General features: G+C 58.1%; 58 protein-coding genes, 7 tRNA genes and 1 pseudogene. 36 read left to right on the top strand and 30 right to left on the bottom strand.

The genetic code is table 11. The features are described from left to right. Positions 1-176: 176 nt before the first annotated feature. A tRNA-Cys gene (locus BRA42_RS14240) sits at positions 177-248 on the bottom strand. 776 nt (positions 249-1024) lie between these two features. Between BRA42_RS14240 and BRA42_RS14235 the strand changes: the two genes are divergently transcribed. Further along, positions 1025-1978, top strand: a complete 954-nt coding sequence (locus BRA42_RS14235; protein WP_342686289.1) for an ABC transporter substrate-binding protein — start codon at positions 1025-1027, stop codon at positions 1976-1978. Positions 1979-2290: 312 nt separating this feature from the next. Here BRA42_RS14235 and BRA42_RS14230 read toward each other — a convergent pair. Continuing rightward, positions 2291-2362 (bottom strand) — tRNA-Cys (locus tag BRA42_RS14230). A 319-nt stretch (positions 2363-2681) separates the two neighbouring features. On the opposite strand from BRA42_RS14230, the gene BRA42_RS14225 reads away from it, so the two are divergent. The 9 genes from BRA42_RS14225 (at position 2682) to BRA42_RS14185 (ending at position 13092) form a co-directional block, all read left to right on the top strand. Further along, positions 2682-3875 (top strand): MFS transporter, encoded by a 1194-nt coding sequence (locus tag BRA42_RS14225; RefSeq protein WP_342770236.1) that lies wholly within the window; start codon positions 2682-2684, stop codon positions 3873-3875. Between the two features lie 95 nt (positions 3876-3970). Beyond that, positions 3971-4777: an acyl-CoA dehydratase activase gene (locus tag BRA42_RS14220; RefSeq protein ID WP_342770237.1), complete on the top strand. Its 807-nt coding sequence runs from the start codon at positions 3971-3973 to the stop codon at positions 4775-4777. A 17-nt stretch (positions 4778-4794) separates the two neighbouring features. Beyond that, positions 4795-5976: a 2-hydroxyacyl-CoA dehydratase family protein gene (locus BRA42_RS14215; protein WP_342770238.1), complete on the top strand. Its 1182-nt coding sequence runs from the start codon at positions 4795-4797 to the stop codon at positions 5974-5976. Beyond that, positions 5976-7478: a 2-hydroxyacyl-CoA dehydratase family protein gene (locus BRA42_RS14210; protein WP_342770239.1), complete on the top strand. Its 1503-nt coding sequence runs from the start codon at positions 5976-5978 to the stop codon at positions 7476-7478. The genes BRA42_RS14215 and BRA42_RS14210 overlap by 1 nt, the downstream gene beginning before the upstream one ends. Beyond that, positions 7475-8323, top strand: coding sequence for an ABC transporter permease (locus BRA42_RS14205; RefSeq protein WP_342770240.1), 849 nt, complete (start codon positions 7475-7477; stop codon positions 8321-8323). The genes BRA42_RS14210 and BRA42_RS14205 overlap by 4 nt, the downstream gene beginning before the upstream one ends. Positions 8324-8325: 2 nt before the next feature. Continuing rightward, positions 8326-9327, top strand: coding sequence for an ABC transporter substrate-binding protein (locus tag BRA42_RS14200; RefSeq protein WP_342770241.1), 1002 nt, complete (start codon positions 8326-8328; stop codon positions 9325-9327). Between the two features lie 444 nt (positions 9328-9771). Continuing rightward, positions 9772-10671, top strand: coding sequence for an ABC transporter ATP-binding protein (locus tag BRA42_RS14195; protein ID WP_342770242.1), 900 nt, complete (start codon positions 9772-9774; stop codon positions 10669-10671). Positions 10672-10923: 252 nt separating this feature from the next. Beyond that, positions 10924-12126, top strand: a complete 1203-nt coding sequence (locus tag BRA42_RS14190; RefSeq protein WP_342770243.1) for an MFS transporter — start codon at positions 10924-10926, stop codon at positions 12124-12126. 111 nt (positions 12127-12237) lie between these two features. After that, entirely contained in the window at positions 12238-13092 is an 855-nt protein-coding gene (locus BRA42_RS14185; RefSeq protein ID WP_342770244.1) for a class I SAM-dependent methyltransferase, read from the top strand. A 594-nt stretch (positions 13093-13686) separates the two neighbouring features. Here BRA42_RS14185 and BRA42_RS14180 read toward each other — a convergent pair. After that, positions 13687-13758: transfer RNA gene (locus BRA42_RS14180), tRNA-Cys, on the bottom strand. A gap of 231 nt (positions 13759-13989) precedes the next feature. On the opposite strand from BRA42_RS14180, the gene BRA42_RS14175 reads away from it, so the two are divergent. Both BRA42_RS14175 and BRA42_RS14170 read left to right on the top strand, forming a co-directional pair. After that, the gene (locus tag BRA42_RS14175) at positions 13990-15000 is read left to right on the top strand and encodes a radical SAM protein (protein WP_292405148.1); all 1011 of its coding nucleotides are present in this window, start codon (positions 13990-13992) and stop codon (positions 14998-15000) included. Between the two features lie 228 nt (positions 15001-15228). Next, the gene (locus tag BRA42_RS14170) at positions 15229-15771 is read left to right on the top strand and encodes an aldolase (RefSeq protein WP_292405151.1); all 543 of its coding nucleotides are present in this window, start codon (positions 15229-15231) and stop codon (positions 15769-15771) included. Here the strand turns inward: BRA42_RS14170 and aglJ are convergent. Beyond that, on the bottom strand, positions 15742-16668 hold the full coding sequence (aglJ, locus tag BRA42_RS14165) for an S-layer glycoprotein N-glycosyltransferase AglJ (RefSeq protein ID WP_292405153.1): 927 nt from the start codon (positions 16666-16668) through the stop codon (positions 15742-15744). The two genes, BRA42_RS14170 and aglJ, sit on opposite strands and share 30 nt — an antisense overlap. A 39-nt stretch (positions 16669-16707) precedes the next feature. On the opposite strand from aglJ, the gene BRA42_RS14160 reads away from it, so the two are divergent. Next, positions 16708-17301 (top strand): DUF99 family protein, encoded by a 594-nt coding sequence (locus tag BRA42_RS14160; protein ID WP_342770245.1) that lies wholly within the window; start codon positions 16708-16710, stop codon positions 17299-17301. Here BRA42_RS14160 and BRA42_RS14155 read toward each other — a convergent pair. Together BRA42_RS14155 and BRA42_RS14150 are read right to left on the bottom strand one after the other, a co-directional pair. Next, on the bottom strand, positions 17275-17721 hold the full coding sequence (locus tag BRA42_RS14155) for a universal stress protein (protein WP_292405159.1): 447 nt from the start codon (positions 17719-17721) through the stop codon (positions 17275-17277). The genes BRA42_RS14160 and BRA42_RS14155 overlap by 27 nt on opposite strands. Before the next feature lie 63 nt (positions 17722-17784). Continuing rightward, on the bottom strand, positions 17785-18321 hold the full coding sequence (locus tag BRA42_RS14150; protein ID WP_292405163.1) for a type IV pilin: 537 nt from the start codon (positions 18319-18321) through the stop codon (positions 17785-17787). 268 nt (positions 18322-18589) lie between these two features. On the opposite strand from BRA42_RS14150, the gene BRA42_RS14145 reads away from it, so the two are divergent. Continuing rightward, positions 18590-19528 (top strand): radical SAM protein, encoded by a 939-nt coding sequence (locus tag BRA42_RS14145; RefSeq protein ID WP_292405165.1) that lies wholly within the window; start codon positions 18590-18592, stop codon positions 19526-19528. 73 nt (positions 19529-19601) lie between these two features. Beyond that, on the top strand, positions 19602-20327 hold the full coding sequence (locus tag BRA42_RS14140; protein ID WP_292405168.1) for a PP2C family protein-serine/threonine phosphatase: 726 nt from the start codon (positions 19602-19604) through the stop codon (positions 20325-20327). 18 nt (positions 20328-20345) lie between these two features. Here BRA42_RS14140 and BRA42_RS14135 read toward each other — a convergent pair whose 3' ends face one another. From BRA42_RS14135 to BRA42_RS14125, 3 genes are all read right to left on the bottom strand, one after another. Then, on the bottom strand, positions 20346-20876 hold the full coding sequence (locus tag BRA42_RS14135) for a HEAT repeat domain-containing protein (RefSeq protein WP_342770246.1): 531 nt from the start codon (positions 20874-20876) through the stop codon (positions 20346-20348). A 354-nt stretch (positions 20877-21230) separates the two neighbouring features. Beyond that, positions 21231-21303 (bottom strand) — tRNA-Asp (locus BRA42_RS14130). A gap of 17 nt (positions 21304-21320) precedes the next feature. Next, a tRNA-Tyr gene (locus BRA42_RS14125) sits at positions 21321-21427 on the bottom strand. Positions 21428-21559: 132 nt separating this feature from the next. On the opposite strand from BRA42_RS14125, the gene BRA42_RS14120 reads away from it, so the two are divergent. Beyond that, positions 21560-23116: a 2-isopropylmalate synthase gene (locus tag BRA42_RS14120; RefSeq protein ID WP_292405174.1), complete on the top strand. Its 1557-nt coding sequence runs from the start codon at positions 21560-21562 to the stop codon at positions 23114-23116. 38 nt (positions 23117-23154) lie between these two features. Here BRA42_RS14120 and BRA42_RS14115 read toward each other — a convergent pair whose 3' ends face one another. The 12 genes from BRA42_RS14115 to BRA42_RS14060 all read right to left on the bottom strand — a co-directional run bounded on the left by BRA42_RS14115 (position 23155) and on the right by BRA42_RS14060 (position 30133). Then, on the bottom strand, positions 23155-23520 hold the full coding sequence (locus BRA42_RS14115; RefSeq protein WP_292405177.1) for a prefoldin subunit beta: 366 nt from the start codon (positions 23518-23520) through the stop codon (positions 23155-23157). Positions 23521-23663: 143 nt separating this feature from the next. Beyond that, positions 23664-23945: a KEOPS complex subunit Pcc1 gene (locus BRA42_RS14110; RefSeq protein ID WP_292405181.1), complete on the bottom strand. Its 282-nt coding sequence runs from the start codon at positions 23943-23945 to the stop codon at positions 23664-23666. Beyond that, on the bottom strand, positions 23945-24349 hold the full coding sequence (locus BRA42_RS14105) for a hypothetical protein (protein WP_292405183.1): 405 nt from the start codon (positions 24347-24349) through the stop codon (positions 23945-23947). Before BRA42_RS14105 ends, BRA42_RS14110 begins: the two co-directional genes overlap by 1 nt. After that, the gene (locus BRA42_RS14100) at positions 24346-24477 is read right to left on the bottom strand and encodes a DNA-directed RNA polymerase subunit P (protein ID WP_292405186.1); all 132 of its coding nucleotides are present in this window, start codon (positions 24475-24477) and stop codon (positions 24346-24348) included. The genes BRA42_RS14105 and BRA42_RS14100 overlap by 4 nt, the downstream gene beginning before the upstream one ends. Positions 24478-24483: 6 nt before the next feature. Further along, positions 24484-24774, bottom strand: coding sequence for a 50S ribosomal protein L37ae (locus BRA42_RS14095; protein WP_292405189.1), 291 nt, complete (start codon positions 24772-24774; stop codon positions 24484-24486). 55 nt (positions 24775-24829) lie between these two features. After that, on the bottom strand, positions 24830-25531 hold the full coding sequence (locus BRA42_RS14090) for a ribosome assembly factor SBDS (protein ID WP_292405192.1): 702 nt from the start codon (positions 25529-25531) through the stop codon (positions 24830-24832). Positions 25532-25543: 12 nt separating this feature from the next. Next, complete coding sequence (gene psmA, locus BRA42_RS14085) at positions 25544-26266, bottom strand: archaeal proteasome endopeptidase complex subunit alpha (RefSeq protein ID WP_292405194.1); 723 nt, start codon at positions 26264-26266, stop codon at positions 25544-25546. Continuing rightward, a complete protein-coding gene (locus tag BRA42_RS14080; protein WP_292405197.1) occupies positions 26266-26748 on the bottom strand; it encodes an Rpp14/Pop5 family protein in 483 nt (160 codons plus the stop codon). Before BRA42_RS14080 ends, psmA begins: the two co-directional genes overlap by 1 nt. Then, positions 26745-27389 (bottom strand): RNase P subunit p30 family protein, encoded by a 645-nt coding sequence (locus BRA42_RS14075; RefSeq protein WP_292405200.1) that lies wholly within the window; start codon positions 27387-27389, stop codon positions 26745-26747. Before BRA42_RS14075 ends, BRA42_RS14080 begins: the two co-directional genes overlap by 4 nt. Positions 27390-27425: 36 nt before the next feature. Beyond that, the gene (locus BRA42_RS14070) at positions 27426-28016 is read right to left on the bottom strand and encodes a 50S ribosomal protein L15e (RefSeq protein WP_292405203.1); all 591 of its coding nucleotides are present in this window, start codon (positions 28014-28016) and stop codon (positions 27426-27428) included. A gap of 130 nt (positions 28017-28146) precedes the next feature. Continuing rightward, positions 28147-28641 (bottom strand): cyclic pyranopterin monophosphate synthase MoaC, encoded by a 495-nt coding sequence (gene moaC / locus BRA42_RS14065; RefSeq protein WP_292405206.1) that lies wholly within the window; start codon positions 28639-28641, stop codon positions 28147-28149. 88 nt (positions 28642-28729) lie between these two features. Beyond that, positions 28730-30133: an NAD(P)H-hydrate dehydratase gene (locus BRA42_RS14060; protein WP_292405208.1), complete on the bottom strand. Its 1404-nt coding sequence runs from the start codon at positions 30131-30133 to the stop codon at positions 28730-28732. A gap of 425 nt (positions 30134-30558) precedes the next feature. Here BRA42_RS14060 and BRA42_RS14055 point away from each other — a divergent pair, with 425 nt between their 5' ends. Genes BRA42_RS14055 through BRA42_RS14040 form a run of 4 tightly spaced genes read left to right on the top strand, consistent with a single transcriptional unit; the run spans position 30559 to position 33443 of the window. Then, complete coding sequence (locus BRA42_RS14055; protein ID WP_292405211.1) at positions 30559-31956, top strand: DHH family phosphoesterase; 1398 nt, start codon at positions 30559-30561, stop codon at positions 31954-31956. Further along, positions 31901-32398, top strand: coding sequence for a PUA domain-containing protein (locus tag BRA42_RS14050; RefSeq protein WP_292405214.1), 498 nt, complete (start codon positions 31901-31903; stop codon positions 32396-32398). Before BRA42_RS14055 ends, BRA42_RS14050 begins: the two co-directional genes overlap by 56 nt. Then, positions 32380-32721, top strand: a complete 342-nt coding sequence (locus BRA42_RS14045; RefSeq protein WP_342770247.1) for a nascent polypeptide-associated complex protein — start codon at positions 32380-32382, stop codon at positions 32719-32721. The genes BRA42_RS14050 and BRA42_RS14045 overlap by 19 nt, the downstream gene beginning before the upstream one ends. Beyond that, positions 32718-33443 carry a methyltransferase domain-containing protein gene (locus BRA42_RS14040; protein ID WP_342770248.1) on the top strand — a complete coding sequence of 242 codons (726 nt, stop codon included), beginning with the start codon at positions 32718-32720 and terminating at the stop codon, positions 33441-33443. The genes BRA42_RS14045 and BRA42_RS14040 overlap by 4 nt, the downstream gene beginning before the upstream one ends. Positions 33444-33449: 6 nt before the next feature. Here the strand turns inward: BRA42_RS14040 and BRA42_RS14035 are convergent, their stop codons facing one another. Next, positions 33450-33635 (bottom strand): hypothetical protein, encoded by a 186-nt coding sequence (locus tag BRA42_RS14035; RefSeq protein WP_292405222.1) that lies wholly within the window; start codon positions 33633-33635, stop codon positions 33450-33452. Positions 33636-33841: 206 nt separating this feature from the next. On the opposite strand from BRA42_RS14035, the gene pyrB reads away from it, so the two are divergent. Both pyrB and pyrI read left to right on the top strand, forming a co-directional pair. Continuing rightward, complete coding sequence (pyrB, locus tag BRA42_RS14030; protein WP_342770249.1) at positions 33842-34738, top strand: aspartate carbamoyltransferase; 897 nt, start codon at positions 33842-33844, stop codon at positions 34736-34738. Continuing rightward, positions 34735-35205 carry an aspartate carbamoyltransferase regulatory subunit gene (gene pyrI / locus BRA42_RS14025; protein ID WP_292405227.1) on the top strand — a complete coding sequence of 157 codons (471 nt, stop codon included), beginning with the start codon at positions 34735-34737 and terminating at the stop codon, positions 35203-35205. Before pyrB ends, pyrI begins: the two co-directional genes overlap by 4 nt. Here pyrI and BRA42_RS14020 read toward each other — a convergent pair. After that, positions 35198-35656, bottom strand: coding sequence for a phosphopantetheine adenylyltransferase (locus tag BRA42_RS14020; protein WP_292405229.1), 459 nt, complete (start codon positions 35654-35656; stop codon positions 35198-35200). The genes pyrI and BRA42_RS14020 overlap by 8 nt on opposite strands. 108 nt (positions 35657-35764) lie before the next feature. Here BRA42_RS14020 and BRA42_RS14015 point away from each other — a divergent pair, with 108 nt between their 5' ends. Genes BRA42_RS14015 through BRA42_RS14000 form a run of 4 tightly spaced genes read left to right on the top strand, consistent with a single transcriptional unit; the run spans position 35765 to position 39279 of the window. Further along, positions 35765-36256, top strand: a complete 492-nt coding sequence (locus tag BRA42_RS14015) for a gamma carbonic anhydrase family protein (protein ID WP_342770250.1) — start codon at positions 35765-35767, stop codon at positions 36254-36256. Further along, the gene (locus BRA42_RS14010) at positions 36249-37523 is read left to right on the top strand and encodes a CoB--CoM heterodisulfide reductase iron-sulfur subunit A family protein (protein WP_342770251.1); all 1275 of its coding nucleotides are present in this window, start codon (positions 36249-36251) and stop codon (positions 37521-37523) included. The genes BRA42_RS14015 and BRA42_RS14010 overlap by 8 nt, the downstream gene beginning before the upstream one ends. Before the next feature lie 2 nt (positions 37524-37525). Further along, a complete protein-coding gene (gene mtnA, locus BRA42_RS14005) occupies positions 37526-38578 on the top strand; it encodes an S-methyl-5-thioribose-1-phosphate isomerase (protein ID WP_292405236.1) in 1053 nt (350 codons plus the stop codon). After that, positions 38575-39279, top strand: coding sequence for a DUF116 domain-containing protein (locus BRA42_RS14000; RefSeq protein ID WP_342770252.1), 705 nt, complete (start codon positions 38575-38577; stop codon positions 39277-39279). The genes mtnA and BRA42_RS14000 overlap by 4 nt, the downstream gene beginning before the upstream one ends. Here BRA42_RS14000 and BRA42_RS13995 read toward each other — a convergent pair. The 3 genes from BRA42_RS13995 to BRA42_RS13985 all read right to left on the bottom strand — a co-directional run bounded on the left by BRA42_RS13995 (position 39244) and on the right by BRA42_RS13985 (position 40803). Next, on the bottom strand, positions 39244-39591 hold the full coding sequence (locus BRA42_RS13995; RefSeq protein WP_292405240.1) for a polymer-forming cytoskeletal protein: 348 nt from the start codon (positions 39589-39591) through the stop codon (positions 39244-39246). The two genes, BRA42_RS14000 and BRA42_RS13995, sit on opposite strands and share 36 nt — an antisense overlap. A 222-nt stretch (positions 39592-39813) precedes the next feature. Next, positions 39814-40653, bottom strand: a complete 840-nt coding sequence (locus BRA42_RS13990; RefSeq protein WP_342770253.1) for a geranylgeranylglycerol-phosphate geranylgeranyltransferase — start codon at positions 40651-40653, stop codon at positions 39814-39816. Between the two features lie 75 nt (positions 40654-40728). Next, positions 40729-40803: transfer RNA gene (locus tag BRA42_RS13985), tRNA-Arg, on the bottom strand. A gap of 71 nt (positions 40804-40874) precedes the next feature. On the opposite strand from BRA42_RS13985, the gene BRA42_RS13980 reads away from it, so the two are divergent. Then, complete coding sequence (locus BRA42_RS13980; protein ID WP_292405244.1) at positions 40875-41990, top strand: tRNA (guanine(10)-N(2))-dimethyltransferase; 1116 nt, start codon at positions 40875-40877, stop codon at positions 41988-41990. Here BRA42_RS13980 and BRA42_RS13975 read toward each other — a convergent pair. Further along, positions 41977-43092, bottom strand: coding sequence for an OBG GTPase family GTP-binding protein (locus tag BRA42_RS13975; RefSeq protein WP_292405246.1), 1116 nt, complete (start codon positions 43090-43092; stop codon positions 41977-41979). The genes BRA42_RS13980 and BRA42_RS13975 overlap by 14 nt on opposite strands. A gap of 188 nt (positions 43093-43280) precedes the next feature. On the opposite strand from BRA42_RS13975, the gene BRA42_RS13970 reads away from it, so the two are divergent. Next, a tRNA-Glu gene (locus BRA42_RS13970) sits at positions 43281-43355 on the top strand. Between the two features lie 119 nt (positions 43356-43474). On the opposite strand, the gene BRA42_RS13965 is transcribed toward BRA42_RS13970, so the two are convergent. Both BRA42_RS13965 and BRA42_RS14580 read right to left on the bottom strand, forming a co-directional pair. Further along, entirely contained in the window at positions 43475-43675 is a 201-nt protein-coding gene (locus BRA42_RS13965; RefSeq protein WP_342686286.1) for a hypothetical protein, read from the bottom strand. Between the two features lie 14 nt (positions 43676-43689). Then, positions 43690-43845, bottom strand: a pseudogene (locus tag BRA42_RS14580) (phosphate--AMP phosphotransferase); the annotation flags it as partial. Between the two features lie 741 nt (positions 43846-44586). On the opposite strand from BRA42_RS14580, the gene cas6 reads away from it, so the two are divergent. The 7 genes from cas6 (at position 44587) to cmr6 (ending at position 52138) form a co-directional block, all read left to right on the top strand. Beyond that, positions 44587-45402 carry a CRISPR system precrRNA processing endoribonuclease RAMP protein Cas6 gene (gene cas6, locus BRA42_RS13960; RefSeq protein WP_292405249.1) on the top strand — a complete coding sequence of 272 codons (816 nt, stop codon included), beginning with the start codon at positions 44587-44589 and terminating at the stop codon, positions 45400-45402. 201 nt (positions 45403-45603) lie between these two features. Next, positions 45604-46860, top strand: a complete 1257-nt coding sequence (cmr1, locus tag BRA42_RS13955) for a type III-B CRISPR module RAMP protein Cmr1 (RefSeq protein ID WP_292405251.1) — start codon at positions 45604-45606, stop codon at positions 46858-46860. Further along, positions 46857-48638, top strand: a complete 1782-nt coding sequence (cas10, locus tag BRA42_RS13950; protein WP_342686284.1) for a type III-B CRISPR-associated protein Cas10/Cmr2 — start codon at positions 46857-46859, stop codon at positions 48636-48638. Before cmr1 ends, cas10 begins: the two co-directional genes overlap by 4 nt. Beyond that, positions 48635-49831, top strand: a complete 1197-nt coding sequence (gene cmr3, locus BRA42_RS13945) for a type III-B CRISPR module-associated protein Cmr3 (protein ID WP_342771318.1) — start codon at positions 48635-48637, stop codon at positions 49829-49831. Before cas10 ends, cmr3 begins: the two co-directional genes overlap by 4 nt. Next, complete coding sequence (gene cmr4 / locus BRA42_RS13940) at positions 49828-50745, top strand: type III-B CRISPR module RAMP protein Cmr4 (RefSeq protein WP_342686282.1); 918 nt, start codon at positions 49828-49830, stop codon at positions 50743-50745. The genes cmr3 and cmr4 overlap by 4 nt, the downstream gene beginning before the upstream one ends. Positions 50746-50750: 5 nt before the next feature. Next, complete coding sequence (gene cmr5 / locus BRA42_RS13935) at positions 50751-51158, top strand: type III-B CRISPR module-associated protein Cmr5 (RefSeq protein ID WP_342686281.1); 408 nt, start codon at positions 50751-50753, stop codon at positions 51156-51158. Next, positions 51155-52138: a type III-B CRISPR module RAMP protein Cmr6 gene (cmr6, locus tag BRA42_RS13930; protein ID WP_292405261.1), complete on the top strand. Its 984-nt coding sequence runs from the start codon at positions 51155-51157 to the stop codon at positions 52136-52138. Before cmr5 ends, cmr6 begins: the two co-directional genes overlap by 4 nt. 176 nt (positions 52139-52314) lie before the next feature. Here the strand turns inward: cmr6 and BRA42_RS13925 are convergent, their stop codons facing one another. After that, complete coding sequence (locus BRA42_RS13925; RefSeq protein ID WP_292405263.1) at positions 52315-52473, bottom strand: hypothetical protein; 159 nt, start codon at positions 52471-52473, stop codon at positions 52315-52317. Positions 52474-52640: 167 nt separating this feature from the next. Between BRA42_RS13925 and BRA42_RS13920 the strand changes: the two genes are divergently transcribed. Continuing rightward, positions 52641-53795 (top strand): DNA methyltransferase, encoded by a 1155-nt coding sequence (locus BRA42_RS13920; protein ID WP_342771317.1) that lies wholly within the window; start codon positions 52641-52643, stop codon positions 53793-53795. Positions 53796-53994 lie beyond the last annotated feature (199 nt).

Genomic DNA, 53994 nt, shown 5'->3' with positions numbered 1-53994 from the left:
TACGTTCACAATTGTGAACGCCATTAATTAGAATGGCGGTATAAACACTTATACCTTTTCAAAGAGGCGGATTTTACCCGTTCATTTGCCAATCCGCAGGAGTAGCAAGCGTCAAATATCCCGACACGCCAGACAGAAATCATACAAAAGCGCGGCATCCAGCACGGGCAGAGAAAAGCCAGGGCCCGGATTCGAACCGGGATAAAGCTGATCTGCAGTCAACCGCGTAGCCACTCCGCCACCCTGGCAAGGTCGGTCCACCGCTGTGGGCTGTCTCCTATGTAAGCCTTCCGCGAATATATCCACTGGCATGTCGGCAATATCTGCCGGGAGAAAAAAAACGAAACGATACCAGAAAGTAAAACATCGGATTGTCGGGATACTCCGGGTCATATCACGAGGGGATTGCCGCTACATTTTGCCGTCTTCCCAATGCTTATGACAGAGTGTGCGTAACGAATCAGCGTTCACAATTGTGAAGAGGCTCCCCGAATGCGAATTACGCCACACGCAGGAAGAAAGTATACAATTCGATTGTGGGTTCCTTCCTGGGGACGCAGACAGAGCAACCAGGAGAGAGTCGCTGCACCGAACGGAACGGACACGAGAACAGGACGTTCCAGAGGTGATAAAATTGCATAAAACCAAACAAATCAACCAGAGTGTCCAGCAAAGCCAGCATTTACCACGACAGAGGAGCCTCTGCCATTTCGGGCTATCCATCGAAAACGCAGCCCAGAATGAGAGAGAAATGGAGATTGATACGATCATAAGCATCGATCTCGAAAAATGGCTCATCAGGAACAAATAAACGAAGAGTCCGGAATGTGAAGAGACACGGTTCCGGGAGAGTCGGGGAGAGGAGCACCGGTTTTTCTCAAGGACGCCCCGGCACATTCCTGCTTCCGGGTCCCTCCCCATGACCGCCGTATGCGGAAGATCGCACCTGCAACCGCCGAAAAAGAGATTCGCCTCCCGGTTCAATTATCGGAAAGACCGAAGAGAGATCCAAGGATGTGATTGAATGCCATACCAGGAGAACAGACTCAGGATCGGGTATCTCTCCACCGTCTACCACACCTCATTCGTCCTGCAGGGAACCGAGACCCTGCAGGCGCTCGGCATACAGGCAGAGTGGACCCTCCACCCGTCAGGCCCGGATATCGTAAACGCAATGCGGGAGGGGAGCCTTGATCTCGGCTATATCGGCCTGCCGCCGGTGATCATCGGGATCGACAGAGGCGCCGCGCTCCGGTGCATCGCCGGGGGCCACATCGAGGGGACCGTCGGCATTGCGGGGGAAGAGTGGAAAGCCCTCGACGAGTGCGCCGGCGTACCTGCATTTCTCTCACAGTTCAAGGGGACCGCCATCGGGTGCCCTCCGAAAGGATCGATCCACGACGTCATCGTCAACGATCTCCTCCGAAGATACGGGATAGACGATATCCGGGTGATTAACTACCCCTGGGCGGATTTCATCCCGGATGCACTCTTAAACGGGGAGATCTCAGCGGCGGCGGGAACACCCGCGCTTGCCGTGACCGCACGCCGCTACGCGAACGCGAGGATCGTCATGCCCGCGGATGTCGTCTGGCCCTACAACCCGAGTTACGGCATCATCGCCGCGGGAGAGGTGGCCGAACATGCCGCCCTCTTCTCCCGGTTCCTTCGGGCCCACGAAGAGGCGTGCGAGTTTATCCGGCACGATCCGCATGGGGCTGCCCGGATCGTCTCCAGGGTGACGGGGGGGATGGTTGATCCCGGGTTCGTGATGGAGGCTTACACGATCTCCCCCAAGTACTGTGCCGCACTCCCGAGAGAGTACATCGCATCGACGATGAGGTTTGTGGAGGCTCTTGCCGCGGCAGGATACATCTCCGGCCCCATCCCTGAGAAGCGGATATTCGATACAACCCTCATCGACGAGGTGCATCGCGCGCCGCCCCACTACGAGGCTGGTCTCAACCTCTCCCCGTGAGAGGAGACGGCTGCTCTTCCCAAAGACGCCCCATCCTCCCCCCGTCGCAGGTGAATTTTTGCGGTTTCACCCGTTGCGGAAGTTCTCCCGGATTCATCGAATATCGTTTTGCGCCGCGGTGTCTCCGACGGCGTCTTCAAATGACCGGGATGTCCGGGCACAGGTCCAGAATCGAGCAACCCCTGAGAATAATCTTTAGTATGCCGCCCTCAGGGGCCTATCCCGCCCCTGAGGGCCCGGCGCATAACTTCAGCCGTTTTTGGCTTCCCGTCCCGCACCTACCGCCGTGCAAACGAGTTTCAACAAAAGAAGAGCCAAGGCCCGGATTCGAACCGGGATACAGCTGATCTGCAGTCAACCGCGTAGCCACTCCGCCACCTTGGCAAGAATATTCCATCAGATTCGAATGCACTCGGCCATCGTGACTCTGATGGAGCTTCATTCCCGCGATGTTACATACACTCGTTACCCTGCAAATTATTTATAGAATAATTTTCGGGCGGCTTTTGCCGCAAAAAACAGACGGGTTGCGGCTTTTGGTAGTTTCGCACAATCCCGTTGGGACAGGACGACCCAACGTACATCTGGCGCGATGGAACAGGATCGTACGATTCCAGGATACGTTTTTTGAAATGAGGGGGCAATCCTTGCTGTTTTCCCTATAACTATATCCAAACTGTAGAAACGATTGTGAACGGTTGCGATGCGATTTCTCAAAGGAAATGAACTCCTTTTCCGGTTAGTAATCATCAATATATGTTCCGGGATCTCGGTGGGCCTCCTGAACCTGATCATTCCCCTGTATGCCCTGAGTCTGAGCGCCACCAATTTTGAGATCGGATTGATCAAGGCAATGATGGGTGTAGGAGACCTCCTCATCATCCTGCCTGCTGGATTTCTCATAGATCACTTCGGTTCGAAAAGAATGTACTCCGCGAGCGCGCTTACCGGCGGGCTTGTTATCGTTGTTCTCATATGTGTCGGCTCCCCCCGGATGCTTCTTTTGATGATGATCATGTACGGGATTACCCGGACGGTCAGATCAACAGCACTCAATGCCTCATTTTTCCAGAATATTGAGACAATCGGTGTTAAGAAAGCGGGGATCTATCGTGGTTCGATAAACCACGGCGTATCCTTTCTCGGGTCTTTAATCGGGGGTATTGCAGTAATTTACCTGAATTATACGCACTATTTCCTGCTTTCCAGTATGTTTCTTGTGATCCCGGTCGTCTCGATATGGGTGTTCACTCACATCAACGGTAAGGGGAATTATCCCGAGAAAAACCACTCAACCGGTTTTTTCGAGTCGTTTCCCTATTACCGGAAACTGTTTAGGAACCGGTCCATGATGGGTGCCACGTTTGTAGACGGCATGAACTCGGCATTTTTCAATGTTTTCATCACATTCATTACCGTCTTGGTGGTCAAAGACCTGGCTTTATCAGCAAGTACAGCTGCAATTTTAATCACGATCCGGGGAAGCATCCAGATTCTGGTCATTTTTTTCGGTGGAACGCTCATGTACCGGAACCAGAACAACCTGTACACGCTCAGTTTTGTCATGACGATTATCAGCCTCCTCATGCTCGGAACTGCGACCTCCGTACCCGTACTCGTACTTGCCTCTGCAGTTGCCGGGTGTTTTTCCGGGGTTATGATACTCCTGACCTTCTCCAGTGTCGGAAAGATTGATGGAGAGAAAGGAAAAATCGCGAGTATCTTTGCAATCGGCGGCAGTCTCGGCTCGATTATCGGTCCGGTAGTCGGTGGAGCAATCGGGGAATTTTTTGGAATTCCTGCGATATTTTATGCATTCATCCCCGTCTATGCGGCGATGGCAGCTTACTGTATCCTTCTTGAGAGGAAACGTATCAGAAACGGAGAATTTTGTTAGATCTTTGGGATAAACGAGAAAAACGGGCAAAAATTACTGATTTCTCGAGAGTTATATTAATTCCCGAGAAATGTTGGTAACGCAAAGGAGGCAGTATGACAACGAAATCAAACGGTACGCAGATATTCGCCGGCGTGGACGTAGGTTCACTCGCATCAAAAGCAATCATCATCGCTGACGGAGAGATCATCGGTTCAAGCCTCATCCGTTCCAGGATTGACACAGAAGAGAGCGGACGTGTTGCTTTAGGGGAAGCGCTGACATCTGCAAAACTTTCTCAGAGCGACATCGAGTATATCGTTGCAACGGGATACGGAAGAATATCCGCCCCTTACGCGAACAAAACGGTCACGGAGATCACCTGCCATGCCAAGGGTGCACACCACCTTCACCCGGCAACCCGGACAATTATCGATATGGGAGGACAGGACTGCAAAGCAATCCGTGTGGATGAAGAGGGAAGCGTCCTCGATTTTGCCATGAACGACAAATGTGCAGCAGGTACAGGGCGGTTCCTTGAAGTCATGGCCAACGTATTCAAAGTTTCACTCGATGAACTCGGCCCTCTCTCCCTATCCGCAGACGAAGCGGTACCCATAAGCAGCACCTGCACCGTGTTCGCTGAGTCCGAGACGATCTCCCTCATTGCGCGGGGAGAAAAACCGGCCAACATTATCCGGGGGATTCACAGCGCGATTGCTTACAGGATTACCGGACTGTTCTCGCGTGTCGGTATCCGCAATGACGTGTACTTCTCCGGAGGGGTGGCAAAGAACATCGGCATGAAAACCGCGCTCGAAGAAGTGCTCAAATCCAAGATCTATGTCCCGGATTACGATCCCCAGCTGACCGGGGCGCTTGGCGCCGCGATCTTAGCGCAGAAGTACGGCAGCAAAAAATAAGCAGGGATCGAGGAAAAATGACACTTGAAACCTTAACGGCTATTTCGGATGCCGTAAAGAGGCGACCGGCCGAACTTGCAGAAATGCGAAAGAACGGGTCGAAAGTGGTAGGATATCTCTGCTGCTATATCCCGGAAGAGATAGTTCATGCTCTCGGTCTCGTCCCGATCCGGCTCGGTATCGGAGGAAACGAGCGGCTTGTCGAACTGGGAGGCCATTACATCTCCACCCAGAACTGTGTGTTCGTACGGGAGACGCTGGGGCTGTTTCTCGAAAAGGAAGATCCCTACGTAAAGAACGCCGACGTTGTCGCGATATCTGCTTCGTGTATGCAGATGTACCGGGCATCGGAACTGCTCAAGTATTACGCCAAGGCAAACACGATCGTTCTTGGGGTTCCAAGGAACTTCTACACCGATGAAGGCAGGGCCTATTTCCGGAATGAAGTCCGGTGGTTTACGGAGAAACTGGAGAAATTGGCAGGAAAGCGCCTGGACCCGGAGAAGCTCGCGCAGTCCATAGCGCTCTTCAGGTCAATCCGGGAGAAGATCCGGGAGATCTACACCGTCCAGGCAAAGGAGAATTCGCCGATATCCTGGCGTGAAGTCTTGCAGGTCATCCAGGCAGGATATTACCTCGACCGGGACCAGTATCACCAGTTCCTCGACGAGCTTCTTGCTGAAATCAGCCAAAAGTCCGGAAAATCAGATACAACTCCCGAAACCGACGGCAAACCCCGCCTCATTCTCTCCGGGAGCCCAATTCCGCCGGGCGACAACAAGATCCTCGACCTGATCGAAGAGATGGGCGGCAGGATCGTTGCCGATGATCTCTGCTTCGGCCTTCGCCCCTATCTGGGCATCGAGGTGAAAGAGGCAACGGTTCAGGGAATTGCAGATGCATATCTCGACAAAGTTCCCTGCGCCTCCCTGCCCTACCTCAAGGAGTTGGAAACGGACAGGCGTCTTGCAAACCTCTCGAACCTGGTGAAGCAGTTCCAGCCCGACGGCATGATCTATCATACGCTCAGGTTCTGCGACGCATTCACGTTCAAGGGCAACGAAACGAAGACGTTCCTTAAGATCCCCTTCATGGAGATCCACACCGAATATGCCGGATCCGACATTGAAGGTGTCCGTACGCGGGTTGAGGCGTTCCTTGAGATGATACAGGACAAACAGAATCGGAGGTCAGAATAATGGCAGAGACTATCGCACAGAATCCACACAATGCCGTTAAGTTGTTCCGGTACCCGGAATCCCTGAAGGAGAAGTTCCTGAAGACCAGCGATATCGAGTTCCGGTACTCAAAGGCCGTAACCCCGGAAGAGATCTGGCACTTCATGACCGTGGACGCTCCACGGAGATACCCGTATGCGTATGAGATCAACCCATGGTTCCGGGACCAGATATCTGCAGATATTGGTTTTCTCACCGGAATCAAATGCCGGTACCTGAGACTCTCCCTCAAAGACAGGCTTCTTGAAGCCCACAACAACTCTGTTCCCATCATCTTCACCCAGGGCGGCCAGACGTTCGAACCGTACTATGCAGCCGGAGGAATTCCCCTGCGGCCGGGGCTCATCTCCCGGTTTTCCGACGATATGACCGAAGGTCAGACCCTGAATCAGACCTCCCGGGATCATAAGGAGAAGCTGGAGTTCGGAAACAAACTGCTAACTACGGAATCATGCCCGATTGTCGGTCCGCACATCAGCGCCCAGAGAGGGCTCATTCCGGTCGACCTTGTCGCTCCGTACCTCTGCCTGCGCTGCTCGGATAAGCAGTACCTGGTGGAATCCTACCGGAATACCCAAAACGTTGCGTCATACCAGGACCCGGCGTCCCGTGGACCCTACTACAAAGAGAAAATCCCGCTGATGCTGATCGACTATCCCATCGACAACCAGAATGAAAAAGAGTGGGCGACGGACTACCTCGAGACGATGCTCCGGAACCTGACCGCGAAAGTCAGCGAACTCTCGGGAAAAGAAGTCGACGACAGGGCCCTTGCCGAAGAGATCCGCTACGAGAACAAGATCAGAAAACTCACCCAGGATATCGTCCACCTCTGGTGGAAAGCCCCGGTGCCTCCTACCAACAGTTCGGACTTCGCCGGGACGTCAAACACCTCGGCAGGGGTGTTTCGGATCGGGAACGAGTTCAGCGGAGACCCGAACGGCGCGTATTCTGTTCTTAAGGATGCGTATGCGGAAATTCAGGAGCGGGTCAGGACCGGCGTGAAAGGCGTCGGAATCTCCGATGACCCGGTGCGGCTCTACATCTGCGGCCCGGCTGCGACAGAAACCACGGACCCCGGTTTCATCGACAGTATCGGCGGTGTAGTCGTCGGAAAGGACGATCAGTGGAGTGAGATCTGCACGCTGGTGGACGAAGGAGGGAACAACCCCTACCGGAACCTCGCAGAGGCAATTCTTTCGTTCCCGATGGAACTCCCCACCGAAGAGAGAGCCCAGTGGACCATCGACCAGATAAAACAGTCCCGCGCTGACGGCATGATCTTCACGCACACCTGGGGCTGCAACTTCCAGTCATCGGTGGCCAGAATGATCTGCGATATTGTACGGGATGAGGCAGGCATCCCGGTTATGGACATGGGTACGGCAAGCGGTTTCAATGCACAAGGAGAGGAGCAGTCAAAGACCCGGCTAGGGGCTTTTATTGAGATGATAAGTGGATGATCGATCTCGGCAATCTATACTCAAAAGGATCGGGGAGAGCAGCCCTTACGGCCCTCAGACTGGACCTCATGAAGATCGGGAGATTACTCAGCGGCGGAATTGCCCTGTTTATCTTTGTGGGCCTGTGGGAGGTACTCCCGAGGGTGGGTCTCATCAACCCGGCGTTCTTGCCCCCCTTCTCGGTGGTTATTACAACCCTGGTTGGGATGACCCTGTCCGGGGAGATTTTCACCCACCTTTTCATCAGCCTGCAGCGATCCGTACTGGGGTTCGGACTTGCAGTCCTTATCGCAATTCCTCTAGGGCTGGCCCTGGGATGGTATCCCGGGTTCTCGCGGTTGATGGACCCCTTGATCGAGACACTCAGGAACATCCCCACGCTGGCGATGTACCCGGTCATGATTATCTTTCTGGGTATAGGAGAAGAGTCGAAAGTAGCGATAATATTCTTTGCAGCGCTCTGGAAAGTTTTGATCAACACCATCAGCGGGGTGGATAGCGTCGATCCTCTGCTTATCAAAGCAGCACGGTCTGTCGGCATTACTTCGGATGCGGAGATCTTCAAGAAGGTCATCTTCCCAACGGCGGTGCCTCAGATCGTTTCGGGAATGAGACTCGGAGCCACATCTGCAATCCTCGTCCTGGTTGCCGCTGAAATGATGGGCGCAAAATCAGGTCTTGGATTTCTTGTCACGAACTCGCAGTACAACTTTGTATACGAGAAGATGTACGCCGCGATCATCTGCCTGGTGATTCTCGGAGTGGTATCCAATTACCTGCTGGTCTGGTTCGAGAAGAGAGCCACGTGCTGGAAAGAAGAAGTGAATTTTAACAAGGAGAATTGAACATGGAGAAGAGATTACAGTATGGTATTATCGCGGTTGTTGCAATCGCGATCATCGGTATCGTCATTGGAACAGTCTTGGCCGGAAATCCCTCGACTCCTTCAGAGACGGAGTTCTTCACGATACGGACTCCGACATCAACGTCGCTCAGCGTAGTGGATCTGGCTGATTCGCTGGGCTATTATAAAGAAGCCGGAATCGTCATTGAGCGGACCGGATCCACAACGGGGGGACCGCAGAGCATCATGACCGTGGCAGCCGGCAGTAATGATATCGGAATATCGGCATTTTCAGCAATCGTGAATGCTATCGGGAGAGGAACGAAGATCAAGACCGTCGCACCTGCGATAGGTACGTCGCCCGCCGAGCCGGATTACAAATGGCTTGTACTGGAGACCAGTCCCATTAAAACCGCAAGCGATCTCAAAGGAAAGACCATCGGGGTCAACACGCTGGGAGCACATGCAGATTTCGTCACCCAGGCGTATCTGTATCAGAATGGCCTGACCCCGTCCGATGTCCAGCTGGTAGTTGTCCCGTTCGAAAATCAAGAACAGGTGTTACGCCAGGGCCAGGTCGACGTGATTGCGCCAAACGGAAATTTCTTAAAGAAAGCAGAAGAGAACGGCGGAGTCCGGGCGCTTTTCTCTGACGGCGAAGTGATCGGCGAGCAGGTCAAGTCCGGAATAGTTATGTCTACGGATTTCATTGAGAGGCATCCGGACATTACAGCGAAATTTGTGAATGCCACCGTGAAGGCCATCGAATGGGACAAACAGCACAGAGCGGAGTCAAAGGTTCTCCTCGCCAAGTTCCTCACGGAGACCGGCGGCAACCCGAAACTGGGAGAACTCCATAACGGCTGGGCAATTCGAAGCCCTCCGGTTATCAACGATGCGGACGTCCAGTTCTGGCTTGACATCATGGAAAAAGAGGGTGCCCTGAAACCGGGCCAACTCAGACCCTCCGATGTCTACACCAACGAATTCAATCCGTATTCCTAAAGGGGAGAACACACCGGATGACGCTATAACGGTCTTTGTATCCCTTTGGGGATCAGGACCTTTTTTTATGGAGCAACTCCGGCAAAACCGGGTCTTCACCCCTCGGCATCTGTGGAAAAACTCCCTGAGGTATAGCCTCTGGCTGCACGGAGGAAGACCGACAGGATTTGCTACTTACTACCTGTTTACGAGTAGCGCAGGTTGTCCGATTTTCGAAATTTAACTCCGTGGGGGAACAAAGCAAGAACAAGATAGGAGAGGCAATACGCGAGAAAAGCTGCCGTCATGAATGCAGGGTACCGCCGGTCAAAATGGCCGGGCCTGTTATTCACGCTTGCCGTTAATTAACCGAAATCAACAATATTTTGTCAATAATTGCTGTTTTACAGGCCCTATAATACAAGAGCCGCAAAACCTACATCTACAAAATCGCGGACCAGCACTATGACAGAGATACGAGCAGTGAATGTGGGAAAATCGTACAAAATACGCGGCAATGGAAACTCAGAAAACTCCGCGGACGACCGCGAACTACTTGCCCTGGACCAGATCAACCTGCATGTAAAAGCCGGCGAATTCCTTGTGATCATCGGTCCCAGCGGGTGCGGAAAGTCGACATTTCTCGATATCGTCGGTGGGTTGTCCAAACCGGACAACGGCGAGATCCTGATCGGCGGCAAACAGGTAAAGGGCCCCGGGCTCGACCGGGGGATCGTATTCCAACAGTATGCCCTCTTTCCCTGGAGAACGGCCCAGGGGAACGTGGAGGTTGGCCTTGAGGCACAGAAGATCGACAAAAGCAGAAGGCACGAGATCTCGAAGGAGTACCTTTCTCTTGTCGGGCTGACCGGGTTTGAGGACCGTTACCCGTATGAACTCAGCGGCGGGATGAAGCAGCGTGTTGCCATTGCACGGGCCCTGGCATTGAACCCGGATATCCTGCTCATGGACGAACCATTTGCCGCGCTTGACGCCCAGACCCGTGAGATCCTGCAACGGGATCTTCTCAGGATCAAAGATGAAACAAAAAAGACCGTTCTTTTCATTACCCACAGTATCGACGAAGCGGTTTTTCTTGCCGACCGGGTAGCAGTCATGACGGCACGGCCTGGAAAAATAAAGGGAATAGTCGAGATCCCGATCTCCCGCCAGCAACGGCTGGAAGAGGATGTCCAGAGCACGGAGGAGTTCGTCAGGGTGCGGCACACCCTCTGGGCAACATTAAAAGAAGAGGTCGACAAAGCCCAGAAGTTGTGCAGGGTCTGCCCTGTTACGACATGCAACGAGAGGACGCACCCCCGCTCAGTTGCCTTATCAAATGTTGATGAAGGTTTGAAGGCGTGATCGGTTGTCCGATCTCCTGTCACCTCCGGTTCGGGGTGCTGAAATACGACGGCATCCTTGACGGATTCGGTCGGATACAGATAGATTTAATTTTTTGGATGAGCCCGTTTCGGGCAGCGGTACCTCACTGGGTTTCAGGAACAGACGGGATGAGGCGTCCGAGAACTCATGCCGGCACAGTTGATACTCGGGAAAACTACGGGCAATTTTTGCTCAAGACTCCATCAATCCATCTTTCCCAGGCAACCTCCTATGATACGGTTTCTCGAAGGTAACGAACTCATAGCCCGGTTCGTGGCGATGAATATCGGCTCGGGGATCGCAGTGGGCATGGTAAATTTCATCCTGCCCCTCTATGCCCTGAGCCTCCAGGCAACGGCAACAGAAATCGGGCTCATCAGGGGCATGATGGGAGTGGGCGATATCATCATCGTCCTGCCGGCCGGATTTCTTATCGATTACTTCGGCACCAGGAGGATGTACACGCTTGCCTGCCTCTTTGGGGCATCCACGATCATCGCGATGTCCCTTGCAGGGTCACCCGCAATGCTTTTGGAGCTGATGATCTTTTATGGGATTGCACGCTCCCTGAGGACAACCTCGCTCAATGCTTCCTTTTTTAAGAATATGAATGCCATCGGCATACGAAAAGGAGGCTGGTTTAAAGGGGCGATGACCGCAGGGGCACAGTTTATCGGACCTATCATCGGCGGGATTGCAACTATTTACATAGCATTTACAGGATACTTCATCCTGGCAAGTGCGTTCCTGCTCGTACCGCTGGTTGTACTGTACCTTACGACAAACGGGAAAAAATCTTCGAACACGTATCCCAAACCCGGTTTCCTGATATCTCTTCGGTATTACCGCAGCCTCTTTAAAAACAAGCTGCTGGTGTCTGCAACCATGACCGAGTGCATGAACTCGGCCTGTTTCATGACATTTTCTACATTTGTAACCGTACTGGTAGTCTTAAACCTCGGATTATCCCCCGGCATCGCGGCTATCCTTATAGCGCTGCGCGGTGCCGCCCAGATACTGGTAGTGGTTTTCTGCGGCCGGCTGCTGTATAAGGACCATAATAACCTGTATATTCTCAGTTATATCATGATCAGCGCCAGTCTGTTAATCTTCGGAACCAACACCGATATCAGAATCCTCGTCGTCGCAGCCGTGATCATGGGCAGTTTCTCCGGACTCATGACGCTCCTTACGTTCACGAGTGTGGGGAGCATCGAAGGGGAACGCGGAAAAATTGCAGGGATTTTTGCCATCGGAACAAGCATCGGTGCGATATTCGGACCAGTGTACGGGGGGCTGATAGGAGATGTATTCGGGGTGCAGGATATTTTCCTGGCGTTCATTCCCCTGTTCGTGATCATGGCCGGTTTCTATCTGTTCGTCGGCAGAAAACAGGAAATCACCGGAAATTTTTCCGGAATTAATCCATCATAAATACCGATTCCTCCGCACTGCAGAGTGTCTGGCCGGGAGAATTCCATTTGTAGTTACATAGCGGTGAGAGTTGCTGATTTCTTAAAGATAATACCTCATCTTAACAGAACTATGCAGAAGGAAAAATTGCAAAATTGCATACAGGAAGTGCTGAATCATATGACAGAAAGTGTTGCCAGATTTGATACTCCGGTCCTGGCCGAACGATACGACCAGATAAGCGACAGCCAGTTCAACAATGGAGTGCAGCTTGTACAGGAATTGGGAATTAAAAGAGGAGATCGGGTACTCGACGTAGGGTGCGGGACCGGCCGACTGATTGAATACCTCATAAATACGTTCGGGGAATCCATCGAGATAGTCGGTCTTGAACCTTCGGAGCACCGCATCAAGATCGCTCAACAGAAGGTTGCAGCGTTTCCCAACGTCACGTTTAAACCGGGAAGCGACAGAGACCTGCGTGATTTTGCAGACAACAAATTTGATATCGTCTACATCAATTCAGTTTTCCACCACATCCAGAGCACAGCGGCACAGGCTGCAGCCCTTGTGTACATTCACAGGATCTTAAAACCGGGGGGTAAACTGGGGCTGTCGGACCCCGATAAGGAAGCCCCCGGACTTCTCAGGGATATCACCAGAGAAGTAGTGGAATCGCACGGGTTACACTACGCCGAAGAGAGGCTTGTCTCACCCAAGAACCTGCGCTCGCTCCTTATCTCTTCCGGATTTGATATCGTGAAGATAGATCAGGTGACGAAGACCCGATATTACCCCACTCCACAGGATGCCCTCTCATTCTCGGAGGCAAGCAACTTCGGGAACTACCTGTCCGATGTTCCGGAAAACAAGCGGGACCGGATAAAAGCCGAGATCAGAGAGAGATTGAGCAAACATACAACGGATAAGGGTATAGAACATGTTCTTGGCAGGATCGTTGTAGTTGCCCAGAAAAAAGCCAGATAATTTCTTTTTTTTTGGTAAACATCAGCCGTTCTTATTAGTTTGTTTATTTTTTTTGTTTACCTACGTGAACAGTGCTTATTGAGTCGTGCCTGGTGAAAAAGCACAGAAGTTGCTCAAAATATCTCGCCGGAAGGGTACCCAATCGCACCTCCGGTGCTCACGTTCACTGTGTTCGCGCTTCGAAACTCTTCGAGAAGGTCACCCTAAAAACCCTTTGACGGGAGGGGGGTACCCGTCGAAGACCTCCTGGCTTCTCAAACTCCTGCCGTACCGCAGTCGTTCCCCGCGAGATGATATCAGGGTAAAACCGTTTCCGTATTCTGTCCTCATCTAAGGTTCAAATGGTCAAGATATTGTATACAGGTGTTCCAAGTAGGGCGTAACAGAGGATCATAAATCTTTTTGGACGACTTCCGAGTTTCTCGAACTCCTTTCCCTTCGGGAAAGTCGTTATTCGCACCCGGCGGTTTGAAAACCCTTTGAAAACGCCCTCACCTGCAAACGAATTGGAAAAAACGGGCCTTGTGATCGTATCAATCGGCGGCCGGAAGGAGCCCGGCGTCCGACGATTTTCATCCCGCGGATGAAAAGAAGAGCCAAGGCCCGGATTCGAACCGGGATACAGCTGATCTGCAGTCAACCGCGTAGCCACTCCGCCACCTTGGCAGGGACGTTCACACTTATGAAACTTCCATACTATCATACAACCCCTTACTACTTTACTGTTGACTCCCGGGCAATTTTTTCCGCATTCCGGCGCAGTGCCGCCCTTTCAATCCACCGAATGCGGCAAGAATCTCCCTGACAACAACCAATATATGCCCTCATCTCCACTATTTCCTATGGATTCACAATTGTGAACACTACGCAAGCCAGCAGAGCGCCGAGGAGAACCAGATGGAACAACAAAGGAGGAACCTGCAGGAGATGACACTTGAGGAGAAGGCACTGCTCGTCAGCATCGGGGCAGCAAGCATCGACGAAGAACTCATTAAAACTTTAAAAACAACGGCTACGGCAGGCCCGGGAGCCGGCGGGTCATCGTTCTTCCTCGTCTCCGGAGACCGGCGGGTCCGGCTCTCCATCAAAAGCGGCGCGCCGCTTCGGGTAGTCCCGGACGGAGACCGCGTTGCCGTTCTCCTGAACGGGGAGACGGTTGCACACGGCCGCCTGGAGCAGCCGCTCTGTCACTGCCCGGAACAGGCGTACATCACCGTCAGTGAGCGCTGTACCTTTAACTGCAGGTTCTGCCCCGTCCCGAAACTGAACGGGGGGATAAAGGATACAGATACCGTCGTACGGATGGTCGAGGAGGCAGCCTCCCGGGGAAACATCCGTGCAATCTCCCTCACAAGCGGCGTTGCCGACTCCCCGGAGAAGGAAGTGGAGAGGATGGTCGCGGTGGTGAAGGCGCTCCGGGCCCGGTACGACCTTCCCATCGGCGTCTCGGTCTATCCAACGGCAACCTCGACACGGGAACTCCGGGCCGCAGGTGCCGACGAGATCAAGTACAACGTCGAAACGATGGACCCGGAGATCTTTCGCGCCGTCTGCCCCGGACTCTCTCTTGAGTTCATTCTCGACGCACTGGCGGAAGCGGTGGACGTTTTTCAGAGAAATTTCGTTCACTCGAACTTCCTCCTCGGTCTCGGAGAGGACGACGAGTGCGTTAGAAGAGGCGTCACCCGGCTCGCGGAGATGGGGGTCATCCCGGTGCTCCGGCCGATCTCCTCCTCGCCCCTCAGAGCCGGTGAGATCACCGTGAATCGCCCGTCAAAAGAGCGTCTCATCCGGCTCGGAGAGATGACGCGCGAGATCCTGAAACAGAACAACCTGGATACGCGGAAGGCCCGGACGATGTGCCTTCCCTGCACCGGATGCGACATCACGCCGTTCCGTGACGTATAAGGGCGCGGCGATTGAACGGGCCGCGCGCCCGTCGTCGCCGGCAGGTTTCATCTGCGCCGCTCATCATAGGCGCTCCCCGCGAATGGAAACATTCTGCGGGGAGGTCGCCCTTTTCTCCGGGGACGCGCTGTAGTCCAGTGCGCATACCCCGCATTGCCCGGCAAACCCGGGCGCACACGATATCACCAGGTACGCAGAAATGTTCTATGAATAAGAAGTGTGGGAAGCATGCTGGATCAGGAGTTTGAACGGATAGGGAGGCGGCTCTTCCTCGAAGGGCTTGTCGGAGCGAACTTCGGAAACATGAGCGTGCGCGCCGAGGGCGGATTCTTCATCACCCGGACCGGCGCGTACCTCGACGCCCGGGAGATGCCGGTCTATGTGCCTGCTACGGGCGACGCTCCACCTGAAGCCTCAAGCGAGTACCGGGTTCATCGGGCGGTCTACCGCGAGACCCCGCACCGTGCGATCGTCCACGCCCACCCTGTCCATGCCGTCGCCGCGTCGCTCGACGCCGATCTCGTCCGGCCGGCCGACAGCGAGGGCGGGGCGCTCTGCCCGGAGATCCCGGTTGTTACCGGAAGTCCGGGGACCGAAGAGATTGCAAAAAACGTCGCCGGGGCGCTCCGTGAGGGGCATATCGTCATCGTCCGCGGACACGGGACGTTTGCCGCCGGAAAAACGCTGGATGAGGCGTATATCTACACCTCGATCACAGAGTACGCATGCCGGGTCCTCTACCTATCGGGGCGGCTTCGGGGGAGCCTGTAACTGCTCGATCTGGTGGATGGTCTCGCGGTGGAACCCGAGGAGCATATCGCTGATCACGCCGAACATGAAGATCTGGAAACCGATGGTGATCAGGAGGACCGTGAGGATGGTGAGCGGCAGGTGCTCGATGTCCTTGAGCCATTCAAGCACGACATAAACCCCGATAACCCCCCCGGCAAGCGATATGAAAAGTCCGATGATCCCGAAGTAAAAGATCGGGTTGTTCATCTTTGCAAGCCGGTATATGGTCGAGAATATCCTGATGCCGTCCTGGAACGGGTTTAACTTCGTGGTGGTGCCGGGCCTCGCGAGGTACCGAACCGGGATGACCGCGACCTGCTGCCCGTTCCTCACTGCCTCGACCGCCATCTCCGTCTCGATCTCGAACCCGGCCTCCTTGAGGGTCATCTGCCGAACCGAGTGAAGCGTAAAGGCGCGGTAACCGGACAGGATGTCGCGGAGGTCTTTTCCATGTGCAAGTTTGAATATCAGGTTGAGGAGTTGATTGCCGAGGAGGTTTAACCGGGTGAACGCCGCCCCATCGGGATTGACAAGGCGGTTGCCGATGACGTGATCGTATCCGCGCCCGAGAGGAGCGAGCATCCTCTCCGCGTCGTTCGGCGAGTAGGTGCCGTCGCCGTCAAGCATGAGGATATAGGGCTTATCGATGACCTCCACGGCCTCGATGATGGCGTTGCCCTTTCCCTTTCCCGTCTGTGTCCGGACAACCGCGCCTGCGGATCGTGCGATATCGGGTGTACCATCGGTACTATTTCCGTCCATGACGAGGATGTTAAGAAAACCTCGTTCTCTGAACGCTTCGACCAGTTTGCCAATCGTCGGTGCCTCGTTCAGCGTGGGGATGAAGATGCATACCTCATCTCGCTCGACGTTCATTAGTGTACTATATCTGATTAAATCTCATAAGGACTTCGTATGCACGTAGCCAAATCGGGGCTCCGGGTCCTCGGTATCGCCGAGAGTTACTCGGGGAGGGAGCAGTCCACCCTTGCCGGCGTCGTCATGCGAAAGGACCTCTGGATCGATGGAGCGGCCTTTGCCCGGGTGACCGTCGGAGGGTCCGATGCCACCGATGCGGTCATCCAGATCGTTACCGGACTTGCCCGCAGGGACATCAACCTCCTGATGATCGGCGGGAGCGTCATTGCCTGGTACAACATCATCGACCCGGCGGCGGTACGGGACGTAACCGGACTCCCCGTCGTCATCACCACCTATGAGGAGTCCGGGGGGCTCACGGAGGAGATCCACCGACACTTCCCGGACGATGCCGGCAGGCTCGCTGCATACCGGCGGCTCGGCGACAGGACGCCCGTCCGGTTACATACCGGGTATGTGCTCTTCATCCGTCCTTATGGGCTCTCCCTCACGGATGCTGCGAGGCTCTGCAACGATTTCACGCGCGAAGGAAGGGTGCCCGAGCCGGTCAGGGTGGCACGACTCATCGCCCGCGGCATCCTCCGATCGTCCAGGTTCGGCGGGTCAGGTCCTGATGACCATGACCGCTGAGGTCACGTGATCGACGACGTAGGAACTGACACTCCCGAGGAAGAAGCGGTCGAGCCGGCCCCTGCCATGCGACCCGACCACGACGAGGTCGGTGCCGAGTTCCTGCGCGAGAGCGGTGATCTCCGCGCCGGGGTGCCCCCAGCGTTTGTGGAGAGTTATCGGGACACCGGCGGCGGCAGCTTTCCGTTCCGCGTCGGCAAGGATCGCGTCCGCCTCCCGATCAAGCGAGTCGAGAAGCGCCTGCCTTGCCATATCCGGAGGCTCGAGTCCGTCGAGAGGAAGAGCGGGATACGTACCGGTCGAAACGACGTGCACGGCATGCAATGGAGCCTTGCTGGCGTGGGCGAGGGCCACGGCTTTTTCAAGCGCACGGCGGCTGATCTCCGATCCGTCGACGGCGACGAGTATCGAGTTGAACATAATACTCTCTTGAGAACGTCCTGATACAAATACATGGTCTCCGGCGAGGGGACGCGGTCGACTTCACGCCCGCACCGTGTGTTTCGAGATCACCTTTCCGGTCCGGGTATCCACGATCTCAACGGTGACCTCTGCGTTCGGATAAAGTGTACAGTCGGCAAGATCCACGATCATCTCCTCGCCCGGGTTCCAGTAAGGGGAACGGCAGCCTTCGCCTTTGATGTATCTCACCCCGTAGTGGTGCGACGGTATGAGGAGGTGGCCGTTCAAGGTCTGGACGATACAGACCTTCTGGCCGTTTAAATAGAAAATTGCTTTCAGGGCGTCGTTCTCGTAGACCGCGGTGCCGTTGTTGAGGAGGAAAACCCTGCTTGCATAGGTCAACTGTCCGGTCTCGTCGCTGTAGTGTGAAACCCCGGTTATGATGATCGGAGGAGGCAAAGGCTCCGTCCAAGACGGGATCAACGCAAGCACCGTCAGCAGGAGAAGAGCGGCGAGGATGATGGTAACGGCGACCATCAGAATTGTAGCGTGGACGTTCGAAACTGCGCGGTCGCTCTCGCCGGCCTGCCGTGTTGCGTAGAAGGCGCCACCATACAACTGATCTTTAATGCCGCATCATCTCACGACCGCAGGGGTGCTGGCGCGTGTGGGTCTCAGCCTCCGGAGATGGTTACGCTCACCGAACATCCGCCGATGAGAAATTTATTACGGTACGTATAAAGATATCGAAATGGTTCGACGACGGTGGAAGGGAACAGAAAATATTGTTCGGGGCGGCCGGGCACACCCACCTGTCCGTGCCCGGGACGAGACCTGCGGAACGAGAGAGGAAAACCTTCATCTCTGCGAGATCAAGAGGGGGACCATGGCTGAAGCAGAACAAACCCAACCACCCGGCTACGTAGACCTGGCACGGAGCGGCGAACTTGAGGAGCGGGCGCGGCGCGCGCACGAGGTGCTCCGCGACTGTGTCGTCTGCCCCCAGGAGTGCCGCGTGAACCGCATTGAAGACGAGCGGGGGTTCTGCCGGACCGGGCTCTTCCCGATGGTCTCAAGTTACAGCCCGCACTTCGGTGAAGAGCCGCCTCTGGTGGGGAGATACGGGTCGGGAACGATATTCTTCTCCGGCTGCAACATGCGGTGCGAATTCTGCCAGAACTTCGAAGTCAGCCAGTGCGGATTCGGCCCGGCAGTCTCATGCGAAGACCTCGCCGGAATCATGCTCCGCCTGCAGGAACGCCGATGCCACAACATCAACCTGGTCTCCCCCTCGCATGTCGTCCCCCAGATCCTCCGTGCGGTCGCCCTCGCCGCCCTCCAAGGCCTCCACATCCCGCTGGTCTATAACTGCGGCGGTTACGACTCTGTGGAAACCCTGTACCTCCTCGACGGCGTCATCGACATCTACATGCCGGACGCCAAGTACGGCCGGGATGGTGTGGCGTGGGAACTCTCGCATGCCCCCGACTACACCGCTCGCATGAAGGCCGCGCTGAAAGAGATGCACCGGCAGGTAGGCGACCTGGAGGTCAGAGACGGTCTCGCGGTGCGGGGCATGATCATCAGACATCTGGTGCTCCCCGGAAATCTCGCAAACAGCGAGATCGTGATGAAATTTATTGCCGAAGAGATATCACGGAACTCCTACGTAAATATCATGGCCCAGTATCACCCGGCATGGAGGGCGGCCGACAGAGGAGGGAGCCCGGTGCTTGCGGCACTGCAACGTCCGATCACGGCGCGGGAGTATGGGTATGCCGTCCGTTGCGCGGAAGAGAACGGACTCTCACGGGGATTTCCCTGAGAGATGCCTGGCATACTCCTGGATAGAGATCTCACCGAAAAAATATTCACTAGAACGTCCAGAACACTGTGCAATGCAGGCGAGGGGAGAAACAGAAATCCGGTACGCGGTGATGAGCGATATCGGGAGACGGGAACGAAATGAGGACGCCTACCTTGTCGACCGGGTGGAGGGATATCACATATTTGCCGTCGCCGACGGTCTCGGGGGGCATGCCTGCGGGGACGTTGCGAGCAGGACGGCAGTCACCGTCCTCGCAGAGGTTGCACGCAAGAATCTCCCGGATATAGAGCCCCCGGAACTGATTATACACGCATACAATCTCATAAACGCTACGATTCGGGAGTATAATCATGAGAGGCGCCTGGACGCCGGGACAACGCTTTCGGTAGCGATTGTCGGCGAATCGGGCAGGTGCTGGATCGGCACGGTGGGCGACAGCAGGACGCACGTCATCACGCCATCGTCCGTCTGGCATACGCGAGACCAGAGTTATGTGCAGAGCCTGGTGGATTCGGGCGTGATCACCCCCTCTGAAGCGATGCACCACCCGAGAAAGAACATTCTGACACAGGCGCTCGGACTGGATGCCCGGGTGCAGGTCGATCTCGACCGCGTGGAACTTGCCGGAGCGGTCCTCGTCATCAGCTCGGACGGGCTCCACGACTACGTCCCGGAGAGCGCCATCCAGAAGATTGTGCTCGCAAACGAGCCCGGCACGGCATGTCGGCAATTGCTCGCCGCCGCCAGGGACGCGGCAAGCACCGACAACAGCACCGTGATAGTCGCAAAAATGTGACCGGATCACCGACCCGGGTCACGAAGAAGACGTCCCGTCCGCTCCCGCATCGCGGAGCGCCGCAAGGATTGCCGCACGAACGCCGTCGGCAGTCTCGTCTTTGAGGGCAGCCCGGAGCGCCCCGAGCGCCTCCTCACCGCCGATCTTCCCGAGGGAACGGGCGGCGCTCCGCCGCACAAACTCGTTCTCGTCGTGCTGCATGACCCCGAGGTGCGCGACCGCACGCGGGTCGCCGACGAGGCCGAGGCCCTTCGCCGCCATATAACGGACATGGTCTTTTGCGTCGTCGAGGGCCGCGACGAGGGGCGCATACGCTTCGCCGTCACCGACGAGGCCGAGGGCTTCCGCCCCACGGTAGCGCACCTTCCAGTCGTCGTTCTGCAGTAAGGCTATGCAGGCAGGTATCGCCGGTTTTCCGATTGCGGCAAGCCCGTGCATCGCTTCCGCCCGAACCGCTTTATCCGGGTCAGTGAGTCGGGAAAGAAGAGCGCGCAGGTCCTGCATACGGGAACAATCGTCTTCCGGGCATGGCGGTGGATCAAGAGTCATCACAGGTCACATCCACAAACACAACGTTGTTTACAGTATTTGAGGGGGATGCATAATAAGTATCAGGCCAGGCCGCCGGGGTCCGCGGCAGGACTCCGGCCGTCAGGTCAGAAACCCGCAGGCGTATATCGTCAAACTTACGAGAACAAAGAGACCGGTTCCGAGGATGAGTAACCCCAGAGTGTCAAATACAGAATCACTCTCAATCCATTTCGCCAGAGCGTGCATGACACCGGGTATTGCATTCGGGTATATATATTTATCTACAGACTGCGGATGCCCGAAGGAGGAACCGACCGGCAGCATCCCGGCGAAGATACACTCCGTTCAACGCCAGAGATAAAAAAAATTTGACGCCCAGGACGGAATTCGAATCCGTGTCGACGGCGTGACAGGCCGTCATGATAGGCCACTACACTACCTGGGCACTTCTTTGTCTGGGGATCCCGCCTCCCGGATTCGAACCGGGGACATCGCGGTAGCCGCGCAGTTCGCCCGAGAGCGAAGACTATACTACAGCCGCGCACTCTACCAGTCTGAGTTAAGGCGGGTCTCTGCTCTAACAATGTTAGAGCGAGTAGTAGTTAAATATTTCGTCAAATCTCTCAGGTACCGCACGGGCGGGACATCAGGCTATAAATACACCCTTAAACAATGGATAAGTATGAATTCTACAAACGCTGATGCACCTGGGAACGCTGAAGCGTACTGTTTTCTTCACCGATAGCCGTGCGAAAAAGAACGTCACCGTTTTCGACACCACGTTGCGCGACGGAGAACAGACGCCGGGCATCTCATTCACGCTTGAAGAGAAACTCGGAATTGCACAGCACCTCTCCGATATCGGGGTACACGCCATAGAAGCAGGCTTTCCAGCCTCCTCCACCGCCGAACGCGAGATCGTCAAAGCCATCAAGGGTCTCGGGCTGGATGCCCGGGTCTGCGGCCTTGCACGGGCGCTCCCGGCCGATGTGGATGCATGCATCGACTGCGACGTCGATCTGGTCCATGTCTTCATCCCGACGTCCGACGTTCAGCGCGAGTACACGATCCGGAAGACACGCGAGGAGGTCCTTCGCGCCACCGGCGATATCATCGCATACACCCGCGACCACGTCGGCCAGTGCATGTTCTCCGCGATGGACGCCACGAGGACCGACTGGGACTACCTGATGGAGGTCTACCGCGTTGCGGTGGAGGCCGGGGCCACGGTCATCAACGTCCCCGATACCGTCGGCGTGATCACGCCGGCGGCCATGAAGCGCCTCATCACCCGGATCGAGGAGGAGGTGAACTGCCCGATCGACGTCCACTGCCACAACGACTTCGGACTTGCGGTGGCAAACACCATCGCGGCGGTCGAGGCCGGCGCCTCACAGGTGCAGGTGACGGTGAACGGCATCGGCGAGCGGGCGGGTAACGCGGACCTCGCACAGACGGTAATGGCCCTCTCGTCCATCTACGGGATCGATACCGGCATCAAAACGGCGAGTCTTGTGGAAACCTCGAGGCTCGTTGCACGCTACGCGGGAATGAGCATTCCCGCCACGCAGCCGATCGTCGGTGAAAACGCCTTTGCTCACGAGAGCGGGATCCATTCACACGGTGTGATCGCCCGGTCGGACACGTTTGAGCCCGGGATCATGACCCCGGAGATGGTCGGTCACCGGCGCAGGCTGAAACTCGGCAAACATGCGGGCAGGCATGCGGTCAGGCAGATGCTGGCCGAGGTGCATATAGAGCCTGCCGACGCGCAACTCGACGAGATCGTCCTGCGGGTAAAGGCAATTGCCGGCAAGGGCAAACGGGTGACGGACGCTGATCTCTACGAGATCGCCGAAAGCGTCATGCAACTTACCCCCGATGAAAAGACCCTGCACCTCCAGGACGTCGCTATAATGACCGGCAACCACGTGATCCCGACGGCCAGCGTCAGGGCAATCGTCAACGGAGACGAGCACATCTTCTCAAGCGTCGGCAACGGACCGGTGGACGCGGCCGTGCGGGCAATCCTCGGCATCATCCCGGCTCCGGTTCACTTAAAAGAGTTCAACATCGAGGCGATCTCCGGGGGTACGGATGCCCTGGGGCATGTCACCATCGCCGTCGAGGACGAACGGGGCCGGGTCTTTGATGCCAGCGCCTCAAATGACGATATCGTCCTCGCGTCGGTCGAAGCAGTGGTCAATGCGATCAACCTGGTCTGCCGGACGCGAAAGAGCGACCGCGAGCAGGAGTAATGAACCCACTCCTTTTTGCCCGCCAAAAGATTTTGAATTCAGGAAGCTTCGGGAGGCTTCTGCTTTCCTTCCAGTGCCTCCCGGACCTGTGAAGAGAGTTGTTCAAACCTGCCCTGCAGGGCTTTCTCCTGTTTTTCAAGCGACTTGACCCGAAGCTCGAGCGTTTCAATGCGCTCGTTTAAGGAAGCGAGTACCTGCTCCCTGCTCTTCTGCATCATGACGCTGCCGACGTTCATGAATACAGCCGCATCCTCCGGGACGTCGCCGAGATCCTCGACCGCCCGCCTGGCCTCGCGGATCGTCAGTTCATACTGGGCTTTCTGTGAGACCACGGTCTGCAACTGCTGCTGCATCTGCTGGAGCATCGCCAGCTGGTTCTGGACTTTCGGTGGGATATTCTCCATATACATGACCCTCCTGAAATGGGACGAAGATGGGTAACAATATTTCGCATGGCGAACGGGGAGCCGCCCCGTTCCCCCATCCTATCTCTACATGATAGGGCGTGAAACCAATAAAAGGTGAGGGTCGGGGGAAGAGAACGCCGTCAGGGTTCATCGGCGACCCATTTCACCCGGACCCGAGAGGGCAAGGTCGCTACGACGATCTCCCGCATCTCAATTGCGATGTTGATCAGCCGCAGCCAGGTGTTGAGGGCCGCACGGAGTGCCGGTATGTCGGCGGCGGTCACCTCAAGAACGAGCGTATCGGCACCTTCGAGCCGCACACGGACGGACGAACGGTCGCCTACGTCGCCCATCTCCTGACAGACGGAGAGATAAAGGGCACGGACGTCATCGACCGTGAACCGGAACGTTGCCGAGTGCATCAGGGGACAACCTTCAGGATATAGTGCTTTCGTTGTGTCCCGTCAAAGGCGATACGGTGCTCGGGAAGAGTATCACCGGCAAACGTGACGGCGATCTGACCCCCAAGCGCCTCACAGACGGAGCGGTCCGAGACGAAGAGCCCGCGGGCAAGCACCCCGCCCCGCTCCTCGACGGTGAACGATTTAACAGGGATCTCCGCCACCGATTCTTCATTCGAGAAGACCTGGATGAGAAAAAAAGGACCCGACCGGGAGACGATCACAACCGACTCATCAAGGGAAATGAGGTCGCCCATGCCCGCCTTGCCACGGGTGACATACTCCCCGCCGATCGCGAACGCCAGATCCCGGGCGAGGGAACGCACTTCCGGGACCGGTTTACGCGACGTCGTGACGACCGTCATCGAGCCTTCAGGTCTTTTATTGCAGCGCCGCGCTCTTTGAATAAGATCCGGTGCCCACAGTAGGGGCAACGTATATTGACGTCGATATCCACTTTCTGCTTACAACGAGCGCATTTATAGGCAGCCACGACCGATTAGCCCTCCTTCTGCAGCGAACGCTCGATACTTCGTGCAGCGACACGCATCGCAGGCGTTTCGGGGACGTAACTGCCGCCGGCAAACTTAAACCCGCACTTGCGGCACGTCCAGATACCCGTTCCCTCACGCCTGACCGCCACCTGATCGCAGCGGGGACAGGCGTGGCTCGCGCGGGAGACCGCCTCGATCTGGTTGATTCTCTTCCGGATAAACCGGCCGTACCTCGGGCCGAACCGCCCGGAACTCCCGACTACCCTTCCCTTGGCACTCTGTCTGCGATTTGCCATTTCGCGTACCTCTTGTATGTCCTCTAATTTTTGTTCTGTCGACTAATATAGTTACTCACGACATGCGTTCAACGATCCGGGTCTCTGCATTTCCCTTGGAGACTTTGTTCACCAGATCATAGAACTCATCCTGGGCGCCCGCCGGAATCCTGACGACGGCAATCCAGGAACCATCCTTCTGCCACTCGTCCTGTTCAAGTGTCCCCGCAGTCGTGATCTCGTAGGCCCTTGCGGCGTACTCCGCGGGAATCTTTACGGCGATGCGAAGTTCCTCAAAACGGATGGGGAGGAGGGGACGGAGTGCCTTGACCACCTCTTTGACCTGTTCGTCAACGGACTTGAAGGGGTCGATGCTCACCCTCGCCTCTTCCATGGCAAGTTCGATACGCTGCGGAGGGTGAGGGAAACCGGTCTGCGGATTGACGGCGTTCCTCGATATGAACGTGATGACCCGGTTTCGCTTCTCTGCAATAAGGTGGCGGCGCTGTTCGGAGGTGAGATGAATCTCACCCTTCTTGATGATCCGGAGTGCGGCCGGTTCGAACTCGGTCGTCTTGAAGACCTTCAGAAGGGACTCATCGGACGCCCGCTCGGCGTGAGCGGCATTCGAGAAGATGGAGTCGGCCGCTACGACCTCCTCCAGTTCGACGTCCTCCCCCTGCCGGATGCGCATGGCCTGATCGGGGTCGACAAGCACTTCAAACCGCTCTCCGTAACTCTCAAGCCGCGCTACAACTGCCTGATCCAGAGGTATCATTGGGGGTCCCGCTCACTCTTCAAACTGGTCGACGTAGGTCTTCACTTCTTCTTTCTCCAGCTTCCGGAACTCCCGGGCCTCGGTAGAGACGACGCCGATCTCGATGGCGCTCACGTCAAGCTTCCCTTCGGTGGCGGCATGGAGAGCCTTGATACCGAGCCTTATGGCGTCGGCGAAGTCGGCATCCTCCCGGTACTCGTCCTCGAAGACTTTCATGACCGCGGGCCGCCCCGTCCCGATACCGGTCGCTTTGTACTCGAGCAGCGTGCCGCTCGGATCGGTCTCAAACAGCCGGGCCTCCCCGTCGCTGATCCCTGCAATCAGGAGAGCGGTCCCATAGGGGCGTGCACCGCCGAACTGAGTGTAAGTCTGCATGTGGTCGCAGAGCTTTTTTGCGAGAATCTCGACGTTGATCGGCTCGTTGTACGAGACACGGTTGATCTGGGATTCGACCCGCGCCCTGTCCACGAGAGCCCGCGCATCGCCGACGAGGCCGGAAGATGCCACACCGATATGTGTGTCGATCTTGAAGATCTTCTCGATGGACGCCGGCTCAAGGAGACGGGAGGTCACCCGTTTATCGACGATCAGCACGACGCCTTCGCTGCACTTGATTCCCACGGCCGTCGTGCCCCGCTTCACTGCTTCTCTGGCGTACTCAACCTGGTAGAGCCTTCCATCCGGGCTGAAGACTGTGATCGCCCGGTCATATCCCATTTGATATTGTGGTTGCATTATCGTTCCTCCAAATCGGCTTCGGTGAAAAACAATGACTTCTGATGCTTAATACCTTTTTCGACCAGATCAACCTTTCGATGAGGATAGTGATACACCGAGAAATAAGTTTCCCCGAACACCGCTTCCCCGGCCTCATTCTGCGGCCGGATCGGCTTCATCCGGCGCCGCAGTGCGTGGATGGTCCCGGAAGTGGCGACCGTCCGGAGGGCGGCCCGCTCGTTTCCAATCGCGGTGACCGTTGCAAGCGCAGCCGCGATATCCTTCTCCGTTCCCCGTCGACACCGGACCACGGCATATCCACCATCGCAGAAGACCACCGCCGGTTGTGCGAGACCGACGACCGCATCGCCAAGGAGCGAGGACGCGGCCTCGATGACCGAGAGGTAGACCCGCTTTGGGTCCGCAGCCATTCCATAGGGGAGAACCCGCACCAGGATGTAACGCCGCTTTGTCCGCATCGCCGGCGGTCTTGGTTTCATCTGATCACCCTTACGGGCTGTTTCGGTTCGGTGAGCAGGTCGACCGATGCGAAGGCCTCACTCACTTCCGCCCCCGTCATGCCGAAGAGCGCACAGAGACCCCGGACCTCCCGGACCGACCGCTGATCGAGTATCGAGCGTGCGCCCGACGATATCGTCAGTGGAAAGCCGTAGCGCCGCTGCAGCGAGAGAATGTCCGCATACCGCTCCAGCGTCTTCTGGCGCTTCGTCCCGCGGGACTGGATGATGGGAGCCATCGAAAGGTCCACCCCCACGCCATGCTCCGCCGCCGACCGTGCGGCGACGTGGTCAAAGGCATTCCTCCGGGTGGCCTGGATATTCCTGATGACGTGAACTTCTTTGATCGCGACAACGGCCCGGTTGAAAGAGGTGTCCCCGGCGTTGACGAAGACCACGTCGGCCCGCCGGACGGCGGGCTCGCGCACCTGCCTGAGGATGTCCTTCTGCGATGCGGCATCGATCACGACGCCCTGAAGGACCTTAAGCCCGGTAGACGGACGCCCTACCCCACCGATGGCGACGATGCTATCGAACCCGAGTTCTGTTGCTTCGAGCGCCATCCGTGCAAGCGTTGAGTCGCCGGCGGGGTAGGGATGTACACTGGCGTCTGTGATCTTCATCGTGGGTAGACCGTATCTAATAAAAAAAGAAGGTAGTTATTTGCCGCGGTTCGCGTTGGAGCGGATGCTCGGCCGGGTCTTCTCGGTTCCGCGCCCGCGCGCCCGCATACCCCGCCCCTTCATGCCGGCGGAGGTCTTGCCCCGCTCCGCACGGCCGCGATGGACCGGGCTAGCAAGCCATGCGAGGTTGCGGTCGCTCTGGATCGCCGGGTGATGACCGTCGACCAGGATCACCTCAAACCACTTGGCCCGTCCATCTTCCCCGACCCAGTAGGAGTTTAAGGCCTCCATGTTCGGGAACTTTCGGGACGCACGCTCTTCGGCCATGCGCTGCAGGCTCTTTGCCGGGGTCATCCGGCGCATGCCCATGCGTGCGGTTCTGCGCCCGCGGATGTACCGGGGCTTTCTCCGGCCGCCGCGGCGGATCTTGACCCGCACGACGACGATGCCCTGTTTGGCCTTGTATCCAAGCGAGCGGGCCCGGTCGATCCGGGTCGGGTGCTCAACGCGCACGACACTCCCCTCGCGCCGCCACTTCTGGAGGCGCTCCCAGAGGAGACCGTTCACTTCCGACCTGCCGGGCCGCTTCCATGCCTCGCGAACGTAGGCATACATTGACTTTGCCATTCTTTTAATCACCTCAGGTTCAGCGTTTCCGCCACATTCCTTTCCGGGACGTATCCCGTGGCTCCTAACAGGTTAGCGAGAACACAGATAAAAGATTCCTTTTGCCGGCGAAAGGTGCCCGCAAGAAAACCTAGACACCCTTGCGCTTCTCCACGACGTGGACGGCATCGATCCGGGTGACCGGATACTGTCCGTTTTCGTCTTTCTCCGCCGACTTGACCATATCCCAGACGGTGAGAAGAGCGACGGAGACGCCGGTGAGCGCTTCCATCTCGACGCCCGTCCTCCCGTAAGACTTCACGCGGGCGGTCGCTTCGATATAGCCGTCGCCTTCCGCAAAGTCGATGATGATGCCCCCGAGAGGTATCGGGTGGCACATGGGGATGATGCGCGGGGTGTCTTTCACCGCGAGGGTTGCCGCCACCCGTGCGGTCGCAAGCACATTGCCCTTAACCACGGTCCCTTCCCGGATAGCCTGAAGCGTCTCGTTTCGCAGGTAGATCCTCCCGCTTGCAACCGCTTCCCTGGAGACCTCGGACTTTGCCGAGATGTCTACCATCTGCGCGCGGTCGTTCTCGATGTGGGTGAAGACCGGGGTCTTACCCTCTTTGCCGGACTCGTTCATGGGTATCGCAGGAGATCTTCTCGTTCTTCGGGGATAAAAGAGGGCGTTTTCGGGAGCGCCTCGGAGTGACCGGAAGCGGGCCGGAACGTTATTTCGGTGTTTCGCCCCCGAAGAGTTCTTCCGGAATGTAGTCCAGCATATCGGTGGCGAGCATCCCGCACCGGCGCTCCTCCGCGGCCTGCATACCGGCCCTGCCGTTTGCGTACGCGGCGATGCAGGCCGCCTCGAACGCGGGGAGATGGCAGAGGCCCGCCCCTGTGACACCGGCGAGCAGGTCGCCCGTCCCCCCGGTGGTCATGGCAGGGGTTCCGGTCCGGTTGAACCTGACCCGCGCCCCGTCGGAGACGACGTCGACCGGACCTTTGAGCAGGATGGTCCCAGTCGTTGCGGCGGCCTTCACGCACCGGCCGCGCTCCACAAGGTCCGCCGGCGGTTCCGTCCGGAAAATTCTCGCGAACTCTCCGGCGTGCGGGGTGTAGACCGTCTCTTCAGCCGCCGGCAGGGGGAGGGCGAGCGCATCGGCATCAAAGACCGCTCGTTTCGCCGCCCCGGCGATGGCGAGCACGACGTCATGGCTCCTGGTCCCGAGGCCCATGCCGCAGACAACCACATCGGCCCGTTCAACGAGCCGGAGGATCGTCTCCAGGTGATCGCTCGTGATCACCCTCCCCTCCAGGCGCTCGTAGATCAGGTCGGGCATGGGGATGTAGGCGGGAGAGGCTATCCGGACGATATCGGCCCCGGCGCGGAGCGCACCCATCGCCGCGATGTAGGGCGCCCCCTGGTAGGGCCCGCCCCCAACCACCAGCACCTCGCCCCCGGCGCCCTTGTGGGCTCCGGATGCCCGTGCCGGGACGAGGGTGAGGTCGCCGGGACCGGTATAGACCTCCGCTTCGAGGGGGATGCCGATATCCGCCACATCCGCACCCTCCACCTTCGGCCGGTGGAACGATACTATCTTCGCCGCCCGGATGCCGGGGGTGGGGATATCGACGGCGACGACCGGTGCCCCGCTTGCGTTTGCCCGGGCGACAAGGGTTGCAAACGGTTCCCGCACCGCCCCCGAGAGCCCGGTGCCGATCATCGCGTCGACGATGACGTCGGCTGCGGTAAAGAGAGGGCCGAGCCGATCGGTCTCGGCGGCACACCGGACCCGGTGAAGGACAACGGAGCAGTGCCGGAGGAGGGATTCCTGAGCAGCGGCCGCAGGAGTCATCGGGTCGCAGTCGGGGCAGACGACGTCGACCGCGTCGAGGTGCTGGAGGTACCGCGCCGCCACCATCCCGTCGCCGCCGTTGTTCCCCCTCCCGCAGAGGATGAGAACGCGGGAGGGCCCATATGCAAGGACGGCATCGGCGGTCGCCTTCCCTGCGCTCTCCATCATCGAAAGCGACGAATGGCCGAGCGCAACAGCGTTCCCCTCGACCGCCCGCATCCTGCCGGCGTCGATCACGCCGGTCTCCAGAAATTCACGCATTTCGTTTGTCGCCATGTACCGTCTCTCCGGAAAGGTTGTATGATCGGTGCTATGGTGCTATTATCTTAGATATCTTTTGAAGAGGCGGGGGGCGAGGACAGGGTTTGGACGGAGCAAAGCGACCGAAGCGGGGGAAAACCGGTACAGTGGACCGTGGGGGCATCCTCTGTCTCCACTCGCAAGATCGCACATCTCGTCAGCCCCACCCGCCCCGCCGGGGCGGGGGCGGTGCGAGGCGATATGCGACGGAAGGAACATCCGGAGCACGAGCACCGAGGAACGACGTTCCTTCAGTTTCAGGAACGGAGTTGTCCGATAGAAATCCCTGCATGGGTGTGTGTAGAACGACACAAGGAACAAAACAGACCCTTAAGAAGGACTGCCCAAAGAGTCCCATGCACCCACGCTTTATTGACATCTCGCGACGCACTACTATGGAGATGGGCCTCGAAACAGATGTACGGAGGGCGGCGGATCGGATCTGTGAAGCGGAGTCGGTGACGGTCGTCTCTCACATCGACGCCGACGGCATCAGCACGGAGTCCATTCTCGCACAGGCGCTCTCCCGCGAGGGTATGCCGGTCGAGTCCATCTTCGTCCGCCAGCTTGAGCCGATGGCAATGCGCCACGTTCCGAAGGATAGTTCCTTAAAACTCTTCACCGACCTAGGGGCCGGCCAGCAGAACCTTCTGTCGGCGCACGGTCTCTCGGCGGACGAGGTCCTGATCCTCGATCACCACATCAGCCAGCCCTGCGACACGGCCTACCCCCGGGTGAACTGCCTCGATTACGGGATTACGCGGATGAGTGCGGCTGGTATCGCGTACCTGGTTGCGAAGGCAATCGACCCGACGAACATCGACCTTGCCAAACTCGCCGTGGTCGGGAACGTCGGGGATATGATGGCCCGGGAGAACTGCGGGCTGGTCGGCCCGGCACGCGAGATCGCCCAGGACGGCGTGGAGTACGGCAACATCGTCGTGCAGGACCGGGACCTGAACTGCTACGGGACGTCCACCCGCCCGGTCCATGTCTGCCTCGGCTACTGCGACGACCCCTACATCGACGGGATCTCAAACAACCCGAACACGGCGCTCCGGTTCCTCGAAAAACTCGATGTCGAACTGAAGACGCCCCGGGGAGGCTGGCTCGTCTGGGAAGAACTCCCGTTCGACGACCGGCGCAAGATCATCAGCGCTCTTGTCCAGCAGCTCATCGCACACGGGAGAGACACCGACCGTCTGCTCGCCGAGACCTACATATTCCCGGACGAGCCGGAACGGACGGCGCTCAGGAACGCCTCCGAGTACGCCACGCTGCTCAACGCCTGCGGCAGATGGGCAAAGCCGAAAGTCGGGAGCAGCATCTGCCGCGGCGACCGCGCCGAAGCCTACCGCGACGCGGAGTACATGCTCGGCCACCACCGGGCGGTCATCCGCGACCTGCTCCAGTATATCCTTGAAACCGGGGTGACGGAGTTGTCCCACCTGCAGTACATCAACACCGGCGACCGGTTCCCCGACACCATCGTCGGGATCGGGGCGGGCATGGCGCTCTCCAAACTGAACTGGAGAAAGCCGATGATGGTGCTCGCCGCGATGGTGGACGAACCGGAGACCACGAAGGTCTCAATGCGGACGAACGAGTGGGCGCTTGACCGCGGAGTCGACCTCTGCGCGGCGCTCGTTGAGGCGACGGCAGCGGTAGGCGGCGCCGGCGGCGGGCACCGGATTGCGGCCGGGGCGTTCATCCCCCACGACACAGAAGAGGAGTTTGTTGATTGTGTCAACCGAGTACTCAAAAGACAGTTCGCTTCGGCGGATCCGGACGATTGCTGACTTCCAGTTCGGCGCCGGGGCCGGAGTTGCAGTATTCCCCGACGAGTGCACCTTCCAGTTCTCCACAACGGGGCGCATCCGGCAGGTGCGCCTCGGGAAAGAGAGGCTCGCCACCGTCAGGGCCCAGGACGGCCGCCTGACCCTCGGGATCGTCGGAGCGGCGCGGCTCGCAGCGCATCTCCCCCCCCCGGCCTACCGGGTGAGGGTGCAGGAAGACGTGGCGGCGTTCATTGCGGACGGAAAGAATACGATGGCAAAGCACGTCGTCGCCGCCGACGCGCGTATCCGCACAGGAGACGAGGTGATGGTGGTGACCGGGGACGACGTGCTCCTCGCCACCGGCACGGCCCTGCTCTCCGGCCGGGAGATGCTGGCATTTAATTACGGTGTAGCGGTAAAAGTACGACAGGGGAGAGGATCCGAATGTTTCCCGGAAAGATAAACCCGAAAAAGATGAAGCAGATGATGAAGCAGATGGGCATGGAGATGGAGGAGATCGAGGGCGTGGAGAAGGTAGTGATCTCCACGGCCCGGGGGAACTACGTCTTTGACGATGCCCAGGTCGTCGCGACCACCATGCAGGGGGTCACTACCTACCAGCTCACGGGAGAGGCCCGATTTGAAGAGGCCGACCCGGAGATCCCCGACGAAGACGTCGCCCTCGTCGCATCCCAGACCGGGGCGACGGAAGAGGTTGCCCGCAAAGCGCTCACCGAGACCCGCGGCGATATCGCCGAAGCGATCCTGAAACTCTCACAGCAATGATCGAGGCCGGCGAACGCCTCCTGCTTGTCGGTGAGGACCGCGAGTACTTCGTGACGGCGAGCGAAGGGCCGTTCTCCACCGACCGGGGGGTGATCGACCTCGGCGCGCTCGCGGGCATGAATCCCGGGGGCGAGATCAGGACCCATCTCGGCGTCCCGTTCAGGGTCCTTCGCCCCCGATCGACCGATTTCTTCGTCCACGCGAAGAGGAGCGGGGCGCCCATGCTCCCGAAGGATATCGGGATCGTGATCGCCTACACGGGGATGAACCGTGAGGACACGGTCCTCGACGCCGGGACCGGGAGCGGGGTTGCCGCAATCTACTTCGGGAAGATCGCGCGCGAGGTGAAGACATACGAGGTGCGCCCGGAATTCGCCCGACTCGCGGAGAAGAACATCCGGAACGCGCGGCTCGATAACGTTGAGGTGATCGCGGCCGATATGCTCGCGGCAACCGGAGAGTTCGATGTCGTCCACCTGGACCTCACGATAACGCCGGCGCACGTGGAGCACGCTTTCTCGCTTCTTTCGCCCGGGGGCTACCTCGCCTGCTACACCCCGTTCCTTGAGCACACGTTCGTCGCGCTCGATACCGCGGCGCCGCTCTTCCGGGACGTCCACTGCTACGAGTGCATGGAGCGGGAACTGACGCGCTCCGCCCGGGGGACCAGGCCGTCGACCCGGGTCGCCCACAGCGGTTATATCACGATTGCACGGAAATAGGCGGGTCTACTCCCGGAGCGGGTGCTCCCACCCGGTGTAGCCGCAGTAAATACAGCAATCGCCGCCGCAGTGCCTGCACTTCCGCGACGGCTGCAGCACCATCACGGTACCCTTCTTGTCGCAATAGAGGCACCCGAGCCCTCCGCAGTGGCAACAAACCTCGGGGGCATACTTTTCCCGTTCTTCGGACATGAACGCTCCTCCAGACATAGTATGAGGCGGGCGGAGATGAGAAAGGTTGTTGTGCATCGGGCGGGAAAAAAAGGTATTAGTGGGTGCGGGGCGAACCACTATCCAGGAGAGAAGAGGGCTTTTCGTCCGTGTTACGACGGGAGGGCGGAACGGTTCGGGCACCGCCCCCGCCGGCCGGGCCCGGAGCCCCGGAAGGTAGCCACACGATGTACCACATAATCTCTATCCGCGATTTTGAAAGGAGCGATCTCGATTACCTGCTGGACCGGGCACGGGAGTTCGATACCGGGAAGTACCGACCCCGGATGCTTGAGGGCAAACTTGCGGCTCTCCTCTTCTTTGAGCCCAGCACCCGAACGCGAATGTCGTTTGCGACGGCCATGGCGCGGCTCGGCGGGGACTCGATCAGCGTCGATTCCGTCGAAGCAAGTTCCATCGTCAAGGGAGAGACGCTGGCCGACACCATCCGGGTGGTGAGCGGCTATGCGGATGCCATCGTGCTCCGCCACCCAAAGGAAGGAGCGGCCCGGCTGGCAAGCGAGTTCGCCACGGTCCCGGTCATCAACGCCGGGGACGGCGCCGGGCAGCACCCGAGCCAGACGCTGCTCGACCTCTACACCATCAGGCAGTCGATGCCGATCGACGGAATACATGTCGGACTTCTCGGAGACCTCCGTTACGGCAGGACCGCACACTCACTGGCGCTCGCCCTCTCCCTCTACGGCGTCACCCTGCATACAATCGCACCGAGAGGCCTCGAGATGCCGGAAAGTATCACCCTCGAACTTCGGGAGCGCGGGATGGAGGTGATCGAGCATACGGACGTGGAAGAGGTGATCCGGGATCTCGACGTTCTCTATGTCACCCGGATCCAGCGCGAGCGGTTTCCGGACTCGGCATCGTACTACGACGTCGCGTCCAGTTACCGGATCACGCCCGACCTGTTCACCGGTGTCCGGGACCACCTGATGATCCTCCACCCCCTCCCGCGCGCCGGGGAGATCGACCCGGCGGTTGACCGCACGCCCTATGCACGCTACTTTGAGCAGGCAAAGAACGGTGTGCCTGTCAGGATGGCGCTCCTCCATGAGGTGATGAAGTGACCAGGAAAGACCCGTCAGGAGGGCTGATCATCAGCCCCATCAAGAACGGCACCGTCATCGACCACATCACGGCCGGTGAGGCATTGAACGTGCTCCGGATACTCGGGATCACCGGCTCGACGCACGAATGCCTGAGTGTCGCGACGAACGTCAGAAGCAAGCGGATGAGAAAGAAGGATATCGTCAAGATAGAGAACCGGGAACTCCGCACGGAGGAGGTCGACCGGATAGCCCTGCTTGCACCGCACGCAAAGATCAACATCATCCGCGACTACCAGGTGGCGGAGAAGAAAGGCGTCGAGACCCCGCGTGTCCTCAAAGGTGTGGTCAGGTGCCCGAACCCCGGCTGCATCACGAACACGAACGAGCCGGTGGAGAGCACGTTCGAGGTGCTCCCGAAGGGGCTGCACTGCCTCTACTGTGACTGGCTGATCAAAAAGAAAGACATCCCAAACCACATCATCTGATCAGGCGCCCGTGTCCGTCGATCTCCCCCCGGTAGATCCGGGTGCTCGAGATCCGCCGGCCGTCTTCGGCGAGGACGCAGGAGATCTCGTGGAGGTCGACCTTCCTTTTCCCCCGCTCCCGCCGGAGTTCGTTGATCTTCACGGCAACCGGGAAAGTCTCCTCGGAGACGACGAGGATATCAAAATCCGCGTCGAGGGCGCTGCCATACCGGTCGGAGAGTGGCTCGACCCGCCATGTTGCGGTGTAACCGTGCTCCCGGATAAAAGATGCGACGTTCTCCAGCCGTTCCTGATACGAGTGGACCGGGTGCACCTTTGCGCCGGCAAACTCGTCGGTCGTCAACCCGAGGATCACCTCCCCGTCAGGCCCCGCCAGTTCAAAGGAGCGGGCAAGGAGTTTCCGGTGCCCGGCATGCAGAGGATCGAACGTCCCCCCGACCATCACTTTCATCTGGAGGCGTTTGCCGTGAGGGGTTTTATGGGTAGTGGTCGATGGCGGGGCGGAAAAGAGTGGTCGAGGGAGAACATTTTGTATCGTCGCAACCAATATGAACATACTATGGAGAGCGGATCGGTTGTGGGGAGCCGTGTCTATATCGCGGAGAACGCAACAGTCATCGGAGACGTGACGCTCGCCGACGACGTGAGCGTATGGTTCGGCGCCGTTATCCGGGGCGACAGGGACCGGATCGCGGTAGGAGCGGGTTCGAACATCCAGGACAACGCCGTCGTCCACACCACGCCAGGTTTCCCGGTCGAGATCGGGGCGGAGGTCTCGGTCGGCCACGGGGCCATCCTGCACGGCTGCACCATCCGTGACCGGGTGCTCGTCGGGATGGGCGCCGTCGTCCTGAACGGCGCGGTGGTGGGGGAGGGCTCCATCATCGGCGCCGGCGCCGTCGTCACCGAAGGAAAGGAGATCCCGCCGCGCTCGCTGGTCCTCGGGGTGCCCGGGAGAGTGGTCAGGGAGACGACACCCGAGCAACAGGAGGGAAACGTCCGAAACGCGCATGAATACATCAAACTCGCGGGGAAGTACCGCCATGACTGACGTCGCGGTCATCGGCGCCGGGGTTTCCGGCATCCAGGCGGCGCTCGACCTTGCGGCGCACAACATCCATGTGCACCTCATCGAGCGTGAACCGACCATCGGCGGACATATGGCCCAGCTCGACAAGACGTTCCCCACCAACGACTGCTCGATGTGCATCCTCTCCCCGAAGATGGTGGAGGTCGCCCGGCACCCGAACGTCACCATCCACACCTGTTCCGAGGTCGAATCGGTCGAGGGGGAGGTCGGAAACTTCCGGGTCAGGGTCAGAAAGCACCCCCGCTACATCATCGAGGATGAGTGCAACGGGTGCGGAGACTGCATCCAGATCTGCCCGGTAGAGGTGTACAACCGGTTTGACGCGGGCATCGGCGTCAGAAAAGCAATCTACAAGCCCCATACCCAGGCGGTCCCGGATATCGTCGTCAGGGACAAGGAACACTGCATCGAGTGCGGCCTCTGCTACGATGTCTGCGGCAAGGAGGCGATTCTCCGCGAGGATGAGGAACGGGTTATCGAGATCCCGGCGGCAAGCATCATCGTCACGACCGGGTATGGGACGTTCGACGCCGGACGCAAGACACAGTTGCGGTATCTCACCATCCCCGACGTGATCACGAGCCTCGAGTTCGAGCGGATGATCAACGCGAGCGGCCCGACGGGAGGCAAAGTGAAGCGCCTCTCAAACGGCAGGCCCCCACGAAGTGTGGCGTTCGTCCAGTGCGTCGGCTCCCGCGACCTTTCCATCGACCGTCCGTACTGCTCCGGGGTCTGCTGCATGTCCGCGATGAAGAACGCCATGCTGATCCGCGAGAAGAATCCCGACATTGAGGTCACGATCTTCTATAACGACATCCGGGCGTACGGCAAAGGTTACGAGGAATACTACGAGCGGGCGAGGCGGCTCGGGGTCCGGTTCGTCCGCGGGTTCCCCGGCGAGGTGCTCGAAGGAGACGGCCGCCTCATGATGGTCGCAGAGAACACGGAGACCGGCGAGGTGGAGACGTTCTACCCGGACCTGGTGGTGCTCTCCGTCGGGCTCGAACCCGCCGACGGGGTGGAAGAGATCAGCCGGATGCTCGGCCTTCCGCGAGACGATTCAGGGTTCTTCGGGGTCGCCGACCAGAAGACCGGTCCCGTGCTCACGGTGAAACCCGGGGTCTACGTGGCGGGGACCGCCACCGCGCCCCGGGATATTCCGGACTCGGTCGCCATGGGCGGGGCGGCGGCGATGCGGGCGTATCTGGACGCGGTCAGAGCGGGGTGAGCATGCCGGAGAGAGAAGACCTCTGTACCATCGCATGGGACCCGGAGAACGAGGGTATCGTCTACATCGACCAGACCCTCCTCCCGGGAAGGTGCGATCTGATGCGGTGCACCACCGTCGAAGACCTCGCCCGGGCGATCAGGAGGCTTGAGATCCGGGGGGCACCGGCGCTCGGTATCGCCGGCGCGATGGGCGTAGCACTTGCAGCCGTCCGGAGCACCGAGACGGACCCCGGGCAATTCCAGAATGAGATCAGACGGGCCGCAGACCTGCTCAGGAGCACCCGCCCGACCGCGGTCAACCTCGCATGGGGGGTCGACCGCGTGCAGAGGAAGGTGGCGATGGCCGCATCGGTCGCCGAGGCGAAGGAACTCGCGGTCGCCGAGGCGAATGCCGTCGCCGATGAGGACGAACTGGCCTGCCGGAGGCTCGGCGCGTTCGGGGAGGAACTCCTCCCGACAGCATGTACGGTGCTCACTCACTGCAACGCGGGAGCGCTCGCCTGCCGGTGCTGGGGAACGGCGCTCGGGGTCATCCGGTCGGCGGTTGCGGCAGGGAAGGAGATCCGGGTGATCGCCTGCGAGACCCGGCCGCTGAACCAGGGGTCCCGGCTCACCTGCTGGGAACTTGCCCGGGACGGGATCGACGTGACCCTCATCCCCGACTCCTCGGCGGCATACCTTATGCGGAAGGGGATGATCGACCTTGTCATCGTCGGCGCGGACCGGATAACAAATGACGCGGTTTTTAACAAGATCGGGACTTATATGCACGCTGTCGCCGCCCATCACCACGGGGTCCCGTTCTACGTCGCAGCGCCGGTCTCTACGTTCGATCTCGCCCGGACCGAGAAAGAGATCACCGTCGAGGAGCGTGACCGGGCCGAACTCGCCTACTGCGGCGACCGGCAACTTGCTCCCGACGACGTAAACGTGCTCAACTACGCCTTCGACGCCACCCCGCTCGACCTCGTCAGCGCAATTATCACGGATATCGGGGTGCTCCGGCCTCCGTATGACGGATCTTTTCAGTTTGTCGGGGGAGCCGGAAAATGACCGTTTTCGATTCGGGGATCTGGACCGGGCTGATGATCCTCATCGGGGAGGTTACGCTCTTCCTTATCCTCGGAATGCTGTTTGCAGCGATAGCTCTCGCGATCATCGCCACCGCCTCTATCACCAGGGGAAAATTTTACCTGCCGCGCATCCTGATCCCCGGCATGGTCCTCCTGGAGGGACTCGTGAAGGCGTTCTGCAAACTCCTCGGGCTGGATGATAAGGACCTCATCACGTTCTTCATAACGCTCAGGAACACGATGAACACCAAAGCCTTTGCCGAGACGCCGATTGAGCGGCGGGCGGTCTTTCTGCCCCAGTGTCTGCGTTCGGCACAGTGTCCGGCGCACCTGACGCCGGAAGGCCTGAAATGCCGGAACTGCGGCCGCTGTCCGGTCGGGGAGAACGTGGAGTGGCTGGAGCGCATCGGGTATCGCGTCTTCATCGTCCCGGGCTCGACGTTCATCAAGCGAATGGCTAAAAAGTATCGTCCGCAGGCGATCATCGGCGTCGGCTGTCTTATAGAAGTGAAGGACGGGATCGATATGTGCGACCGGGTAGGGATTACCGCACTCGGTGTCGTGAACATAAAGGACGGGTGCGTGGAGACGATAGCGGACTGGGCCGCGGTGAGAGATGCCGCTCTGCTCGGCCTCGAACACCCATCAGGTGCCGTAGACCTTCACGGCCCTGCCGAATAACCGCTCGCTCGCGACCTTGCCGTAGACGAAGATCGTCTCGTCGCTGTTGACGTCCCCGACGCTGACCCCCGGCCGGAGAGTGATGTCTCCTCCCGCACGGATGGAGCAAAGACATGCGTTGTCGCAGATGGTGACGGTCGTTTTGACACGGAGCGGCCCTTTTATCTTTGCATCATGGCCGACGATGATGTTCCCGGCCTCGATAAAACCGCCGACGGTTGAGCACGGCCCGAGTTCGAGGCGGCCGGAAACCAGCAGGTTGCCCCAGATGTGCGTCTCCGGAGGGGTGATGAAGTTTCCGTCTATCTTCACGTTTCCGTCAAAAAAGGAACCTTTTGGTGCTATATACGTGTCCCCGTGCCGGTAAACTTTCATGAAGATCTCCTTTTAGATAAAACAACTCGGTCCGCAACAAGATAAAATTATGCGATTATTCCGAAAACCGGAAAGACGCCCCGGGATGTTCGCCGCGGCTGGAGAGGATACCGGATGAACCCGGTCTCTTCACAGGGGGGACGGTGCAGGGACACGGTTTTACATTACCGCGGCAACCGCAAAGACCGCAAGCGCGGCGAACATCCCGGTTCGCAGGATCGACGTCGCCCGCGACTCCCGGACGCAGGCCGGCGTCGTGCACATGGCCCCCCGGGCGGCCCCGAAGAGGATGACGCTATCGACAACCGCGATGGCGGCAAGGTAAAAGGGGCCCCACCAGTCGCCGAAGGGCAGGAGGCTCACCGCGACGGCACCGCAGGCACAGGCAAACGCGAGCACCCCCGTCCACCGGACGCCGATGACCATGGGAAGAGTGCGTGCGCCTCCCGCCGCATCCCCGTCCACGTCCTCTGCGTCTTTCAGGACCTCCCGCGCGAGGGTCGCAAGGAACGTGATCGCTGCAAGCGATAGGTTCTGGACGAGTCCTGCGATGCCCGCGAACGCCCCGCCAAAGAGGAAAACGCTCGCCGTCAGGTAGGCGACGGCCATGTTGCCGCAGACCGGGACCCGTTTCAACAAGACGGCGTATGCAACAAGGATCACCGAGTTTATGACGGCTATTGCAAGGCAGAGGGGCGTTGTCAGGACGGCAATCGCGATCCCCCCGGAAAAGAGGGCCACCGTGTACAACTTTGCACCGGCAAGACTGATCTCTCCGGACGGTATGGGCCGCTCCGGTCGGTTGATCCGGTCGATCTCGACATCATAGAGATCGTTGATCACGTTCCCGCCGGCGGTGATGAGCGCGACGGTCACGGCAAGCAGGAGCGACGGCGGCGTGAGGGTCCCTGTGGCGATGAGATACCCGAGGAGCGCGGTAAGGCCGGCGACGACGGCGTTGTGGGGGCGAGTAATCCTGATGAAAGCAGAAGCGCTCATTCCTAAAGGATCAGGTTCTCTGGTAGACGATAAATAACCCGAGGGTCTGCCGGGAGTGGTAACCTCGAAAAATGACGGGCTTGGGGGGATTTGAACCCCCGACATTCAGCTTAGGAGGCTGACGCCATGTCCGGGCTAGGCCACAAGCCCATATGCCGGAGTAAGAGTGTTATTCATGAGAAGGTATAAGGGTATCGAGCATCCACCCTTTTTTCGGAAGCATGGATATCGTTGAGGTTACTGAAGGGAGGACCAGGTTTTTCGTACCGAAGCAGGACCCTCATCTTCAGTTCCCGCCGGGAAGCGGTCCGGTTTTTTATAACTCACGTATGGAACTGAACCGGGACGCCACCATCCTCCTGCTCTCTATCCTGCGGCCGGAGAGTTACCTTGACGCCATGGGGGCGTCCGGCGTTCGGGGGCTCCGGGTGGCGCACGAAGTAGGGGTCCCGGTAACGATCAACGACCGGAGTTCAAGAGCGATCGACCTTGCCCGGCAGAATGTGGAAGCGCTGGGTCTTGCCGCCGAGGTCACCCGCGGGGACGCGAATGCGCTGATGAGCGAGAGGACGTTCGATGCCGTCGACCTCGACCCCTTCGGGACACCGGCGCCGTTCATCGATTCCGCGGCAAGGAGCGCCGGGAATTACCTCTTCGTCACCGCCACCGACACCGCCCCCCTCTGCGGGGCGCACCTGAAAGCAGGCATGCGCCGCTACTTCTCCCGCCCCCGGAACACCGAGTATCACGCCGAAGTCGGCCTCCGAACGCTGCTTGGGTTTGTTGTGCGTGAGGTTGTCAAGTATGACCGGGGTGTAGAACCCCTCTTCTGCTACGCGCACGAGCACTTCCACCGCCTGCACCTCCGGCTCCGGGAGGGGGCGGCGGCGGCCGACCGGACGCTTGCGCGGATCGGCTATGTGATGCAGTGCCCGCACTGTCTCTACCGAACGGAACAGACCGGAATGCTCCCCGAACCGGAGGAGTGCCCGCTATGCGGTGCGGACCTCGTGCCGGTCGGACCCCTCTGGACCGGAAGGATCAACGCCGATCGGACGCTTCAGGAGATGCAGGAGGCGCTCGCCGGTGTCCCGGTCGGGACGGGGAGAGAGATCGCGCGGCTGCTTGAGACCTGCCGGCAGGAACTGGATACCTCAAGCCACTACGACTACCATGTCGTAGCAAAGTCGCTCCGGGTCTCTCCCGGCAGCATCGGGACCGTCATCGAGCGATTACGGACGCTCGGCTACCGGGCAAGCCGTGCGCACTACTCGGGAACCGCTGTAAAAACCGATGCGCCTCTCCCGGTCCTCGAAAAAGTGATCAGCGGCGGGTGACGACGGTGAGGACGTCACCGTCCGCAAGTTTGTGGGTGAGGCCGACCCGCTGCGCATCGTGTTTTGCTGATCTTCCCCAGACCTTTGCATACCGAAACTTGTCCGCGAAATCCCGGTGGAGACGATTGCAGACATCCTCGACGGTCGCCGGACTCCGGATGATCAGCGGCTCGTCCATATCCGCAGGGCCGCCGACCGGCTTTAAATAGACCCGCATGAATCCCAGGTTATTGAATATGGCGTCTTTGAGGTCCTCAATACGGTAGCCGCTGTGCGCCGAGACCATGACGGGCGCTTCACCGAACCGGTCGATCAACTCCTTCTCTATCCCCGTCCGCGTCTTCTCGTCCACCAGATCGACCTTGTTGACCGCAATGAACGCAGGGACGTATACCCGGTTGCCGATCATCGCATCGATAAAGTCGTCCTGCGTGACTTCGTTGCGGATCAGAACGTCCGCGTTGACGATCCTGTTCTCCGCGAGGATGGCGCGGATCTCCTCGAGGTCGAGGTCGACGGCGCCGACTGTGTTCAGCCTGATACCCCCGTTCCCGGCTTTTTTTATGGTGATGTCGGGTTTTAGCCGGTTGATCCGGATACCGGCATCGTGGAGCTCGCGGAGAAGGACGTCCACATGCTGCCCGTTGAAGACGTCGACCAGGACGAGGATCAGGTCGGCGCTCCGCACGACGGCGATGACCTCTTTCCCGCGGCCTTTCCCCATGGCGGCTCCGGCGATCAGGCCGGGGATATCAAGGATCTGGATCTTTGCGCCCCGGTGCTCCATCGTCCCCGGGATCACGGAGACGGTCGTGAAGGCATAGGCCGCCGTCTCCGAGAGGTTAGAGCCGGTGAGTCTGTTGAGCAGCGTACTTTTACCGACGGACGGGAAACCGACCAGAACCACCGTGGCGTCTCCCGATTTTTTCACGGAGTAGCCCTCGCCCCCTCCTGCGGAGGCCATGGCCCGGGCTACCGCTTCATCACGGATTTTCGCGATTTTTGCCTTGAGGCGGCCGATGTGCTTGGAGGTCGCTTTGTTGTACGGGGTTTTTTTGAGTTCGTCCTCAAGTTCCCGTATCTGCTCATCAACGCTGCTCATTACTGCCCGTATACATATGCAGGGAAGCTACTTATTGGTGTCTATGAGAGAAATCACGAAGCGAAGAGAGAATCCCAGCCCATATTGAGCCCCGATTGCGGAGATGCAGGCATGATTGAAGAGAGGGGGGCGTGAGATAGGTTTAAATAACAAAAGATCCAATGATTTAGAGCACATTGATGTAACGTGCTGCTATAGTGTAGACCGGCCAATCATGAGGGACTCTCACTCCCTCGACTGGGGTTCGAATCCCCATAGCAGCATAATTTTGCGGCTGTTTTGAAATTTTAATCCGGTATGATGTTTTTTTGTCTGCGGAGTCCGGCGGGTTACCGACCGTATCGGAGTTGCAAAGGCCATCCGGATGACGCGTCATTGTTCATCACCATGAGCGGGCATGGATCGAAGATATCGACCCGCAGGCACGTGAGCGTCCGGGGCCGGACTTCCACTGAAGCGCTTCGCCGGGAGCGGCGACACCGTTCGTCTTGACGACGATCTCGGTCCGGCCGGTCTCCGGCACAACCGTCCACGGCGCGTAGGCGGTGCTCGTGCGCGCGACCATCTCGTTCGCTGCGGCCACGTGTTATCCCATTTGCCCCGATTTCGCCAGCCCTCGTCGGTGATCTTATCGTTCTTGAACGGGTTGAACTCCCGGGCCACGAACCGCTTTAACTGCTCGTCCCGGTCAATGTGGAGCCAGAACTTCATCAGCACCGTCCCGTTCCCGGCCCATTCCTTTTCCGTTTCCATACCCTTCTCATTGCGGGTGTCAATGCAAGAATGCTCCTTTCCCAGATAAAAATCCTTTCTATCGGCTCCTGCACGCCCCGACTTCGTCCGACGCTGCGCGGGTCTCCGGAGGAGAACCGGAAAGGAGGAACCGCTGAACCGGGTACATGAACGACCCCCAGTTATCCGGTCGGAAGCCGCAGGTACTGCATTCCCTTCGGTGTCCGTAAATGAAATCTCCTTCGTCCGCCGGAGACGCAACGATGACCCGAGGACAACAGAATGGATTCCTGCCGCCAGAGAATGAGGCCGCCCCAAAAAGATCTCTGAACCCTCGGTACATCCTGATCGGAACACTTAACTCCAAAATTTCTACCATCAAAACCGGACCCCGGGCAAGGATGGCGCGGCTTTCCATTGGGCACCCCACCTTCGGGCTCCTGCTCCGGTTCTATGGACCATCGCAACTTGAAAACGTGAAGCATTTTCTCATGCTCCTGCCCTTCGGCCAGTCGCATATCGCCACTCGGGGAACGACTGCCGGTACGGCAGGAACGTGAGAAATTCGAAGAGTGTCTGGCCGCAGGGTGCGACGGTTCATCAGAGCCGGAGCTTGAGAAACTCGAAGAATTTCGAAGGGTGTCTCCTCCCGGTAGCGATTTTTTGAAATAATCTCTACAATATGTGAAATCATATTTCATATGGATACCAGTTTGGAAACATTTCGCAACATTTATGGATCTTCAGTAGAAGGGCCTTCCCGTGTCTTTCAATTCACTTGCCATGAGTTCGTCGTTGATCTCCGTCGATCTGAAGGTCACACGGAACGCCGATCTTCCGGCGTTTACCGGATCGGCCTTCAGAGGATGGCTCGGCACCGTCCTGCGGTGCGCGCGACCGGAGTGCCTGCCGGACTGCCCCGATGCCGACAGGTGCCCCTACCGCATGGTCTTCAAGGAGAAAGAGATCGACATCAACCCCTACGCCCTCCTCGCCTTTCGTGGTAACGGCGGGGTTAAGGGATTCATCAAGGTCCACGGCGACCGGAAGCGGTATATCCCGGAGATCCTCTCCCGGATCCATGCCCATGACAACGCCCGGCACTTTTCCGGGCGGTGCTTCCGAGTCACCGAGATATCGGCAAAGACCGTGGAGATCCCGGAGTTCCCACTCGGTGACCTGACGACCGTCTCCTTCGTCACGCCGGTCCACCTCGTCCGGGGCGGCCGGATGGAGGTCATGCCATCCTTAGGATCGCTCCTTGCGGCATCGGCGAGGGTGTTCAACCGGGTGACGAAACGCTTCGATCCCGCACACTATCCCTGCCGCATTCCAGACGGTCTCCTCAAACAAGACGCACCCATCCTCGACTTCGCCGTCGAAACCGTCGAGGTCGCCCGCCGCTCCCGGGAGGGGAAGATCCTGCGGTTCGAGGGCATCACCGGCTGGGCAACCTACGACACCTCGGCGGTCATGCCCGAAGCGGGGAACCTGCTCAAAGCCGGGGAGTATCTCCAAGTCGGAAAACACACGGCCTACGGGCTCGGGGGCATCATCGTGACGCGAGCGGAAACATGACCGACAGCACAGCAAGGAATGGGTTGACGGACCCGCCCGGTGAAGGCCAACCCGACGGCGTGGCGGTCCAACAGAGAGCAAAGCAACGGTCGATGATTCCGGTTATGTTGAGCATCTCCCGCAAAACCAGTCGAACAGTCATGAGAAAGAACAAAGGAGCGTGATTCTATCACACGAAGTTTACCGCCTTATCCCGGCAAAGTGCCGGACGAAAGCTCTGACCCGAACATCATCAAGAAAACATACGCCATCGACGTGATCACCCCCCTCTTCGGCGGGGGTTACGAAGCAGGAAAGATCGATCCCGATATGCCTATCAGGGCGCCGAGCATCCGTGGGCATCTCCGGTTCTGGTGGCGGGCGACGAGAGGCGCGAAGTGCGAGAGAGTTGAAGAGCTCCGCCAGCGGGAGGGGGAGGTCTGGGGATCGACGGAGAACCCGAGCCCCGTGGTTGTGGAAGTAACTATTGTGTCTCATGGGAAGACATATCCCTGTGCCTACATCCCGGATGGGAAGAATTTTCCCCGGTTTAAGGACAAGCATCCCTCATATGCACTTTTCCCATTTCAGGGCAGCAACAGGCAAAACGTCCCGGTAGCAGATTGCACGGCCGGCATCTCATTTACATTAACGCTCTCATATCCAAGAAAGTTGTCTCAAGAAATAAATGCCGCCCTCTGGGCATGGGTCAACTTCGGCGGGATAGGAGCAAGAACACGCAGAGGGTGTGGCGCACTGTATTGTCAGGACCTCTCTCCTCCGGACTGCGCAGGTATCGATGGGTGGTACAACCGGTGCCGGGAGAAATTGGGGATCGTTCCCTCTTCACTGCGGGAATGGCCCACCATGCCGGAGGTACTTCTGATAAAGAACGGCAATGGCGGTAACGCATTGCAGTGCTGGTCTGATGTAATCGGGCTGCTGCAGACCTTCAGGCAGGGCAAAAATGTGGGCCGAAACCCGGGAAACAGTTCTTCCCGGCCGGGACGATCACGGTGGCCCGAGCCGGAATCCATCCGCCATATTATCAGCAATGGAGCCGCTCGTGAGTATCAGAGATTGGACCATATCTCTGATTACGCTGCCTTTCCAAGAGCAGAGTTCGGCCTTCCCATAGTATTTAATCTCCCTGCTCACCGGAATCCCGGCACTCTTGAATTATATCCTGTTGCCGGCGGCAGTGAAAAAGCGAGGATGGCGAGCCCCTTGATACTACGTCCTCTAAAGTGCAGCGATGGAGTTTTTGCACAACTGATCCTGAAACTTAACGTTGCGCCGGTTCAGAAAGTCGTTCTGAAAAAAGAATATCGTACCTTGTGTAGTTCCACGAAAATACGCGGAAAGGATCTGGCAAGGTACCGAAATTCGCCGATGGCGTCTCGGTCGCAGAGCGGCTCTGCCCTGGAAGCCTTCCTCACGTATGCCAATGAACAGGGATTCACAGAGGTTCCCCGATGACATCCTATCTCTACGTCCTCTCCATCGGTCCCGTGCAGGACTTCATTGCAGCCGCCCGAAGGACGCGGGATCTCTGGTTCGGGTCGTATCTTCTCTCGGATATCAGCAGGGCCGCCGCAGCAAAGATCGCGGACCTGGGAGGACTGCTCATCTTCCCGGCGTTAGCCAGAGGAGATTCGAGACTCCAGTCGCCAGAACTCGAAACAGAACTTGAAGCCTTTAACGTGGCCAACATTGTCCTTGCCGAACTTCCCGAAGGAGCGGACCCGCAGACAGTAAGCACAAAAGCACAGAACGCGGCTTATAGAAAATGGCTGGAGTATGCAGAAGGCGCAAAAGAGGAAGCAGGCAGTTTAGTACGGGACGATATCTGGAATGCACAAATTAACGATATCATCGAATTCAATACGGCGTGGGTACCGCTCGGGAGCGACTATGCCGCATCCCGAAAAAGACTGATGCGTCTTTTTGCCGGCAGAAAATCCATCCGGAACTTCTGTCAGGCGAAAGAAGCACAGGGAATCCCGAAGTCTTCGCTTGACGGCGCACGGGAAACCGTTCTGAAAAACAATCGAAGACCGTACGGCGAACTTGCACTGAAGATGCGCCTCAGTGAGAACGAACAGCTCTGTGCGGTTGGCCTCACCAAGCGGCTCGCCGGTGGAAGGCGTATAGCGTTCCCATCCGTCACTCGTGTCGCGCTCGAGCCCTGGATCCGCAGGATCCGGAGAGACGGAGGAGATGCGGATAGGTATCTCACCGAAATTGGGGAACTATGTGCAGGAGAAAACGCCTTTGCATCGGGTACGGGGACAAAGTTTTACCAGGAGTTCCCATACGATGGTCAGGTCTGCTTCCCCTCACACTTGACAAGCACGAAGAGAAGCCTTCAGCAGGCTCTCACGGCTCTTCCCGAGGACAATCCCTACCGGAAAGATCTGGATAAACTGAATGAGATTAATAAACGCCTCCGCACGCTTCTGCACATTGCAGGAGAACCAAACCCCTATTTTGCGGTTCTGGTCGCAGACGGCGACCACATAGGAGAGGCCATCTCAAAGATCAACTCTGCAGGCGAGCACCGGGATTTCTCCAGCAACCTCTCGACATTTGCCGGAGAAGCCCGCAACATTGTTGAGAAATCACACCATGGCTATATGGTCTACTCGGGGGGAGTTGATGTCCTCGCATTCCTCCCGGTGGACACCTGCCTGAAGGCAGCTAGGGTACTTCACGACAGGTTCGAGGAGAAAGTCCCGGAAAGTAGGGTCACCCTCTCCATCGGGATTGCCATAGGGCATACGAGAAACCCACTCGGGGATCTTCTTGATTACGGCAGGGCGGCCGAACGTGCGGCAAAAGAGCCCAACAGGAATGGCCTCGCTGTTCACCTGCATATCCGGGGTGGCGGGTCTCCGCTGAAGGTCCGAGAACAATGGAAGCCGAAAGGCCAGAACGGGATGGATGAGCGTCTTGCGACATGGATCGACCTGCATACCCAAAACGCACTCCCGGACAAAGCGGCCTACGATCTGCTCCAGATGGCCGGAGACTACGGAGAATGGAAAAACCCTGTCCCCCCGGGTCTGCTCAAAAAAGATCTCTTCAGGCTGCTCAGACGAAAAAAAGCCGGCAACGGCACCAGGGATGTAGCTGAAGAAGACATCGAAAGTGTGTTGCAGGGCGTGGAGTCCTCCGACGATCTTTTACGCCGGGCAACTGAGTTGGTTATCGCCCGGCGCATCGCCGTAGCGATGACAGGAGGCGACAACTCATGAATGAGCTGTATCTCTCGATCGCCCCTCATGACCCGATCATCGCACGTGACGCCCGTCCACTCGGGCCCGGTCTCCGCATGAAGTCGCTCGACTGGCCGTACCCGTCGGTCCTCGCAGGCTCGGTGAGAACGATGCTGGGCAAGATAAACGGCAGCGATTTCAATATGAAAGAGGATGTCGAAAAACTCAAAAAAATCTCCGTCGCCGGGCCCCTTCCGCTCTCCAACGGCGGGATATACTTTCCTGCGCCCGGCGATATCCAGGTCGAGGAGAAAGATGGCAATCGCATCGCCCATCCGGTTCGCCCGGCGGAGATGAGACCCGGGGAAGGTTGCGACCTGCCGGACAAGAGGCTTCTGCCGGCGCTACTCCCAGACAGCGTCGAAGACGAGTTCAAGCCAGCCAAAATGGCCCCCTTCTGGTCGGCGAAGAGGATGATCGAATGGCTCATCACTGACGACGCAACGTCGTTTGACGCCCCTCCGGACTCAAAAACAGTTAGAAGTACGCCGGAATTGCTCGGTTCATTCCTGGATTTCCCCGGCAAGGAACCGAGAACTCACGTGAAGATCAAACACGGCTACGGTACTGCTGAAAATGAGATGTTTTTTGAGACGACAGGGCTGGATTTCGGGGCGAAAGGTATTCAGATTGCCGCAAAGGTGGATACGGGAGAACTCGCCTGGAAGAACTCGCTCCACCCTCTCGGGGGCGAGCGGCGATTGGTTCTATGGAAGGCGGACAAGGACCCCGGATGGAGCTGCCCTTCTGAGATTACGCAGGCCTGCGGAGAGAAACACCATCTCAGGATGGTGCTGGCAACGCCTGCAGTCTTCTCTAACGGCTGGCTGCCCGGGTGGATTAAGAAAGACACACTTGAGGGCCGCCCGCCGGATGCACCCAAGGGTGTCACACTCAGACTGGTATCGGCATGCATCAGCCGCTGGAAACCGCTCTCCGGCTGGAGCCTTGAGTCGGGAAGCCGCGGACCAAAGCCGATACGAAGGCTTGTACCGGCAGGCTCCGTCTACTTTTTTGAGGTTACAGAGGGCAATCCGGCGGATCTGGTGGAACCGCTCTGGCTCAGGCCGGTGAGCGATGCCATGGGAGGACTGGATTACAGTCGCGACGGCTTCGGGCTTGCCCTGTGGGGGTTATGGAATGTCGGGAACGAATCAAGAACGGATGAGTGAAAACGGAGGCGTACGATTTGACTGATAATACGAAGATGTACTGGCTGCAGACGATCACGCCGCTCCATGTCGGGGCAGGAAAGGGTGTCGGCTTCGTCGACATGCCAATCATGCGCGAAAAGATCACCGAATGGCCGCTGGTGCCGGGGTCGGCAGTGAAAGGCGTCATGAGGGATCATTTCAAGCAAAAAAAGACCGACGAGGCCGTAATGGATGTTGTCTTCGGAAAGATGGCGGGTGACGGTTCGTCCAACGCCGGTTCGCTGGTGCTCACCGACGCCCATATTGTCTGCCTGCCGGTGTGCAGCCTGTACGGCACGTTCGCATACGTGACGAGCCCGCTGGTGCTGGAGCGACTGAGGCGGGATCTTGAGGCGGCAGGGTATGAGGAACTTCCGGAAACACCGTCCCCTGAAAAGGAGCAGGCTTTTTATGTTGAACAGTCTTCGCTCTTTCCCGAAAAAGAAGAGAGATCCGGGAAAAAGATCTTCCTTGAAGACCTCGATTTCACCGCAGTGTATAACGATGCTGCGAATGCATGGGCAGAAAGACTTGCCGGAATGCTCTTCTCCGATACAGATAAATGGCGGACAGTCTTCAAAAAGCGGTTCGTCGTTCTCTCCGATGACTGCTTTACCTTCCTGACAAAAACCGGGACTGAAGTGGCAGTTCATATCAGGATTAAAGACGAGACAAAGATTGTTGATAAGGGTGGGCTGTGGTACGAGGAATCCCTGCCCGGCGAGACGATCCTGGCGGGACTGGCCTGGTGCGACCGTGTGTTCGGCAGCAACGGCCTGACAGAAGACGAGATCCTCGCCAAGTTCTGCCCAAACACCGGCCTGAACCTGCAGCTCGGTGGAAAGGCAACCGTAGGGAAAGGTAGAGTAAAGTGCTTTTTTACGGAGGGCTGAAAGACATGCAGACCCGGCAGCAAAAAAGAGCAGAAAGAGCGCATAGGTGCGTTTTGGGGAAGACATCCAGCAACGATAAAGATGACTATCTCCGACTGGCAAAGAGTTTCCCGGCGTTAGTGCACACCTGCGGACTTGTGCAGGCCATAGCCTACGTCCACGCCAAGGATGATAAAACAACCAAAACGGGTGACACCTACCTTGGTCATCTCTCCCAGGTTATGGTGGTAGACCTGCCGAAAAATATCACACTGGAGGATAAAAGCAGGGAGGCCGACCTGATAGAATATCAGCACCTTTCTCTGGAGGCGATTGAAGCCGCAACGTGGCTGAAACGCTATGCAGAAGCACTCCTGGACAGAAAACGTCCGGGACAGCCCGGAAAAGCATCCCCGGAGAGGGAGGACCCATGATCGCCCGGCAATATAGCGGCTCTCCCGGCGAGCAAAGTTCCATGGCGGGGCCGGCATGCAGGAAGGCCATATCAACGTTATGGTCGAATAGGCCAGCCGATGCGGAGTTGCCCGGTGCTTCGAACGCCGCCCTCGTCAGGGACCGATACCTGAGGGTGCCGCTCAAAGATGAGGAGAAGAAGCACCCGGATAACCGAAAGGGGTTGTTCAGGACCATGTGCAGAGCCCAGGGAAGGGCACATCCCGTCTATCAGGAAGCGTTCACCCGCTACTCCTCCTCACTTGATGGAGCGCAGAAGGGCGAGTTCAAAACTAAAAGCAGGCTGATGCTCGGCTTTGGGAACGAGAACGTGCTGGAAATGGGGATAACCCTCCACCACACATACGGCACGCCGTTCATCCCCGGAACTGCCCTGAAGGGTCTTGCCTCGCACTACTGCGACCAGGTCTGGGGAACAAAGGGGGTTGAGTTCAAACGGGGAGGGGAATACCACACGGCTATCTTCGGCACCTCGGATGATTCTGGCCATATCATCTTTCACGATGCCTGGATAACGCCTGAGAGTCTGAAAAATGGACAAGGACTTCTCCCCGACGTCATAACACCACACCATGGCGGCTATTACTCAGGGGGTGACGAACCCCCCACCGACTTCGATGACCCCAACCCGCTCACCTTCCTCTCGGTTGCAGGAACATTTTATATTGCTGTTTCCTGCGACGTGCCGGGAGAGGATGGTGAGAGATGGGCAGACCTCGTGTTCAGGCTGCTCACCGATGCACTCTGTGAGTGGGGGGTAGGTGGAAAGACCGCCGCCAGCTACGGGAGACTGGTCCCGGATGAAAGATCGAGCGGAACCGCTGTATCGCCAGCTCCCGTAGCGGCAAGGCCGGTCGGGCCTCTACACAGCAAAAGAGATGATAATGGTTACATGGGCAGAGGATCCAAAACCCAAAGAAAAAACGCCCGCACTTCATAGCCAATGACGATGTTGGGGAATTTATTGAGACGGGCGGGCCCGACTCCACAGACTTGAGATCGGAGAGACACGTACCAGCCTACCGTTGTCGCGACATCGTCGCAAGAAACGTGAAAGGTCATCCGTTACCGGGGAGAGTGTGTGAAGAACCCGGCCGACACCATAAAACCTCGCTTCTATCTATCACGCTCAAGCCCGGTCCTGATCTCCCGATTCCCCGGCACCGAGATACCCCCTTCGGTCGAGGCGATCGACTTGCCGGCCTTCAACCCGCCGAACTTCTTCGAGAGGTCGACCGTGACGTGTTCATCGACTATTTCATCGTCAGCAACCATCGTACACCGATGTAGCACAATCTCCGGTGAACCTCCGAAAGAGGGACAGAGATATCCCGCACTCGAAAAAAACCTCACTTCCATCCACGTTTTGCTATAAAATCGCCACATATTTAAATAAGAAGAAATAAGAGGCAATTATTAATTGAATCGAATGGCGAATCCTCATGAGCGCACCTTTCCGGAATCAGAGACCCGGCCAAAAGCAGATCAGCACACTCCCCAAAAAACAGAGTGCTATCCTGAGGCTCAACACCATATGTCCCTATTTTACCATGTTCCCCCTGGACTTCCCGTTTCGCACACTGGCCTCCGCCAATCAGGACGACTGGGCCCTCGATCCTTTTTGCGGCCGTGGTACAACAAATTATGCTGCACGATTACGCGGCCTCGGTTCGGTGGGTATCGACTCAAGCCCGGTGGCCGTTGCCATATCCGCAGCAAAATTTGTCGACACCACCCCTGCAGACATTATCAAACTCTGCAAGACCATTCTCGCCAATGACCGGGAGCCAGATCATATCCCCGAAGGACGATTCTGGGAACTCTGTTTCCACTCGGACACACTCCACGACATCTGTAAACTGCGGGAAAGCCTCATGGAGGAATGCACCACCGACGAGGCCGTTGCACTGCGAGCACTCATGCTCGGGGTCCTCCACGGGCCTGTCCATAAAAACCGCATCTCCTACCTCTCAAACCAGATGCCCCGCACCTACTGCTGCAAACCTGAGTATTCAGTGCGGTACTGGGAAAAGCATGGCCTGTACCCGAAAAGAATCGATGCCCTCGATGTTGTCGCATGGAAAGCGAAATACTCCTTTGGCACACTACCTGCCAAACCTCAGGGGGGCATCATCCACGGAGATTCCCGCAACCCTCTGAAAGTCATCCCGGAAAATGGGTTCACCTGGGTCATCACTTCTCCTCCCTATTATCGGATGAGAACCTATGTCCCGGATCAGTGGCTCAGGAATTGGTTCCTCAGCGGCGAGGACACGGTCAACTACACCACCACCGGCCAACTCACGCACTCAAGCCAGCAGGACTTCGCCAGAGACCTGGCGACGGTCTGGAAAAACATCACAGAGGCCTGCGCCCCTGGGGCAAAAATGGTCATCCGCCTCGGCGCCCTCCCAAGTTCCGCCTGCAACCCCGAGGATATCCTGCAGAGGTCCCTGGACTGCGCAACCTGCGGCTGGGAAAAGATAAAGATCGAATCGGCAGGGGCGGCAAAACGAGGAAAAAGACAGTCCGATCAATTTGGCGGCACCATGGGAACCGCACATGAAGAGATCGACTATTTTGCCGTTCTGACGTGACCGCCCATATTTGACCCCGACATATTATTATCCGTACTCGAAAAAACGGTCAATGAACGGGAACAAGAGACAAAAAACTGCTGGATACTCTTTGGGGAGAAGTCCGCTCCTTTGCCGGAGAGGGCCGCATACTCCAGCCCCGTTCGGTAACAGCCGTCTTCTGTTACAGAGAACGGAGGAGGTGATCCCGAAACACCTC

Source organism: Methanoculleus sp. UBA374, assembly GCA_002508705.1.
GTDB classification, from domain to species: Archaea; Halobacteriota; Methanomicrobia; order Methanomicrobiales; family Methanoculleaceae; genus Methanoculleus; species Methanoculleus palmolei.
Note: the sequence above shows the minus strand (reverse complement) of the source record. Positions and strands in the feature narration are given on the sequence as shown.

Bases quoted from the DNA above. Each gene is read 5' to 3' on its own strand.
- BRA42_RS14035 (WP_292405222.1), bottom strand. From the start codon at position 33,635: ATGTCCGAAGAACGGGAAAAGTATGCCCCCGAGGTTTGTTGCCACTGC.
- cmr5 (WP_342686281.1), top strand. From the start codon at position 50,751: ATGCAGACCCGGCAGCAAAAAAGAGCAGAAAGAGCGCATAGGTGCGTT.
- BRA42_RS14080 (WP_292405197.1), bottom strand. From the start codon at position 26,748: ATGAAACCAAGACCGCCGGCGATGCGGACAAAGCGGCGTTACATCCTG.
- mtnA (WP_292405236.1), top strand. From the start codon at position 37,526: ATGCCGGAGAGAGAAGACCTCTGTACCATCGCATGGGACCCGGAGAAC.
- BRA42_RS14135 (WP_342770246.1), bottom strand. From the start codon at position 20,876: ATGACTCTTGATCCACCGCCATGCCCGGAAGACGATTGTTCCCGTATG.
- BRA42_RS14195 (WP_342770242.1), top strand. From the start codon at position 9,772: ATGACAGAGATACGAGCAGTGAATGTGGGAAAATCGTACAAAATACGC.
- moaC (WP_292405206.1), bottom strand. From the start codon at position 28,641: ATGAACGAGTCCGGCAAAGAGGGTAAGACCCCGGTCTTCACCCACATC.
- BRA42_RS14055 (WP_292405211.1), top strand. From the start codon at position 30,559: ATGGGCCTCGAAACAGATGTACGGAGGGCGGCGGATCGGATCTGTGAA.
- BRA42_RS14155 (WP_292405159.1), bottom strand. From the start codon at position 17,721: ATGTTCAACTCGATACTCGTCGCCGTCGACGGATCGGAGATCAGCCGC.
- BRA42_RS14105 (WP_292405183.1), bottom strand. From the start codon at position 24,349: ATGACGGTCGTCACGACGTCGCGTAAACCGGTCCCGGAAGTGCGTTCC.
- BRA42_RS14160 (WP_342770245.1), top strand. From the start codon at position 16,708: ATGCACGTAGCCAAATCGGGGCTCCGGGTCCTCGGTATCGCCGAGAGT.
- cmr6 (WP_292405261.1), top strand. From the start codon at position 51,155: ATGATCGCCCGGCAATATAGCGGCTCTCCCGGCGAGCAAAGTTCCATG.
- BRA42_RS14210 (WP_342770239.1), top strand. From the start codon at position 5,976: ATGGCAGAGACTATCGCACAGAATCCACACAATGCCGTTAAGTTGTTC.
- BRA42_RS13925 (WP_292405263.1), bottom strand. From the start codon at position 52,473: ATGGTTGCTGACGATGAAATAGTCGATGAACACGTCACGGTCGACCTC.
- BRA42_RS14010 (WP_342770251.1), top strand. From the start codon at position 36,249: ATGACTGACGTCGCGGTCATCGGCGCCGGGGTTTCCGGCATCCAGGCG.
- BRA42_RS14185 (WP_342770244.1), top strand. From the start codon at position 12,238: ATGCAGAAGGAAAAATTGCAAAATTGCATACAGGAAGTGCTGAATCAT.
- BRA42_RS14045 (WP_342770247.1), top strand. From the start codon at position 32,380: ATGTTTCCCGGAAAGATAAACCCGAAAAAGATGAAGCAGATGATGAAG.
- BRA42_RS14015 (WP_342770250.1), top strand. From the start codon at position 35,765: ATGGAGAGCGGATCGGTTGTGGGGAGCCGTGTCTATATCGCGGAGAAC.
- BRA42_RS14205 (WP_342770240.1), top strand. From the start codon at position 7,475: ATGATCGATCTCGGCAATCTATACTCAAAAGGATCGGGGAGAGCAGCC.
- BRA42_RS14190 (WP_342770243.1), top strand. From the start codon at position 10,924: ATGATACGGTTTCTCGAAGGTAACGAACTCATAGCCCGGTTCGTGGCG.
- BRA42_RS14090 (WP_292405192.1), bottom strand. From the start codon at position 25,531: ATGATACCTCTGGATCAGGCAGTTGTAGCGCGGCTTGAGAGTTACGGA.
- cmr3 (WP_342771318.1), top strand. From the start codon at position 48,635: ATGAATGAGCTGTATCTCTCGATCGCCCCTCATGACCCGATCATCGCA.
- BRA42_RS13975 (WP_292405246.1), bottom strand. From the start codon at position 43,092: ATGAGCAGCGTTGATGAGCAGATACGGGAACTTGAGGACGAACTCAAA.
- BRA42_RS14115 (WP_292405177.1), bottom strand. From the start codon at position 23,520: ATGGAGAATATCCCACCGAAAGTCCAGAACCAGCTGGCGATGCTCCAG.
- BRA42_RS14220 (WP_342770237.1), top strand. From the start codon at position 3,971: ATGACAACGAAATCAAACGGTACGCAGATATTCGCCGGCGTGGACGTA.
- aglJ (WP_292405153.1), bottom strand. From the start codon at position 16,668: ATGAACGTCGAGCGAGATGAGGTATGCATCTTCATCCCCACGCTGAAC.
- BRA42_RS14070 (WP_292405203.1), bottom strand. From the start codon at position 28,016: ATGGCAAAGTCAATGTATGCCTACGTTCGCGAGGCATGGAAGCGGCCC.
- BRA42_RS14120 (WP_292405174.1), top strand. From the start codon at position 21,560: ATGCACCTGGGAACGCTGAAGCGTACTGTTTTCTTCACCGATAGCCGT.
- BRA42_RS14145 (WP_292405165.1), top strand. From the start codon at position 18,590: ATGGCTGAAGCAGAACAAACCCAACCACCCGGCTACGTAGACCTGGCA.
- BRA42_RS13920 (WP_342771317.1), top strand. From the start codon at position 52,641: ATGAGCGCACCTTTCCGGAATCAGAGACCCGGCCAAAAGCAGATCAGC.
- BRA42_RS14075 (WP_292405200.1), bottom strand. From the start codon at position 27,389: ATGAAGATCACAGACGCCAGTGTACATCCCTACCCCGCCGGCGACTCA.
- BRA42_RS14200 (WP_342770241.1), top strand. From the start codon at position 8,326: ATGGAGAAGAGATTACAGTATGGTATTATCGCGGTTGTTGCAATCGCG.
- BRA42_RS14060 (WP_292405208.1), bottom strand. From the start codon at position 30,133: ATGGCGACAAACGAAATGCGTGAATTTCTGGAGACCGGCGTGATCGAC.
- BRA42_RS13990 (WP_342770253.1), bottom strand. From the start codon at position 40,653: ATGAGCGCTTCTGCTTTCATCAGGATTACTCGCCCCCACAACGCCGTC.
- BRA42_RS14235 (WP_342686289.1), top strand. From the start codon at position 1,025: ATGCCATACCAGGAGAACAGACTCAGGATCGGGTATCTCTCCACCGTC.
- BRA42_RS14170 (WP_292405151.1), top strand. From the start codon at position 15,229: ATGCTGGATCAGGAGTTTGAACGGATAGGGAGGCGGCTCTTCCTCGAA.
- BRA42_RS14095 (WP_292405189.1), bottom strand. From the start codon at position 24,774: ATGGCAAATCGCAGACAGAGTGCCAAGGGAAGGGTAGTCGGGAGTTCC.
- BRA42_RS14040 (WP_342770248.1), top strand. From the start codon at position 32,718: ATGATCGAGGCCGGCGAACGCCTCCTGCTTGTCGGTGAGGACCGCGAG.
- psmA (WP_292405194.1), bottom strand. From the start codon at position 26,266: ATGCAACCACAATATCAAATGGGATATGACCGGGCGATCACAGTCTTC.
- BRA42_RS14110 (WP_292405181.1), bottom strand. From the start codon at position 23,945: ATGCACTCGGCAACGTTCCGGTTCACGGTCGATGACGTCCGTGCCCTT.
- cas10 (WP_342686284.1), top strand. From the start codon at position 46,857: ATGACATCCTATCTCTACGTCCTCTCCATCGGTCCCGTGCAGGACTTC.
- BRA42_RS13980 (WP_292405244.1), top strand. From the start codon at position 40,875: ATGGATATCGTTGAGGTTACTGAAGGGAGGACCAGGTTTTTCGTACCG.
- BRA42_RS14215 (WP_342770238.1), top strand. From the start codon at position 4,795: ATGACACTTGAAACCTTAACGGCTATTTCGGATGCCGTAAAGAGGCGA.
- BRA42_RS14020 (WP_292405229.1), bottom strand. From the start codon at position 35,656: ATGAAAGTGATGGTCGGGGGGACGTTCGATCCTCTGCATGCCGGGCAC.
- BRA42_RS14000 (WP_342770252.1), top strand. From the start codon at position 38,575: ATGACCGTTTTCGATTCGGGGATCTGGACCGGGCTGATGATCCTCATC.
- pyrB (WP_342770249.1), top strand. From the start codon at position 33,842: ATGTACCACATAATCTCTATCCGCGATTTTGAAAGGAGCGATCTCGAT.
- BRA42_RS14225 (WP_342770236.1), top strand. From the start codon at position 2,682: ATGCGATTTCTCAAAGGAAATGAACTCCTTTTCCGGTTAGTAATCATC.
- BRA42_RS14140 (WP_292405168.1), top strand. From the start codon at position 19,602: ATGCAGGCGAGGGGAGAAACAGAAATCCGGTACGCGGTGATGAGCGAT.
- BRA42_RS14175 (WP_292405148.1), top strand. From the start codon at position 13,990: ATGGAACAACAAAGGAGGAACCTGCAGGAGATGACACTTGAGGAGAAG.